The sequence below is a fragment of the Streptomyces sp. HPF1205 genome (assembly GCF_020400825.1).
Lineage (GTDB): Bacteria > Actinomycetota > Actinomycetes > Streptomycetales > Streptomycetaceae > Actinacidiphila.
In genome coordinates, this window is the sequence record NZ_JAINVH010000013.1 from 169,657 (window position 1) to 215,164 (window position 45,508).

Genomic DNA, 45,508 nt, shown 5'->3' on the forward strand with positions numbered 1-45,508 from the left:
AGCGGCGCCGTCAGGGACGGCTGGTGAGGTAGCCGCCCATCTTCTTGAAGAAGTCCGCCCCGCTGTACTCCGAGCCGTCGTCGGTCCGCAGCCTGCGGACCACCAGGCCGTACTCCTGTCCGCTGCGGGCCTGCGGGCCGCAGACGACGGCGACGCCCTCGCCCTCCGGGCGGAACACCCGGCCGACGGTGCCGCCGTAGCGGTTCGGGGAGACCGCCGCCGACAGGATCCGCACGCGCTCGCCCTTGAAGTAGGCGAAGGCGTTCGGGTACGGGTCGACCTGCGCCCTGACCAGGTTCGCTATGTCCCGGGCCGGCCACGTCCAGTCGATGCGGCTGTCCTCCAGGGACCGCTTGTGGAAGAAGGTCGCCTGGGCGGGGTCCTGCTTCGTCCACTCGGTGCGTCCGCTGCCGATCAGGTCGAGCGACTCCAGCACCGCGGGCGCGAACAGGCCCAGCGTCTTGTGGAACAGGTCGGTGACGGTGTCCTCCTCGCCCACGTCGACGGTCTTCTGCACCACGATGTCGCCGAGGTCGAACTCCTCGTTCATGAAGTGCACCGTCACACCGACCTGCGGCTCGCCGTTGACCAACGCCCAGTTGAGCGGGGCGAAGCCACCGTAGCGGGGAAGCAGCGCGTCGTGGACGTTGATCGCGCCGTACCTGGCCAGGGAGTAGATCTCCGGCGCCACCCAGGTGCGCCAGTCGGAGGAGACCAGCAGGTCGGGCTGGATCCCGCGCAGCTGCGCGGCCACGCCCTCGTCGTTGGCGTACTTGCGTTCCAGTACCGGGATCCCGTGCTCCGTGGCGAGGTCGACGACCGAGTCGTTCCAGATCGTCTCGTACAGGTGGTTGCTCGACGGATGGGTGATGACCAGCGGCACCTCGTGCTTGGAGGTCAGCAGCGCCTCCAGAACCCGGTGCCCCCACGTCTGGTAGCCCATGAAAACCACGCGCATGTGCTCGTCCTCTCCTGCGGTCCTGTTACGGCCGCGTCAGGGGTAGCGCCCACACGTACGCGAAGCCCGCGCCCGCCGTGTGGTCGAAGGTGTCACCGGCCTCGTAGGTGGCCAGGTCCTTGCTGTAGCGCGACTGCGGCGACCTGCGCCCGGTCACGGTGCACGAGCCCTTGTACAGCTCCACGGTGATCTCTCCGGTGACCTGCGGCTGGAGGCTGGCCACGAAGGCGTCGAGGCCGCGCCGCAGGTCGGAGAACCAGTAGCCGTAGTAGGCCAGTTCGGAGTACCGCAGGGCCAGGGCCTGCTTGTGGTGGAGCGTCTCGCGGTCCAGGACGAGGGCTTCCAGCTCCTCGTGCGCGGTCATCAGCACGGTGGCCGCGGGCGCCTCGTAGATGCCGCGGGTCTTGAAGCCCACGACGCGGCTCTCCAGGATGTCGATACGGCCCACCCCGTGCCGGGCGGCCGACCCGTTCAGCAGCCGCACGAGGTCGCCGAGCCCGAGCTTTTGGCCGTCGACCGCGACCGGGACGCCGCCCTCGAACCCGATGGTGAGCCGCTCCGGCTCGTCCGGCGCGGACCTGGGATCGGCGGTCAGCTGCCAGGCGCCCGCCGGCGGCGGCTGGGTGATGTCGTCCAGGTCGCCGCACTCGATGCTGGTGCCCCAGATGTTGGTGTCGATGCTGTAGGGGTTGTCCTTGGTGACCGACACCTCGATACCGTGCTCGCGGGCGTAGGCGATCTCCGACTCGCGGGTGGTCAGTTCCCAGTCGATGACCGGTGCGAGCACCTTCAGCCCGGGGTCGAGGGCGGTCACGCTGGTGTAGAAGCGCACCTGGTCGTTGCCCTTGCCGGTGGCGCCGTGGGCGACGGCGTCGGCGCCCTCGGCGTGGGCGATCTCCACCATCCGCTGTGCGATCAGCGGCCGCGACAGCGGCGCCGCCACCAGGTACTTGTTCTCGTAGCGGGCGTGCGCCTGCAGGGCGGGCAGGGCGAAGTCGTTCAGGAAGCGGTCGGTCAGCGGCTCCATGTAGACCTTGGCGGCGCCGGTGCGCAGCGCGCGGTCGTGCACCGCGTCCAGCGGTTCGAGCTGGCCGATGTCGGCGCAGAAGGCGATCACCTCCGCGTCGTAGCGCTGCTTGAGCCAGTGCAGGGCCACGGAGGTGTCGAGGCCTCCGGAGTAGGCGAGCACGATCTTCATCGGGTCTCCCGGGTCGGCGAGGTGCGTGGGGGAGCGGGCCCGCGGCGCCGCGGCACGAAGGTGCGGCGGCGCGGCAGGCCGGGGGAGCGGTGGCGCAGCGGTGTGGTGGTGCTCAGCGCACGGCGGTGCGGTGGCCCGGCGGCCTACGGCGTGGTGAGCGCCGCGGAGCCGTGCAGGGCGGGCAGCTCGGCGGCCACGGCGTCGAGCGTCTTGGCCAGTTCGGCGCCCTCGGCGATCTGGCGCGCGGCCTGCAGCGTGAGGGTGTGCGCGGTCTCCAGCCGCTGCCGCGTCTCCTCCAGCCACCGGCCGTGCTCGCGTACCGCGGCGCGCAGCTCGCCGCGCACGGCCTCCACGCTGCGCGGCGACGTGCCGCCGGGGCTGGTGTAGCTGGTCACCGCGGTCCGCGGGTCGAAGATGTGCGCGAGCACCGCTTCCTCGACCGGGTGCCCGAGCCCGGCCAGGATCTCGGCCGACGCCGCGGTGTCACGCAGGGTGGACCCGCGCTTGATCAGCGCGGACACCAGGGAGCCGCTGACGTGGTGCGCCTCCCGGAAGGGCAGGCCGTGCTCGGAGACCAGGTGGTTGGCGAGTTCGGTCGCGGTGGAGAAGTTGTCCCAGCACAGGTCCTCGCCGCGCTTGCTGTCGAAGCGCAGGCCCCTGGTCTGGCCGGCGACGATGCGCAGCGTGGACAGGTAGGTGTCGATGGCGTTCCACAGGAACGGCTTGTCGTCCTGCAGGTCGCAGCTGTAGCCGAGGGTGACGCCCTTGGCCATGGTGAGCAGTTGGACGAGGGTGCCCGCGGTACGTCCGGCCCGGCCGCGGGTCAGCTCGGCGACGACCGGGTTCTTCTTCTGCGGCATGATCGAGCTGCCCGTCGCGTAGGCGTCGGGGACCTCGACCAGGCTGTACTCGTGCCCGCTCCACAGCACGATCTCCTCCGCCATCCGCGACAGGTTGTTGCTGCCGAGGGCGAAGGCCGCGGCGCCCTCGATGAGGTAGTCGCGCGCGCTGGTGGCGTCCAGGGCGTGGCTGAGCACCGCGCCGAAGCCGAGGAGCCGGGCGGTGAGTTCGCGGTCGAGCGGGAAGGAGGTGCCGGCCAGCGCGCAGGCGCCGAGCGCGGACTCGTCGGCGCGCTCGTACGCCCCGCGCAGCCGCCGGACGTCGCGCAGCAGCATGCTGGCGTGCGCGGTCTTCCAGAAGCCGACGGACACCGGCTGGGCGGCCTGGCTGTGGGTGTAGCCGGGCAGGATCGCCAGCAGGTCCTCCTCGGGGAAGGACAGCAGCTCCTCGACGAGCGCCAGGTTGGCGCTGACCGCGTCGAGGTGGACCCGCCGCAGGTACATCCGGGCGTCGGTCGACACCTGGTCGTTGCGGGAGCGGGCGGTGTGCATGTGGCCGCCTGTCTCGCGGCCGAGGTCCTCGATGACCATCTGCTCGATGTTGAAGTGCACGTCCTCCAGTTCGGGGCGGAGGGTGAGTTCGCCGCGCTCGTGCAGCTCCCACAGCCGCAGCAGCGCGCCGAGGATCGCCCGTGCGTGCTGCTCGGGGATGATGTTCCGGCGGCCGAGCATCAGGACGTGGGCGATGTCCTGCCACAGGTCGGCGAAGACCAGCCGGACGTCCACGTCCGTGGTGAGCGTGTACTCGAGGACCTCGGTGGTGATGTCCTCGTCGAACCGCCCGCCCCATAGCTTGTCTGTCATCGTGGCCTCTCTTCGCGTCCAGGCGCCTCCCGTCCAAGGGGGCCCACCGGACATGAGGAAGCGGTGCGGACGGCCGAGCAGCCGTCTGCCGCGTCGATAGGGGGGATGTCCCGAAAGCGGGCGCAAAGGGAGCTGCGGCCGTGCGCCGGTCGCGGTGCCCCCCGTGTGCCCCGCCGGGGAACACTGCCACGGGCGGGCGGCCCGTGGCTGCCGATGTGGCCTGCGTCACATGGGATGGTGCGGGCGAATCGGCCACCGCCGGCGCACCCCAGTCGTCACTCCGATCACAACGTTTCGCCGTGTGCGCGGCCGGAGCCCACCGTGTGCCCTGCCCGCAGGCTCCGGACGCCGGCTCCGGACGCCTGTCCGAAGATGGCTGAATGCAATCGCCCGGTCATGTCCCGTAACCGGCGTGACGGCCCGGCGGGAGCCGGTCGGAGGCGCTCGGGCCGCCGACTTTCGGCATAACCATGCAGCCGTCCCCGGGGCCGGGTGCCCGGCTGCCCGCCCTGCGCGCCGGAAGTGCCCTCCCCTGTCCGAGTGGCGAGCCGTTCCCGCGGTGGGCGCGGTTCGCCTACGGACCCCACATAGTTGCGGTAGTGTGCATCACCATGCAGAGCCGGTTCGGTGCCCGCCGCCGGGCCCGGATGACCGAGGGAGAAGCGGCCATGGACGGACAGCCCGTCACCCCGCGGGGCTACCGCGGCGTTGCCAGGAACATGGGCCTGAAGGACGTGGAGGACGACTTCACGGCCATCGTCTCCGAGGTCCCCGCCCGGTCCGCCGCGGTGTTCACCAAGTCCCGGTTCGCCGGCCCCAGCGTGCTGCTCAGCCGTACGGCCGCCGCGCGGCGGAGCAGCCGCGGCATGGTCGTGCTGTCCCGCAACGCCAACGTGGCCACCGGCCGGGCCGGGGCCGCCCACGCGGAGGAGGTACGCCGCCGGGTCGCCGAGATCGCCGGCGTCGACCCCGAGGACCTGGTGATCGGCTCCACCGGGGTGATCGGCCGTCCTTACCCGATCGAGAGCATCAGGGCCGGACTGGACGAGCTGTCATGGCCGTTCCCCGAGGCGGACTTCGACGCCTCCGCCAAGGCCATCATGACCACCGACACCCACCCCAAGTGCTTCTCGGTGCGCTGCGGACCGGCCGTGCTGACCGGCATCGCCAAGGGCGTCGGCATGATCGAGCCCAACATGGCGACGCTGCTGACCTTCTTCTTCACCGACGCCGACATCCCGGCCGACGCGCTGGACGCGATCTTCCGGCGGGTGGTGGACCGGACGTTCAACGCGCTGAGCATCGACACCGACACCTCCACCAGCGACACCGCGGCGGTCTTCGCCAACGGCCTGGCCGGGCCGGTGGACCACGCCGAGTTCGAAGAGGCGCTGTACACGTGCGCGCTGCACCTGGTGCGCATGATCGCCGCCGACGGCGAGGGCGCGAGCAAACTCATCGAGGTGCGGGTCACCGGCGCCCGCGACGACGCCCAGGCCAAGCGGGTCGGCAAGAGCGTGGTCAACTCCCCCCTGGTGAAGGCCGCGGTGCACGGCGCCGACCCCAACTGGGGCCGGGTCGCGATGGCCGTCGGCAAGCTGGAGGACGAGACGGACATCGAACCGCCGCGGGTGCGCATCAGGTTCGGCGACCTGCCGATGCACCCGGAGGAGCCCGACGACGCCCTGCTGGCGCGCGCCGCGGCCTACCTGTCGGGCGACGAGGTGGTCATCGCCGTCGATCTGGGCATCGCCGAGGGCGCGTTCACGGTGTACGGCTGCGACCTCACCGAGGGATACGTCAAGATCAACGCCGACTACACCACCTGACGGCGGCGACCGCGCCACCTGACGGCGCCGACCGCACGACATGACGGCACGCCGCCCGGACGGCCGGGCGGCGCCCGCGCTCACACGTCACACATCACACGTCACGTGTCACACGTCAGAGGTCACAGCTCGCCGCGCGCCGGGTAGTCGTTGGCGTTGACCCACAGCACGGTCTCCAGCACGTCCCGCAGCGGCGGCCGCATGAACGGCATCGTGCCGACCACCGAGGCGTACAGCGTGCCGTCCGGCCGGATCAGGAACAGGCCGGGCTCGTTGAACTGGTTGGGCTGGCCCTCCTTGATGGCCTTGGACATGAACAGGCCCCACGCGCGCATGGAGTCCTCGTCCAGGCCGTAGCCCAGCTGCACCCGCTCCAGCTCCCACTCCTCCAGGGCGCGCAGCGCGCGGCCTTCGTCGTCGCCGCTCACGGCGAACGGCACGACCCCGGCCGCGGCGAAATCGTCGGACAGGCGCTCCAGTTCGGTGACGTACGCCTTGCACATCGGGCAGTGCACCCCGCGGTAGAAGACCACCATCGTGAAGTGGTCGGGGTGCTGGTCGGCGAGCCGCCACCGGCCGCCCCGGGCCAGCGGGACGTCGAGGGCGGGCACGGGCTGTCGGGGCTTGAGCACGGGCTCCTCCGGATCAAGTCGATTGCGCGGTACGGCAGATGCGTGCGGGGGGCGCGGGAGGGCGCGGGGCCTACGCCGGCTGCGCCAGCGTGAGCTGCCCGCGGTACAGCACGCGGGTGCCGCCCGGGCTGATGGCGGTGCGTCCGTGCAGGGTGCGCTGGTTGTCGATGACGAGCAGGTCCCCCACCTCCCACCGGTGGGTGTACGCGTAGCGCGGGGCGTGCAGGAACGCGTCGAGCTCGGCGAAGAACCGCTCGGAGGCCGCGCCGTCCATGCCCTTCACCCGCACGTCCCACGACCGCAGGACGCCGGGCGGGAAGGCGGTCGTCAGGTTGAGCGACCTCACCCGGCCGTAGTCGCGGGTCGTGGGGATGGTGTACCAGGACTCGGGGACGGTGGGGAAGTAGCCGCGTTCGGTGACGAGGTACTCCAGTTCGCGCTCCTCGATCACCCGCCGCAGCGCCTCCGGCATCTCCCGCCAGGCGGCGAGCTGGTCGCAGACGAAGGTCTCGCCCGAGCCCGGGGCGTCACTGAACTCGGCGGCGTACAGGATGATCAGGTCGACCCGCTCGCCGACCAGCAGCCCGTCGGTGTGCAGCGGCAGCGGGCCGCGCCCGGTGACGACCTTGCCCTCCTCACGCGAGGCGTTGAGCTTGAGCAGGTCGGCCTGACCCTCGCCGAACCTGTGGTCCACCGTCGTGCCCAGCGAGCGCACCAGCAGCTTGAACTGCTCCTCGTCCAGGGTCAGTCCGCGCATCAGGGCGCAGCCGCTGTCCATCGCCGCCCGGCGGATCCTGGGACCGGCCGCCTCCAGGGTGTCCCCGGGCTCCCAGGGCAGCAGCGCGCCCATCCCGGAGGCGGTCAGGTGCGGGTAGCCGGCGGTGTCGGACACGGGACTCCTCACGTTCGGTTCGTGGCGGGGGACGTGCGGGGGCGCTGCCGGCTCGGACGCGCCCGGTGCGGGCGCTCCCGGCGCCGTCCCGGGCGGGCCCACGGCCGCGAGCTGCGCCGCTATCCGCTCCACCGTCAGCGGCGCGGCGAACAGGCCGTCCATGTCGAGGTCGGCGTCGTACCGGTCCTCCAGGGCGGACAGCACCTGGACGAGTGCCACGGAGTTCACCCCGAGCCCGATCAGGTCCTGGCCGTACGCGGCCTCGGGCACGTCGAACCCGAGCCGCGCCAGCTCCTCGGTGACGGCGGCGCGCGCCCTTGCGTCAGCGCTCACCGGTCCTCCTCTCCACTCGGCTTCCCCGTACTTCCTCGATCGCGGCCGCGACCAGCGTTGAGTTGCCCGGCGCGAACACCTGGAAGTGGCCGCCCGCGAGCGTCACCGTCCGCCCGGCGGGTGCGAGTGCCCGCCAGGCGCCCGGGTCCGGCTCGGCCGGGCCGTCGGCGGCCCGCAGCTCCACCACGGGCACCGCCGACGGCTCGGGCGACCAGGCGCGCAGCAGCGCCAGGTTCTGCCGGTAGACGGCGAACCTGCCGGACAGCGCGGGGTCGGCGGCCACCGTGCCCGCGTCGACGACCGCGCCGGTGGTCAGCCGCACGTCCCGGGCGAACGCGTCGAGCGACGGCTCGCCGGCGCGCGCCGCCGCCGACACCGGAGAGTCGACGCACACCACGCGGTCCACCGCGGCCCCGCGGCCGCGCGCCGCCTCGAAGGCCAGCGCGCCGCCGAACGACCAGCCGCAGAAGACCAGCGGGACCCGCCCGGACAGCACCTCGCGCGGCAGCCGCGCGGTGCACAGGGCGGCCAGCTCCGCCAGCCCGCCCGCCGCGTCGCCCACCGGCGCGTCGAAGCCCACCAGGTGCGTCTCGACGTCGGCGCCCAGCCGTTCCAGCAGCGGCCCGTAGCAGCCGGTGCCCCCGCCGACCGGCGGGAACAGCACCAGCCGCAGGCGCGGCGCCGCGGGCACGCGCGGCCGGTGCGTCCAGATCGCCGAGCGCTCGGCGGATTCCGCCGCCCCGCCCGCCGACTCCCGGCACCGGGCGGCCAGAGCCGCCGCCGTCGGGTCGGCCACGAACTCCCCGAAGGCCACCTGATAGCCGTGCCGCGAGCGCAGCAGCGACAACAGCCGGATCGCGTCGTACGATCCGCCGCCCGCGTCGAAGAAGCCCGCCGCGCCCGGTGGTTCGCCCAGCACCTCGTGCCAGCACGCGGCGACCGCCCGCGCGAAAGGCCCGGCGGCGGCGCCGGGGGCGGCGCCCTCCGGGCCCGCCCGGCCGGGCCCGGCGGCCGGCGCGGGCACCCCGGGCAGCGGCAGCGCGGCCAGCTTGCGCCGATCCACCTTGCCGCTGCCGGTCAGCGGAACGGCGGCCACCTCCACGAGCGCGTCGGGGACCATGTAGGCGGGCAGGGCATGCCGCAGCGCCGCCTCGGCGTCCGCGCGCCAGCCGGCGGCGGCGTCCGGCAGCAGCGTGATGAACGCCACCGGCTTCCTGCGGGCGCCCTCGCCGCGCACGCACACCGCGGCGCCGCGCACTCCCGGGCAGCGCGCCAGCACCTGCTCGATCTCCGCCAGCTCCACCCGGTGCCCGTTGAGCTTGACCTGGGTGTCGGTCCTGCCGAGGAACTCCACCACACCGCCGGGCAGCCGCCTGCCCCGGTCCCCGGTGCGGTACAGCCGGCCGAAGGCCGGGGTGTCGGGAAAGGCCGCCGCGGTCCTCGCCGGGTCGCCGGCGTAGCCGGTGGCCACCCCCGCGCCGCCGATGTGGATCTCGCCGATCTGCCAGTCGGGGCACTCCAGGCCCTCGGCGTCCAGCACGAGGATGCGCTGACCGTGCAGTGCCCGGCCGTAGGGGATGGACCTCCCCCGGGTGTCGGCCTCGCCCACCCGGTGCGCGATGGACCAGATGGACGCCTCGGTGGCGCCCCCCAGGCTGACGACCTGTGCGTGCGGCGCGAGGCGGCGCAGTGCGCCGGGCAGGCTCAGCGCGATCCAGTCGCCGCTGAGCAGGAACGCCCGCACCGACGGCACCGACGCGCCCTCTTCGGCGAGCAGCGACGCCAGCGGCGGCGCGGAGTTCCACACGGTCACGCCGTGCGCGCGCACCAGCCGAACCCAGGCGCCGGGGTCGCGCGCGGTCTCCTCGGACAGCATCACCACGGAACCGCCGCGGGTGAGCGGCCCGAAGATGTCCCACACCGAGAGGTCGAAGCCGATCGAGGACACCGACAGCACGCGGTCCGCCGCGCCGAGCCCCAGCATGCGGTTCACCGCGTCGACGGTGGTGAGGACGGCCGTGTGGGAGATCACCACGCCCTTGGGCTCGCCCGTCGAACCCGAGGTGAAGATGGTGTACGCCGTGGGGCAGCCGGTCGCCGAGGCAGCCTCTGTTCCCTGCGGGGGGTCCCCGGGTTCCTGCGGGGGGTCCTCGGGTTCCTGCGCCACGGCGAGCGCGTGCACACCGCGCCGCGTCCAGCCGTCGGCCGCGTCGCTCCCGGTCAGCGCGAACCGTACGGCTCCGCGCCGCGCGATCGCGTCCAGCCGGCCCTCGGGAAGCCGCACGTCCAGCGGTACGTACTGGCAGCCGGCCAGCAGCGCCCCGAGGACGGCCACCACCTGGCCGCGCCCGCGCGGCAGATGGACCGCGACGCCGTCACCGGGCCGCGCGCCCGCCCGCTCCAGCGTCCGCGCCACCGCCCGCGCCCGGGCGACCAGCGCGCCGTAGCTGAGCGTGCCGTGCGCGTCGTGAACGGCGGGCGCGCCGGGCGCGCCCGCCGCCGTCCGCAGCACCCGCCCGTGCAGGGTGTCGCCGTCGCCCACCGGCCGAACGCCGCTCCGCCCGGCGCCCGAAGCCGTTCCCGTGCCGGCGGCTGGTCCGGCGCCGGCGGCGGGGACTTCGCCGTGAGCCGTGCCCGCGGCCGGGTCTGCGTGCGTGTCGCCGTCTTCGCTCGGGGGTGCGCCCGTGCCTGCGCCTGCGCCCGAGTCCGTGCCCGTGCCCGTGCCCGAGTCCGTACCCGCACCCGCACCCGCCCCCGAGTCCGCGCCCGCGGCCGGGCCCTGGCTCGGCGCCGGTCCCGCGTCGCCGTCGACGCCTTCGCCCAGGGCCCTGACCGCGTCGGCAGCCGTGACCGCGTTCGGCGCCGCGCCCGGAGCTCCGCCCGCCTCCGGAGCAGGGACTCCGTCCGTCACAGTGTCCGCGTCCCGTACGGGGCCCGCGTCCGGCGCCGCACCCCGGTGCTCGCCCTGCCCCGCGCCCGGGGTCCCGCTCCCCGCCCACCTGCCCGGTTCCCGGGTCCACGCCGCCTCCTGCGTGGCCAGCCGCCGGGCGAAGGCGGCGCAGCGTTCCACGAAGTCCTCGCAGAACCCGGCGTCGAAGGCGTCCGCGCGCCAGTCGAAGCCCAGGCGGACGCGGCCGTCGGACTCCAGCACCACCTGGTGGTCGATCAGCACCTGCGGCACCCGCAGCCGCACCTCGTCCCAGCGCCGGACCAGGCCGCGGGCGGTCTCGGCGGCGCCGTCCGCGGTCAGCGCCGTGAAGGCGAAGGGGTGAGCCAGGCGGCGCAGGTCGCCCCCCGGCTCGGCGAGCCGGGTGATCTGCGCGCCGCTGAGCGAGGGGTGCATGGCCTGGCCGAGGTAGCGGCTCTGCACGTCGCGGGCCAGTGCGGCGAAGCTCCGCCCGGCGGTGCCGGGGACCGCCAGCGGCATCGTGCCGCCGTGGTTGCCGAGCGCGTCGTACGCGGGAGCGGCAGGGCGCCGGGAGTAGAGCACGGTGAGGGTGTGCGGGCCCTCGCCCCCGTACCGGCCGAGCACCGTGCCGTACACCGCGAGGAAGGCCATCGCCGGGGTGAGGCCGTGGCGGCGGGCGGTGCCGGTCATGGCGCGTGCCTCGGCGGCGGCGAGGGTGACCACGCGGTGGCCGACGGCGGGTCCGGCATGCCGCCACCCCGGCCGCAACGGAAGTTCCGCGGCGCCCGGCAGATCGGCCGCGCGCTCCCGCCAGTAGCGCAGGTCGCGCTCCGACCGGTCGCGGCCGGCCGGGGCGGCGCCCGGCGGGACCCCGCCGTCCCAATGGTCGGTGGCCAGCGCCGCCAGGAAGCGGTCGAGGGAGGGCGCGTCCATCAGCCACAGCGCGTACACCAGGTGCAGCCGGGCCCGTCCGCCGGCCGTCACCACGACGACCTCCAGCGGCGCCGGGCCGCCGAAGGCGAAGCCGTCGTCGGTCAACCGCCGCCGCACCGCGTCGTTGGCGGCGTCGAACTCGCCCTCCCCGACCCGCAGGACCTCGACCGCGCCATCGCGCGCGTCCCCGGCGTCGTCCGCCGGCCGGGTCGACAGGGAGAGGTCGGCGCCCGCCGCGGTCCGCAGGACCGGGTTCGCGCGCACGAGCCGCCGCAGCCGGGCGCCGATCCCGGCGACCCGCGCCGGATCGAGGTCGCAGGGCAGGTAGTAGCGCGCGGGCCCGCGCAGTTCCATGCCGTCCTGCTCGCCGACGAGGTAGGCGCGCTGGATCGGGCTCAGCATGTCCTGGGTCAGCGCGTCGGGGCATCGGGTGCCGGTCCCGTCCCCGGCCCGCGTGCGCTCGGTGGCCGTCCCCATCTCAGTAGACGATCTCTCGTACGGCCTCGCGGCTGAGGAAGCCCGCGGGACTGAACGTCGGGCCGTACGCGCCCACCCCGGAGAACGCCAGCAGGTCGCCCGGCTCCACCGGGGGCAGCGCGACGTCCTCGGCGAGGACGTCCAGCTGGGAGCACAGCGGGCCGGTCACCCAGGTGCGCCGCGGCCCGCCCGGGCGGGCCGGGCCGAGGGCGGAGACCAGGGGTTCGCCGCGCCGGCCGCCGGCGATCAGGCGGCCGGCGATCGCCACGTGGTTCATCCCGGCGTCGACCAGGACGTAGTGCCGGCCGTCGACCACTTTGGTGTCCAGCACGGTGGTCAGCAGGCTGCCGGCCGGACCGGCGAGGGCGCGGCCGTACTCGCACACCACCGCGGTGCCGCCGGGCACCCCCGCGGGGGCGTCCGCGCCCGCGGCGGTCAGCGCCGCCCAGTCCACCGGCGGGTCGCCGGCGCACCACGGCATGGCGATGCCGCCGCCGACGTCCACGAAGTCCAGGCGCAGCGCGTATCGTTCGGCGACGTCGAGCGCCCGGCGCAGCGCGCTCGCCCGGGCCGCGAGGATCACCCGCGCGTCGCTGTACTGCGAGCCCCAGAACAGGTGCAGTCCGCTGATCGCCAGCGACGACCCGCGCAGGACCTCCACGGCTTCGGCCAGGTCCTCCTGCGGGACGCCGAAATGGTTCGGCGCGGGCGCGGTACCGGGGTCGCGGGCCGGATAGGGCGCGTTGAGCCGCAGCACGGCCCGCCCGCCCACCCCCAGCTCGGCGGCTACCTGCGCGAACAGCCTGGCCTGCCGTACGGACTCGACCGTCACCGCGACCCCGGCGGCCAGTGCCGCCGCCGCCTCCGGCCGTGACTTGGCGGGGCCGGTGAACAGGATCGAGGCCGCAGGCATGGACGCGTTCAGCGCCGTCTCCAGCTCGGCCGTGGAGCAGACGTCGAAGCCGTCCACGAGCGCCGCCAGCGCGCCCACCACACCGGGGTGCGGGTTGGCCTTCAGCGAGTAGTACAGCCGCGCGCCGGCCGGTGAGGCGGCCCTGACCCGGGCCGCACCGGCCCGCAGCGCGTCGCGGCTGTACACGTACACCGGGGTGCCGCCGGCCCGGTGCACCAGCAGGCGCGCCTCACGCTCGGCCGGCGGCGCGTGGACGCCGGTGCCCGGCTGCGCCTGGACGCCGGTGCCCGGCGGCGGCGCCGAGGCGCCGTCGGCGGCGGGTGCCGCGCGCCCGTCCGGGCCCGGACGGCCCGCCGCGGCCGTACCGCCTTGCGGCGACGTGTCGGGGACGGCCGTGCCGAAGGTGCTCATGTCCGGTCCTCCTCCGCCTCGCGCAGCGCCCGGAGCACGCGATCGTGCACCCGCTCGACGACATCCGTGCCCGCCACGCGGATCCCCCGCCGGTAGTAGTAGGTGAGCGCCATCTCCGCGCCCGACACCTGGACCTCGCCCTGCAGTTGGTAGCGCAGGGAGCGGCCCAGCGGCCGGGGGCTCCACTGCCCGAGGTCGTGGGCGCGCCGGCCGCGCGGTCGCGGATGCTGGTTGAACAGCACGGTCGACAGCGGGAAGTCCCCGGAACGGGCCAGCCCGAGGTCCTCGGCGCGCTGGTCGAACTCCCAGCCGCTGTGCGCGACTCCCGCCTCCAGCTGCCGTGCGAACTCCCGTGCCCGCTCCACGAGCCGGGTGTGCTCCCCGCCGCGGACCGCCAGCTGGCTCATGAACATCCCCGCCGTGGCCGCGTTCGTCTCCCCGCGCACCTGAACCGGTACGACGATCGTCAGCGGATCCACGCCGAAGACGGCCGCCACCGCGCGGTCGTACGCGGCCAGCAGCACCGTGAAGACGGAGACGCCCGCTGCCGCGGCCAGCCGGTGCGCGGTCCGGGTCGCGCCGACGCCGAACGGCAGCGACAGCAGCATCCCCTCCCGCGCCTCGGGGCCCGGGGCCTGCGGCAGGGCGACCTGCCCGGCTCCCGCGAGCAGCGCGCGCCAGTAGCCGGCGTCGGGGGAGGGGCCCGCGGTCCGCTCGGTGGCCCGGCAGTAGTCGCGGTAGCGCTGCGGCGCGGGCGCCTCGGGAAGGCGGCCGCCCATCAGGGCCGTGGCGAGTTCACCGGCGAGCAGGTCCATGCTCAGGCCGTCCACGAACAGGTGATGCCCGACCAGCACCACCGAGGCCGCGCCCGCGCCCGGGACCAGGACCGCCCTGATCGCGGGCGCGGATCGCGGGTCGATCAGGCGCGAGACGGCCTCGACCCGCGCCTGCTGGACGAGGGCGCGGTGCGGGTCCCGGCCCGGCGCTCCGCCCGCCGGGGCGTGGTGCACGGTCACCTCACAGCGCAGCGACGCCGCGTCGGTGTGCACCAGCCGCCGCCAGTCGGCGGTCAGGGCGAGCCGGAGCGCGTCGTGCCGGGCCACCAGGGCGTCGAGCGCGGCGCGTACCTCCGCGGGTCCGACCTCCCGCCCGACGGCCACCTCCCGGGACAGGTTGCACCAGTCGGCGTTGCCGTCGGCCATGCAGACGGCCATGTAGGCGAGCTGGCGCGTGGACAGCGGGACGGTGCCGGGTGCGTCGGCGGCGGCCGGGCCCGGCACGTCGCCGGCGGGGACCGCGGGTACGGGCGCCGCGCCCTGCCGGTCGCGGGCCGCCTGCTCGACGGCCCTCGCGAGCGAGGCCACGTCGCGCAGCTCGTAGCAGTCCCGCACCGACAGCCGTACGCCGAAGGACCGGTCGACGGCCAGCACCAGCTCCATCATGTCCAGCGAGGTCAGCCCGGCGTCGACGAAGGACGTGTCCGCGCCGAGCGGTCCCGCGGCGGCTTCGACGATCCTGAGAAGCGAGCGCCGCGTGTCGGCGGGGGCCGGTGCGGGACCGTCCGGGGAGGGCGGCTGCGCGGGGCCGGCGAGGGCGGCGGTCAGCGACTGACGGTCGACCTTCCCGCTGCGCAGCAACGGCAGTTCGGCCCGCACGTGCACCCGCGGGCGCGGCACGCCCACCCGCGCGGCGGCCTGCGACACCTGCTCGCGCAGCGTGCCGTACGCCTCGGGAGCCAGGTCGGCGGCGACGAACGCGTGCGGGCCCTGGTGGTCGACGACCGCGCACTGCCGTACGCCCGGCAGGTCCTCCACCGCGTCGACGAACCGGTGGTACGACACCCGCCGGCCCGCCACCTTCAGGTCGTCGCCCAGCCGGCCGGCGATGTGCAGATCGCCGGCCGCGTCCAGGAACCCCAGGTCGCCGGTGCGCAGCACCGCCGGCATCGGGTCGACGTCGGGCCCGTCCCGCCGCGGGCCGTCCGGCGCGGTGGAGTCCGGCGCGGGGGAGTCCGGCGTGCGTGTGTCCGGCGTGCGTGTGTCCGGCGGGGTGGAGTCCGGCGTGCGTGTGTCCGGCGGGGTGGAGTCCGGTGCGGGGGAGTCCGGTGTGCGTGTGTGCGGCGGGGTGGAGTCCGGCGGGGTGGAGTCCGGCGTGCGTGTGTGCGGCGTGCGTGTGTCCGGTGCGGGGGAGTCCGGCGTGCGTGTGTCCGGCGTGCGTGAGCCGGGCGCGGCCGCGCCGGACGCGAGGGTGCCGAGCCTGAGTGTTCCCAGTGCGGGAGCCGACGAGGTGATCAGCACCTCCCCGCGGCCCTCGGCGTCCGGCCGGTCGATCGTCACGGTGACCCCGGGCCGCGGCCGGCCCACCGGCAGCCCGTGCCCCGGCCCGGCGTCCCCGGCGCGCACCCCGCGCCGGAAGAGCTGGGCCAGGGTGCCTTCGGTCAGGCCGTAGAGGTTGACCAGTTCGGCGCCGGGCGCGAGCCGGGCCCACTGGCCGGCCACCCGCGCGGGGAGCACCTCGCCCGCGAAGAAGCCCAGCCGCAGCCGGTCGAGGCGGTGCGACCCCGCCTCCAGCACGTCGGCGACGCGGCGGGCCAGCGAGGGCACGAGGAAGAGGAGCGTGGGGCGGCTGTCCGCGAGGTGCCGGGCGAGTGCCGGCAGGTCGAGCTGGACGTCGACGTCGGGCAGGGACAGCCGGCCGCCTGCCGCCAGCACGGCCAGCAGCTCCCGCAGCGAGGGGTCGAAGTTCACCCGGGTCGCGGCCGCGCACACGTCGTCCGGGCCCAGGGCGAACTCGCGGACGAACCACGAAAGGAACGCGTGCAGCCCCGACCTGCTCCCGACCACGGCCTTGGGCGCGCCGGTGGACCCGGAGGTGGGCAGCAGATAGCCGGCGTCGGCGTCGCGGTGGCGCCCGCCGGCGCGGGCCCCGGCGCCGCCGTCGTACGCGGTCGGGGTCGCGGTGTCCAGGACGACGCGGCCGGTCGCCGCGTCGAGAACGAGCTCGCCGGGGCGCACCGAGCCGCCCGGGTGCACGGAGTCCGGGTGCACGGAGTCCGGATACCCGGCGCCCTGGTACTGCTCGACGGTGGAGACGTCGCTGGACACCACCAGCGCGGGTTTGGCGGCCTGTTCCGCCCAGGCGTACCCGCCGGGGGTGAGCCCCGTGTCGACCGGGACCGGCACCGCGCCGCACCGCAGCGACGCCAGCAGCCCCACCACGTACGCCGGGCACAGCGGCCCGAGCAGCAGGAGGTGGCGTCCTCGCGCGTCCGCCGCGGCCAGCCGGTCCGTCAGCTCGTCGACCGCCGACACCAGCGCTGCGTACGTCAGTGCGGCGCCGCGCCAGGTCAGCGCGATGTCCGCGGAAGGGGCGAGGCCGAGCAGGAGCGCCAGGTCGTCGCCGCGCGCGGTCCGCGGCGCGGTGGCGGTCACGAGGCGGGCTCGGTCGGCGGGTCCAGGACCAGCCGGGCCAGCTCGCGGCGGGCGCTGTCGTCGCCGGCGGCCAGGGCCGCGGCCAGGCTCTCCGTGCCGCCCTTGCGCTGGTTGAGCCGGAAGCAGGAGGTGAGCACGGGGTCCAGCAGCCGGAAGCCGACGATCTCCTTGAGGTACGTCGAGCTGAGTTCGGCGGGTATCTCCTCCAGCGTCCAGGTCGAGCCCTCGACCGCCTGCCCCTGGAGGCGGTCGATGAGCGTGACGACGTCCGCGCGGGTCCGCTCGGGGTCGCTCAGCTCCAGCCGGCCGGAGATCTCGACGGCGCAGTACAGCCAGGTCGGTATGCGGCTGCGGGTGCCGAACCACTCCGCGGGCACGTAGGTGTCCGGGCCCAGCACGGTGATCGTGGCCGGCGGCCCGTCGGCGAACGCCTCGTGCATGGCGTTGGCGCGCGCCACGTGGCCCGCCACGAACAGCCGGCCGTCGGCCGCCTCGCGCAGGTCGACGGGCAGCGGCGAGGTGAACACCCTGCCGCGGTGGAAGGTGGCCAGCACCCCGAAGGACCGGGCGCGCACGAAGCCGCACATGGCGGGCAGCGGAAGACTGAACTGGTCCTTGGTGTACATGCCTACGCGCGGTCCCTCAGCTCGGGGTCGAGCAGTTCCAGTCCGGTGCCTTCGCGCGCGCCGCGCTGCGGCGGGTGGAAGGCGATCGCGTGGAGCGCGCCGGCCAGTGTGGCGGGCAGGCCGGTGCGCGCGAAGACGCCGCCGCCCGCCGCACGCAGCAACTCGCCGCCGATGCCGCCCAGTTCGTCCTCGATCCGGTCCCTGGCGCGCACGGCGAGGTTGAGCAGGTCGCGGGTGGGCGCGCCGTCGTCGACCGCGCGGGCCGCGGCCAGGAGGTCCTCCTCCAGGTCCCGCAGGTGCTCCACCGCGTCGTTCCACCGCCGCGAACCGGCCCGCCGGTCCTCGGCGGTGAACCCGGCGAGGCACTGCGCGACCCCCAGGTAGGAGGCGCCGATCAGCAGCTGGAACCACAGGTAGCAGTCGGCCGCGAAGCGCGCGCCGGTCCGCCCGCGCAGCGGGAAGACCCGGTCGCCCGCCACGCGCACCCGCGTCAGCCGCACCGCGTGGCTCTCGGCGGCGAGGAATACGGGGCTGCGCCAGAACGGCTCGCGGGTCAGACCCGCGGCCGCCGCGGGGACGAAGACCTGGGCGTGGCCGTCGAAGGAGCCGTCGGGCGCCCGCACTTCGGCCATGAGCGACATCACGTCCATGCTGGCCGACAGGCTGCACGGCCGTTTGAGACCGCTGACGACGAACCCGCTGCCGTTGCCGTCGCGGACCGCGGTGCTGCCGAGTGTGCGCAGGTCCCGGCCGGGCGTGGACTCCGCGCCGCCGGAGGCGACGAGCCGGGCGCCGCCGGCGATGTCGCGCAGGATGACGGTGGCGGCGCGTGCGGACCCGGTCTCCTCGGCGGCGTCCGCCGCGCCCGCGCCCGCGCCCGTGCCCGTGCCCGTGCCCGCGGACCGTGCGACCTGCCCGAGCGCCGCGATCTTGTAGTGGTGCATGGTCGTGGCCACGGCCGCGGAGGGGGCCAGGCTGCCCAGCGCGACCTGGAAGCGTACGGCATCGGCCGCCGACGCCCCGCCGCCGCCGCACGTCTCCGGTACGAGCATCGCGGTGGCGCGGCTCTCCTTCAGCGCGGCGAAGACCGGGCCCGCGTCCGTCTCGTGCTCCTCGGGCGGCCTGGCCGCCAGCTTCGCGTAGAGGCCGTCCGCCACCGCGTCGAGCCGGTCCGCGGCGCGGTCCGCCGCCACCTCACCGCGCATCGCGCGCCCCCTCCTCAGCCGCGTCGCGCAGGATCGCGCGCACCGCGGCGTAGTCCGTCTTGCCCAGCGCCGTACGCGGCAGCGCGCCGGCCGTCCGGTAGCGCTGCGGCAGTTGAGGGGGCAGCAGGCGCGCGCCGAGCGTCCGGCGCACCGCGGCCAGGTCGAAACCGGGCCCGGGCACGAGCAGCGCGGCGACCCGCTCGGAGCCGTCCTCGCCGGGCACGCCCGCCACCGCGCTGTCGCGGACACCCGGACACTCGCGCAGCGCCGCCTCGACCTCCAGCGGGCTCACCTTGCTGCCGGACACGTTCACGAAGCCGGACAGCCGTCCGCGCACGTACCAGCCGTCCGGATCGGCCCGCAGCACGTCGTGGGTGCGCAGCCAGCCGTCCTGGAACATCACGGCGGTGGCGGCGGGATCGCGGTAGTAGCCGCGGGCGAGTGCGGGGCCGCGCACGTACAGCTCGTGCAGCCGCTCCCCGTCCTCGCCGTCGTCCCCGCTCCCGTCCCCGCCGCCGTCCCCGGGGACGCCACCGTGCCCGTACCCGTCCGTGTCGTCCGCGAACTCCTCCAGCCGCCACTGCACGCCGCTCACCGGCAGGCCGATCGAGCCGCCGCCCAGGTAGTCGCGGTCGAAGCAGATCACGCCGATCTCGGACAGGCCGTACACCTGCCGCAGGGGGATGCCGAAGCGCTCGGTGAACCGCCGCTGTGTGGCGACCGGGAGGGGCGCGCTGCCGGAGATCACGGTCCGCAGCGAGGCCAGCGAGCCGTCCGGCACGGCCTGGGCATCGGTGAGCATCTGGTACATGACGGGCAGGCCGCTGACCACGGTGACGCCGTGCCGGAGGATCCGACGGGCCATCCCGCGCCCGGTGAGCCGGTCGCCGCGGGCGAAGACGACGGTGGCGCCCGCGGTCAGCGCCGGCAGCGTCAGCACGTCGATGCCGTGGCAGTGGTCGAGCGGCAGTGCGCACAACACCACGTCGGAGGAGGTGAGTCGCAGGTCGCCGCCCCACAGCCGGACCCTCGCGGCGATCGCGCTCTGGCTCATCACGATGCCCTTCGGCTCGCCGGTCGACCCGGAGGTGCAGTGGACCACGAAGTCACCGGGGCGGTAGCCCTCCGCCGCGCGTGCACGGCGGGCGTCGCGGCCGGGGAGCGGTCGCAGGACGAAACCCGCCGAGGGGCGGTCCTCGTCCTGGCCTTCGCCCGCAACGCCTTCCGCAACGCCTTCCGCGGCCTCGCGCCCGTCCCCGTGCCCGTCCCCGCGCCCGTCCCCGTCCTCGTGCCCGTCCTCGTCCTCGTGCGCGGCTCCCTCCGCGCCGGGCCGGTCCCTGCCGACCGCCAGCCAGGACACGTCGAACCGCTCGGCGTTACGGGCCAGTTGCTCGTCGGACAGGCGGCTGTCCAGCAGGACGGCCACCAGGCCGAGCCGGGCCGCCGCGAGGTAGCAGGCCAGAAAGGTGGCCGGGTCGTCGACCGCCAGGCCGAGCACGTCCGGCCGTCCCAGCGGCGCCAGCCGCCGGGCAGCGGCGTCCACACCGGCCAGCAGTGCCTGGTAGCTGACCGGCTCGCCGTCGTATCCGGTCAGGGCGTGGGCCTGGGGGTGGCGGCGCGCGGCGGCCTCGAAGGCGTCGTGCAGGGGCCGCGGTCCCTCGTACGGCGGGGGCGGGTCGCCGGCCGCGTACGGGTCGGTGCCGCCCGCCGCTACGGCGCGGGCCGCGGTCGCGGGGGCCGGGTTCGTCACGGCGGAGTTCCTCCACGGTGGTGGCTGTCGGACCTGGCGGTGCTCTCGGACCTGGCGGTGCTCTCGGCGGTCAGGACGTTAGCGCCGTTCCGGAGTTCGCGGAAGCGTTTCGCGGAATTGCGGAGCCGGGCGCGAACCGCCGGCGCGGCAATGGTGACGCACCCGCGCACGGCGCCCGCGGGAAAATCCGCGGTGTCGGCAGGAAAGGCCAGGAGAAACCCTGGGCGCGCGTGAAGAACCCCACCCCCGGAATTCGGCGCCGGCTTTCGACCGCCGGCGTGACGTCGTCGCTTTTCGTCCACCCGGCGAGGCTCGTCAGCGGTCCGCCGTCCTGCCCCGGACGAAAGCACGGAACTCCGCGGGATGACAAGACGCCATCCGCATGCCGAGAAGCGTCAAATGGGGGCATCGCCGCCCTTTTCGCGCTCCCGTCCCGAGTGTCCGAGCGGTCGGAGTGGCCGGTTTTCCACTGATGCCGGCCGACGGCTCCCGCGCCGCCCGTCCGGCCGAATTCCGGCGTTCTGCCAGGTCGTACGGCAGGTGCTCACCGCGCCCCGAACGTCGGGCCCCGGCGGGTCGGCGAGGGAGCGCGGGAATTCGGCCATGTTGCATGAATATTCTGTAGCCTGCACGCTTTCGAGAGCGGTCGTGTGCTTGGTGAGGTGTCTGAGGCGCGCCGGACCGGGAGAGATCCACATCAAGTCCCGCCGCGAGTGATTCATGTCACACAAACTTACTGCATAAATATGTTCTATCGTGTGGGAGTTTTCGGAGGGCGGAGACATACGGCGAACGTGTCTGGGAGGGCGTGTGTCGGCGACCGGCGCTGCGACGGCGACCATGGAATGCCGCATCCTGACGGGAGGTGTCGCCCTGGTCGAATTCTCTCAGGCGCACGAGCAGAATCCCTTCAGCCGGGCCCGCATGCGGGAACTCACCGGCCTCATGCTGGAGATCGACCGTGATCCCGCCGTCGGATGCGTCGTCCTCTACGGCGGTCCGGGGCGTTCCTTCGGCGCGGGAGGTGATTTCCACGAGGTCTCGGAATTCTCCGGGGGCGACGAGGTGGACGCCTGGATCGACGACATCACGGCTCTTTACAGCACGCTCGCGGGCATCAGCAAGCCGGTGATCGCCGCGATCGACGGATTCGCGATCGGAGTCGGGCTGCAGATCGCCCTGTGCTGCGACCTGCGCATCGGCAGTATTGCCGCGACGCTGGTGATGCCGGAGTTCCGGGTCGGCATCGCCTGCAATTTCGGCGGCTACATGCTGGAGACGGTGGTCGGCCGCAGCGTCATGCAGGAAATGCTCTACACCTGTGCGGAATGGCCCGCCGAACGTGCGCTGGCCGACCGGCTGCTGCACGAGGTGACCCAGCCGGCGGACTTGCTGGAGTGCGCCCTGCGGCACGGCCGGCGCATCGCCGGCTACACCCCGGCCGCCGTCCGCTCGACCCGGGCCCGGGTCAACGGCCCCTACGTGGAGGGGCTGCGCCGGGTCTGCGAGGAGGGCAAACGCTCCCACCGCGCGGCGTTCTCCGCCGGCGAGGCCCAGCAGCGCATGCGCCGGATCATCGGAAAGGCGTAGCCGTGACCCCCCACAGCAGATGGTGCGTCGTCGCCAATGTGCCCGTACCGGGCCTGGCCCCCGCAGCCCTGCACGCCGACCTCGGCGGCGTCCAGGCGTACTACCGCGGTCCGCTCGGCGCCGTACTGCCCGCGGATCCGCCCTTCGTCCTCGACGTCCGCACCATGAGCGTCGTGCCCGGCGAGGCCCCGGACGCGGAAGCCGCCGCGGACGGTGCGCGTCCGGGTCCGCCAGGAGGCGCGACGGTGCTGCGGGCGGACGCCGACGCCGTCACCGTCCGTGTCTCGGCCCTCAGCGAGGACCCCCTCTACTTCGCGGCCAACCGCCTGTGCGGCCGGTTCGCCTACTTCACCGACCTGCTGCTCGCCGCACTCGTCCTGCCCGCGCTCGGCCTGCCCGTCGAGGTGCAGCCGCACCCGGAGCCCGGGCTGGTCCGGGGCGTACGAAGGCTCCCGCACTCCGCGACCGCCCGTACGTACCGCACCGCCGGCGGCTGGGTGAACGAGGTCCGCGACGAGCCGGATCCGCTCGACGGCTTCCGCGCCCCGCACCGGCGGGACCCTGTGGCCGCGGGCGAGGCGCAGATCCAGGCGCTGTCCGAGGAGATCGCCCGGATCGGCGCGACCGCCCCCGCCGGATGCGCCACCCTGCTGTCGGGCGGCATCGACTCCGGCACCGTGACCTGGCTCGCGGCGGCCGGCGGCCTGTCCGTCGCCCCCTACAGCGTGGCCACCCCGTGGGGCGACGAACTGGACGACGCCGCGGAGTTGTGCGCCGAGGCCGGTCTCACCCTGCACCCCGTGCACCTCACCGAGGAGGAGATCGTCTCCTCCATACCCGAGGCGATCCGCTGGCTGGGCTGCGCCGAGCCCGAGGTCGTCGAAGTCGCCCTGACCGCCACCGCCGTCCAGCGGACCGGCGCCGTACCCGGGGAGCGGGTGCTGATCACCGGGTACGGCAGCGACCTGATCAACGCCGGCCTGTACCGCCCCTACACCCGCCCCGAGGAGCTGACCGGCCAGGTCCTCGCCGCCGTCGACGCCACCCGCCGTACCGGCGAGCTGTCCCGGCGCATGGCGCTGGCCTACGGCACCGCCGTCAGCCACCCGTTCTGGTCGTGGCCGGTCATGCGGGTCGCGCTGGAGACCGCACCCGAGTGCAAGGTCGTCGACGGGCGGGAGAAGTACCACCTGCGCACGGCCATGGCGACCCGGGTGCCGGCCGCTGTCGCCTGGCGCCGCAAGATCGCGGTCCACCACGGCGGGGGCCTCCAGCAGGGCGTCGTCCGCCGCCTGGAGAAGGAGACGGGCAGCCGGGACCGGCACACCCTGTATCGGGCGTGCTTCGCCGAACTCCTGGACCTGGCCGCCGAGTCCTCCTTCGACGCCCCCGACCCCGCCGTACTCCTCACCCGCGCGATCACCCGCGCCACCGGCTCCTGAGGCCGCCGGCCGCGTCGCGCCACCACTGACGGCTCCACCCAGCAGGACCGGGGCACCGGCCGCCACATCGGCTGGTACCCACCACCGGTGACGGCGGCCGGTCCGGCGCTCGCGCGGCGCCCCGTGCCCTTGACGGGATGTCGTCCAGCGGTATCGTCCTCGTTCGAACGGGCAAGGCCCGCCGCTCCACTGCCCGCACCGCCGCACCGGCCGGCGCTCGGCACGGTGCGGGGGCCTTCCCGAACGCCCTTTGCGCTCTCGATGCCTTGCTGTCGTAGCCCAGCTCCGCGCAACCTCACGCGAGGGACCGCCCATGACGCCGACGGAAGCTCCCGGTGCGCTGCGTGGGCATACCGACCCGGCACCTCGGGTCATCCGGCGCGCTGCTGCCCTGGCGAGCTTTGTGAGCGCTAACACGATGGTCTCGCAGGCAGCCGCCGTCCGCGGCGCGAGCTCGGGGACGAGCCTGCCGGTCGGGCCACCGCGAACCGATCCTCCGAAAACCGGCCCGGCTCGCCGGGACCGGCCCCCCACACGAAGGAGACGGACATGTACGGCTCACCATCGACCCGGACTCGACCCGCCGTCGCGGCCGGCGGGCGACTGCGCGGGCTGACGGCGCTGCTGGCGACCGGCGCGGTCGTCGCCGGCGGCCTGCTGGCCGCGACCGCGGCCTCGGCAGCCACCAGCACGATCAAGGGGGCGGCCTCCGGCCGCTGCGTCGACGTACCGGGCCTCTCCCAGACCAACGGTACGCAGCTCCAACTGTGGGACTGCAACGGCGGCAGCAACCAGTCCTTCACCTCCACCTCGTCCAAGCAGTTGCAGGTGTACGGCACCAAGTGTCTGGACGCCGCGGGCACGAACGCCGGCGCCAAGGTGCAGATCTGGGACTGCAACGGCGGAGCGAACCAGCAGTGGAACATCAACGGCGACGGCACGATCACCGGCGTTCAGTCCGGCCTGTGCCTGGACGCGGCCAATGCCGGCACCGGCAACGGCACCTTGCTCCAGGTGTGGACCTGCAACGGCGGCGGCAACCAGAAATGGACCGTGAACGGCGGCACCACGCCGCCCCCGGGCGGCACCGCGATGGACAACAACTTCCCGGTCGTGCGGGAGGCCGCCTACGGCGACAACCGTTACACCGTCTACCGCCCCGCCGACCCGGCGGCCGTCGGCCGCACGCTGCCGGTCGTGGTGTTCGGCAACGGCGCGTGCGCGCACACCGACAACAGCGAGGACAGGCAGATACTGTCCCTCATCGCGTCCAAGGGCTTCGCCGTGGTGGACATCGGATCGGCCGACGGCTCCCCCAACGGGCTGTCCAGCGGTTCGCCGATCCCCTCCCTGCTGACCGACGCGATCACCTGGGCGCAGCGGGAGCAGGACCGCTCCGGGTCACCGCTGCAACAGCGTCTGAACCTGGCCGAGGTGGCGACCGCGGGCCACTCCTGCGGCGGCCTGGAAGCCCTCGTGGCCGGCGAGGACAGCCGGGTCTCGGCCGTGGTCTCGCTGGACAGCGGCTTCTTCGCCGACGGGTCCTTCGGCTACTCGCGCAACGAGCTCAACAAACTGCACAGCCCGGTGCTGTACCTGAGCGGCGGCCCCTCCGACATCGCCTACAGCAACACCCAGGCCAACTACGGTCTGACCAACGTGCCGGCCATCCTCGCCGTCCAACCGCAGGCAGGGCACACCGGGTTCATCACCGGAGGCCAGATCACCGACGGCACGACCGCCGTCGTGAGCTTCCTCGACATGGTGCTCAACGGGAACGGGACCGCCCGCACGTACCTGCTCGGCCCTTCGGGGCTGGCCGCGACATACCCCTGGCAGGTGACCAGCAAGAACTTCTGAGCCCGCGGGACCGGCCGGCCCGGGCCCGCCGGACCCGGGGAGTACACGGCCCTGTACCCCGGCATCGGCGCGGGAGATCGTGCCCGAGCCGGGGCACAGGCGTTGGGCCGGTCTATTGTCCGGGCCGTCCGCCGACAATAGGCTTCGCGCGTCCGCAACGGCTGTCGCTCCACGTTCAACGCATCCCCCCACCATGCAGGGCGGACTCATGGGTCTCCTCAGGCGTACCAGGGAGGATCGAAGAAATGGCGCACACCGTAAGACGGTGGCTCATCGCGGGAGCGGGCACCCTTGCTCTCGCCGCGGCGGGCACCCTGTCCGCACCCGGAATCACGGCGGCCGCCCCACAAGTGCGGCCGACCGTAGCCGACTTCACCCAGCTCACGACGAGTACGACGCCCCCGACGCAGGCCCAGTGCGCCTCGGCGGGACGGCGCTGCTTCTCCCCGCAGGCCGTTCGGGCGGCCTACAACGTGGGGCCGCTGCACTCGGCGGGACTCGACGGGCGCGGCCAGACGATAGCGATCGTCGACGCGTACGGCAGCGACACCATGGCCCACGACCTGCACGTCTTCGACCAGGCGTTCGGCGTCGCGCCGATGTGCGGCGAGGAGGGCGTGACCTGCGCCCCGGGCATGCCGACCTTCGGCGAACTGCACCTGCAGGGTTCGCCGGCCACCAAGGCACCGCCGTCCAAGAGCCAGGGCACTGGTCAGGAGGACAAGAGCGCGTGGGCGCTCGAGGTCGCGCTCGACGTCGAGACCGCGCACGCCATGGCGCCCGGCGCGAACATCCTCCTCGTCACCACGCCGACCGCCGAGACCCTCGGCGTGCAGGGCTTCCCGCAGATGATGGCCGCCGAGGACTACGTGGTGAAGCACCACCTCGCGACCGTCATCTCGCAGTCCTTCGCTTCCGCCGAGGAAGCTTTCGGCAGCCCGCAGGCGCTGGAGAACCTGCGGTACGCGTTCCAGGACGCGGCGGCAAGCGGTGTCACCGTCCTCGGCTCCTCCGGTGACGGCGGCACCGCCAACTCGCAGAAGCAGCCGGTGAGCCAGGGCGGCGCGACCATTCCGTACCCGACCGTCCAGTGGCCTGCCTCGGACCCGCTGGTCACGGGCGTCGGCGGCACCTACCTGTGCACCAGCGCCGAGGCCACCACCGCCCGCGTCACCGACAGCACCTCGCAGCCCGCCGCGTGTCAGGCCCACTCGGGCCAGGCCGAGGTCGGCTGGACGTTCGCCGGCGGGGGCTACAGTCACGTCTTCGCCAAGCCCGGCTACCAGTCCGGCACCCTCCCGGCCGGCAGCACCTCGATCGGCACGATGCGCGGCGTCCCGGACATCGCCCTCCAGGCCAGCTCCGCCACCGGCGCCCTCGTCTACCTCTCCCTGCCCCCGGACGGCCAGAGCGGCCTGAAGTGCGGCAGTACTCCCTGCAGCACCGGCTGGTACGACATCGGCGGCACGTCGCTGTCCTGCCCGCAGTGGGCGGGCCTGGTCGCCATCGCCGACCAGATCAACGGCGGCGGCCTCGGGCTCATCAACCCGGCCCTCTACAAGCTCGCCGCCGATCCCGCCTCCTACGCCGCGGACTTCCACGACGTCACGACCGGCAACAACGCCGCCGACCCCACCGTCCCCGGCTACCCCGCCACCCCCGGCTGGGACCCCGTCACCGGCCTCGGCACTCCCAACGCGGCGAACCTGGTCCCGGCGCTCGTCTCCGCTTCCCACTCCGCTTGACGGCTTGACCGTCCCGACGCCCCACCGACAGGCCCCGCGCCCCGGCACCCCCGGGACGCGGGGCCCTCCCGCGGTACGGGACCGGCGGCCCCGCCCCGGGCCGGGGGTCAGCCGACGTCGGGGTCCGGCCGCAGCCACGAGCTGTCGAGGAACGGGCTGGGTCTGCCGTGCCAGAAGACGTCCACGGTGTCGCGTGCCCGGGTCGCGGCCACGAAGAGGAGGGACCTGGCCCGCTGAATCTCCTGGCGGTAGCGGGTGGGTTCGCGGTCACGCAGCCGGGTCACGTCCTCGCGGGGCACCAGCCCGTCGGTCACACCCGCGATGATCATCCGCTGGTACTCCAGCCCCTTGAACCGGAACATCGTGCCGATGTGCACGCCGGCGGAGCTGTTCGGCCCGTCGGAGCGGATCTCGACCGCGTCGATGCCGTGGAGCTTCAGGGTGAGCCCCATCTCGGCCGCCATCTGATTGGTCGGGACGCACACCGCGATCCGCTCGTGCGGTACGTCCGTGTCCGGGTCCGCGTCCCACCGCGCGATCAGAGCGGCCACGCCCTCCCGTTCGGCTTCCCAGTCCGGGAAGGGGTGTCCGGCCGGGAGGCCGCCGCTCAGCACGGACCGGTATCCGGCGAGGTCTTCCGTGCCGCCGTCGAGATCGTCGTACGCCGTCTCGCCCAGGACCGCGAGGGCCGAGCGCAGGATCTGCCGTGTCGTCCGGTAGCTGAGGGTCAGCTTCGCGGACCGGCCGCGGATGTTGACGCCCAGGCTGCCGAGGGTGACCTGGTTCTTGTAGATGCGCTGGTGGGTGTCGCCCACCAGGAACAGGTCGTCCGGCGTACGGGGGGCCATGGCGCGCAGCATCTTCCAGTGCGCCGGGCGCAGGTCCTGGGCCTCGTCCACCACGACGTGCCGGTAGCGGTGGCGCAGCCGCCCGCCGGAGGTGTCCTGCAGGTGGATGTTGTCGAGGCCGCCCGCTTCCTCCCGCTGCCGCGCGATGTTCGCGATGCGCTGTTCGCGGCCCATCTCCAGGCGTGCCGCGCGCTCCGCCACCTGGTCCCACGTCTGCCGTCCGAGGCGGTCAAGACGCTGGGTGAAGCGTTCGGCGAGCTGCCAGATCTCGGCCCGCTCGCCGCGGCCGATGCTCTTCCCGCGTCCGGCCCGCCGGGCCCGGAAGTAGTCGGTGCGGTTGCCGACGGCCTGGCCGAGAATGACCTGGGTCCACTCCTCGTGCAGGAACTCCGGGTCCCAGCCGTCCTCGCCCAGTTCGTCGAGCAGCGCCCGCCACTCGCGTACGGCCTGTCCGTCGTCGATGGCCTGCTTGCCGTTGCCGGGCTCGGCCTCGCGGACGACACGCAGCGCGAGCTGGTCGACGTGAGTGACGTCGACCCGGGCGAGCAGTTCCTCCCCGCCCAGTTCCAGCAGCCGGGAGCGCAGGTCGGCGGCGAGGTTCTTGTTGTACGTGGTGAGCAGGACCGGCTTGTCGTGTCCCGCGGGGAGCTGCCGGACGAGGTGGCGTACCCGGTGCAGGGCGACGACGGTCTTGCCCGTGCCGGGGCCGCCGCCGACCCGGGCGGGGCCGCTGTAGCGGCGCTCGACGAGCTTGGCCTGCGTGGGGTGCAGGAAGCTCTTCCAGCGGCCGAAGTCACCGCTCTCCAGCGCTCCGCGCAGGTCCTCGTCCGTGGTGGTGACGACCGTCGCCGGCCGCCGGGCGGCGGCGGCGAAGTCGTCCCGGTCGACCGGCTCGGCGGCGGCCACCGGTCCGGTCACCCGGTCGAGGACGTCGTCGTACGACGCGCCGTCGAACAGGGCGATCAGCACCTCGCCGGTCAGCTGCGGCGCGTACTCGACGAGTCCGAGCAGCTGGTCCTCGGTGGTGAGCGTGCGGATGACGGACAACAGGGGTTCGGCGACACCGAGTTCGGCCAACTGGCGGTCCGACCAGGCCGTGAACAGCGGCTCGGGCCGTGGCGCGGGGGGCGTGGCCGCCGGGGCGGCCGGCGGGAGCGGCCGGGACGCGGCGGGTGCCGCGTCGGCGGCGCCGGGCGGCCTGCCCAGGACCTTGTCCTCGACCACCTCCAGATCGACGTATTCGATGCCGCCGGTGACCTGGTTGACGCCGTAGGAGAGCCGGTTGTAGACGTCCTTGCGGTGCTTGACGGAGACGATCAGCCAGTCGTCGTCGGCGAGGCGCAGCAGCAGGGCCCGGTACTCGTCGTTGACGCGTGCCGACCAGAGCCGGTGGTCGCCCTTGAGCCGCTGGAGCTTCAGGCCGGTGGTGTTCGGGTTCGTCCGGAACTTGTGCTGGAAGTCGAAGAAGGCGCCCTTGACCGTGCGGGGCAGCTTGAGGATCTCCTTGTCGGCCCGTTCGAGCAGGCGCAGTGTGACGCCGGAGGCGGTCATCGCTTCGGCTCCCCCTCGCTGTCGGTGTCGCTGTCGCCGCCGCTGCCGGTCTCGGTGTCGCTGTCGGTGCCGCTGTCGGTGCCGCCGCTGTCCGTGTCCCGGTCCCGGTCCCGATCCCGGTCCCGGCCGTCGAGGCGGGCGATCAGCTCCGCGCTGTCCCAGCCGGCCGCCGTCCGGACCGACCAGCCGGCCGCCTCGAACGCGCGTTTCTGGTCCTCGGCCTCGTAGTCCGGCTCGCCGGCGACCGGGCGCGGGGCCCGGACCACGCCGATCCGGGCGTCCGGCCAGGCCAGGTCCGCCTGCCAGCCGCGGCCGTCGAGTTCCCAGCCGTCCCGCGGCACCGGCACCGCCGCGCGGGCCAGCGCGTGCGCGAGGTCGGCGAGCCCCGGCTCCTCCGGGTCCAGCAGCTCGATGACCCGGTCCCAGCCGGCATCCCGGCCGCGGTCCGTGCCGCCGCGCCGCTCCGCCGCCTCCGGCCCCCGCGCGGCGGTCGCGTCGGCCGTTCCGTCGCCGGTAACGGCGGGTACGGCGGGTACGGCGGAGACAGCGGTAACGGCGGGTACGGCAGCGACAGCGGGGACGGCCGGTACGGCCGGTACGGCCGGCACAGCCGGTACGGCGGCGGCTTCCACGGCCGAGGGCTGCTCCGCCGGCCGCGGCACCGGGACACCCACGGACGACAGCCAGCCCTCTCCGCCGGTCACGGTCAGCGTGCCGGGGTCGAAGCCGTCGAGCATGCCCGACGTCAGTTGCGCGCTGTCACCGCCGCCGTGTTCGAGGAACTGCAGCACATTGCCCCACCACAGCCAGGCGCGCCAGCGCCGCTTGTGCGCCGGACCCTCCTCCAGGGCGGCCGCGCCGTCGTCGAGGACGGCGAGTCCCGTCCACACGGGCGGGGTGCGCCTGCCGTCGGCGGTCAGCACCAGGCGGCAGCCCGAGGCGTCCGGGCCGTACAGCATCCGCACCGGTCCGCCGCTCGCGGCGGGTACGCCGCCGCGCAGCGCCTGCCGGATGCCCCCGGCGGCCTCGGCGCCGGTGAGGGCGGCGCCACGGGCCCCGTCCGCCCCGCTCATTCCCGCGGCCACCGCTTCCGCCCGCCGTCGCCAGCGTTCGGGCTCGGGCGAGCGCAGATAGGCCAGGAGCGTCCGGGCCGGGTTGACCCACATGGTCTCGGCCAGCTCGCCGGGCAGGCCGCGGCCCACCCGGTCGTAGTAGTCGCGGGCGCGCTGCCGGCCGGTGGTGCCGTAGGGCGTCCAGACGGCGGTGTCCGCGTCGGTCCCGGTGTGCGCCGGGTCGTTGAGCCGCCGGCGCCATGCCATGACGTCGTGGTAGGTCAGCTGGAACACCCGCAGCCCCTCGGCCCGGAGCCGGGTGCGCTTCATGGCGTCGTCCGCGAGCCGGTTGTGCTCGGGGGTGGCGTGGTACGCGTAGCCGTCGAGGTACAGGGCGACGCGCGGGCCGGGGGAGTCCAGCCGTTCCAGGAGTATGTCGGGCCGGGTGCCGTCCAGCGCGCGCTGCTGGGAGACGCGCCAGCTGACGGTGGAGCCGTCCGGCGCGGTGAGCCTGAGGTCCAGGGCGTAGGTGCCGGCCGAGGTGGTGTAGGCGTCCGCGGCGGCTCTGGACTCCGGCAGTCTCGCCCAGTCCCGGAGCGTCTCGACGAACAGGACCTCCAGGTCGCTCTCGGCCTGCCGGTGGAGCGGGATGTCCTGGGTGGTCGTCACCGGTGAGGTGTGCCAGCGTTCCCCGTCGGCGCCGAGGAGTTCGTCCAGCATCTGCCGGACCTCGTTGCGGCTGACCCTGTCGTAGTCGGCGGCGGGCACCCGCCGCAGCAGGCACTGGTGGCAGCCGTCCATGCCCTTCTCCTGGCACGGGCAGCGCTCGATGACGTCGCGCGCCATGAGCAGCACCTCCCGGAAGCCGTCCGCGGAGGCCAGCCGGTGCAGGTACCCGGTGCCGCCGGGCAGCCGGTCGTAGACGACCAGGAAGCGCCGGGGCCAGTGGGCCTGCGGGTCGCCCGCGTCGTCGGGCATGGCCGCCTCGGCGATGTCGATGTGGTCGGGATCGCCGCCGTAGCGGGCGGCGATCCCCGCGAACAGGGCGGCGGTGAACGACGCGAGGCGCTCCTTGACGCGGGCCACCGAGGCGGGCAGCAGGATGCGGACGGCCTCGGTGGTCAGTTCGTGGGCCAGCAGCAGGGGCACGTCCCTGCCCGCGTCCCGAGCCCCGGCCGGGTGTGCCGCCGCCGCCCGGGTGCGGCGGCGCGGGCACCACAGCTGGTGGTGGGACGTGGCCGGGGTGCTCGCGGCCCCGGACTCGGTGAGCGCGTGCTGGGGCACGTCCACCACCGGTCTGCCGTCGGCCGTCGCGCCGCCGCACGAGGTGCAGACGTAGAACGGGTTGAGGCGGACGTCGTCCCCGGCGAGCGGCACCGTGCTGCTGCCGTCCTCGCGGTCCAGACCGAGGTTCAGGGTCCGGATCACGGCGTGGCGGGTGAAGTCCACGCCGAACACGGCCTCGTCGTGCCGCCACGATCCGGCAAGGAGGCGGTCGGGGTCGATGTCGACGGTGGTGAGGGTCGCGTAGTGCTTGCGGTCGCGCTCGTCGCGGTCGTCGCGCACCCTGGCGTCCTCCCGCTTGTCGCGGGACAGTACGCGCCTGGGCCGCAGCACGTACTGGACGCAGCCCGCGTCGGCGATCTCCCGGCCGCGGCAGCGCGGACAGGGCGACGTGTCGCGCTCGGCGTTCTCGGTCCGTACGTAGCCGCAGGCGGGGCACAGCCGCCACACCGACCAGGCGCGCCGGTCGGGGCCGCCGATGTCGAGGGCGCGCACCACGTGCCGGTAGCCGTTGACGTAGAAGCTGTTGCCGGGGGCGAGTTCGGTCAGGGCGAGGGCGCTGGAGCGTTCGTAGTCCCGGGTCTCGCTGCGGTACACCTTGGCGCCTGCCGCGCCTGCCGCGCCTGCCGCGCCTGCCGCGCCTGCCGCGCCTGCCGCACCGGCCGAACCCGCCGCACGCGCCCCCTCCTCCCGCGGCCCGTCGTTCTCCTCCTCGTCAGGAGTCTGCGACCAGTACAGCGTCGCCTCCAGCCGGGTGGTGGTGTCCGTCAGGCTGTAGTTCGGCAGCAGTCCGAGGTCCACCAGGGTCGCGTGCGCGGGGGACTGGCTCAGTTCCCGCAGCAGGTCCCCGGCGGTGCGGCGCTCGGCCAGCAGTTCGCGCCGCTCGCGGTCCTGGGAGGCGTCGGAGCGTGCCAGTTGCCCGGCCGCCTCGTCGATCGCCGCGATCCTGCGGCGGACCTCCTCGCGCCGGCCGGTCCAGTCCTCCTCCGCCTCCTGCAGCGCCCGGACGATCCCCCCGGTCGCGTACGCGCGCAGCTCGTCCGCCGCGTGCTCCGAGACGCCCCCGGTGTCGGTGTCGGTGCCGTCACCGGAAGGGAGCGAGGGGAGCGGGGGGAACAGCGCGAGGAACTCCTCCACGAGCACCGCCCCATGCGTCTGCGCGGCGTCCGCGAGGTCCTGGCACCATCCGCTGGCCCCGAACAGGGCGGACGCCAGCCGGGGTACGGGCGGGAGGGTCTCGCCGTCCGAGGTCCGCAGTTCCCCGCGGGCCGCCAGGTCCAGCAGCCGGGCGGTGTACTGGCGGCGCAGGATCTCCACGGCCGACAGGTAGCAGCCCGGCGGCAGGATGGTCCCGGCGATCATCTCGCGCGGCTGGTCCAGGTAGTACAGGTCGCGGGCCCGGCGTCCGCCGAAGGCGACGACCAGCGCGTTGCCCGTGCGCCGCCCGGCCCGCCCCGCCCGCTGCACGTACGTGGCCGGACCGGCGGGCAGGGAGCCGAGCAGGACGGCCGACAGGTCGCCGATGTCGATGCCGAGTTCCAGGGTGGGCGTGCACGACAGGACGTTGGGGTCGGTGTAGTGCGTGCCCGCCTTGAAGGCGCGCTCCACGCGCTCGCGTTCGGGACGGGTGAGCATGCCGGTGTGCTCGGCGGTCACGACGCGGAACGTGCCCCCCGTCAGGTACAGGCGGCGGTAGTAGTCCCGGCTGTAGTCGCGCTCCCGCACGGGCCCGCGGGCGCCCGCGGCACCGGTGCCGTACAGGTCGCGCTGCGGCGCGGTGAGCCGTCCCTTGCACCGGTAGCGCGGGCAGGGGTGGCCGTACCAGCGGGTGCGCCGCTCGGGCACGACGACCTGCTGCCAGCCGCAGTCCTCGCAGGCCACGAAGGCCTTGTTGACGACGGCGTCGTCGAGCAGCCGGACCTGGATGTGACCGGGCTGCAGCCCGTACACCCGGGTCTGCCGGTCGCGGGTGGTACGCGCCGACAGGACACCGGCGTCGGCCAGGTGGGGCAGCAGCCTGCGCAGGTACTCGGTCGCCCCGGCGGCGTCCAGGCCCAGGCACCTGCGCGTCCAGTCCTGGTACCAGCCCAGCCGTCCGGTGACCGCGTCGAACTCCGATCCGTCCTTCTGGCCGTCCAGCAGGAACCGGGGCGGGGCGACGCCCTCGGGGAAGGCGGGCATGCCGTCGGGCCTGCGCCCGGAGATGAGGTACCGGCTGGTGCCGGCCTCCTTGATCCAGGTGTCGAGCCAGTGGTGCCGTACCGCGCCGCGCAGCCGCAGCCGTTCCAGCAGGCCCCGGACGTAGGCGAGATAGCGTTCGGGCGTGGGCAGCCCGCCCACGGCCAGCAGTTGGCCGGGCAGGGCCAGGTGCACGTCCCGTGCCAGGCCGGTCACGGCGTCGGGGTCGGCCACCGTCACCTCGGCCGCCGCGGTCCTGGTCAGTTCGAGGGTGCGGCCCATGCGGCTGCGCAGCCCGAACTCCATGACCGTCGCGAAGGCGAGCCGTTCGCCGATCAGCCGCCAGGTCCGCGCGTCGCCCGTGCCGCGGCCGGACAGCAGCCGGTCGACGCCCGGCTCGTCGTGGAGGTCGGGAGGTACGACGGCGGCCAGCGCCTCGGGGTCGTCCACCGATTCCAGGACGAGGCCGATCAGGTCGTTGAGCGACGTCGGCGCCCCGGAGTCCTCCAGGTTGTGGGCGAGCAGCGAGCGCAGGGAGAACTTGTACGAGGCGTTCGCGACGTAGCCCGCGCGGTGGGCCGCGTCCTGGGTCGAGTCGTTGAACAGCAGCGTCTTGCGTTCCTCCGGGAGGAGCGCGATGTCGCCGCCGGTGAAGAGCTGGGTGACCGTCGCCGAGGCGAGGGCGGCCTGGGCGGTGCCGAGGAAGCGGATGGCGTTGTCGGTGTGGCAGGCCGGGCACCGGTCGTCCCGGGCGGCCTGGTCGGCGCTCCTGCGGTCCAGCACGGCGAGCGCGAACCAGGCGTCGACGAGTTCCCCGTCGTCCGCGGGGGTGGGCAGCCGGTAGGTGCCGCGTCCGCCGTCCAGGACGACGACGGACAGCGGGTCGGTGCCGCCGTCGGAGGGCCGGGCGCCGGTGAGCGCGTCGAGTGCCTGCTGCCGCTCGCCGGGGGTGGCCGCGATGAAGTAGCGCAGGCGCCGCCTCTCCCGGCCGACGCTCGCCCGCCAGATGCGGTCCTGCGCGGTCACGAGCTGCTGCGGGTCGGCCTCGGGGGACAGCGCGGCCCATCCGGAGCGTCCGCAGTTGCGGCAGTACACGGCCGGGAGGTGCACCTGGGCGGGCCGCGGGGCGGAGTCGGCGCCCGGCAGGGGCAGCGGCCGGCGGCTCGACGGGTAGGACCCGGCCGAGGGGTGCGAGGGGTACGAGGGGTGGCTGCCCGAGGAGGGGTCCGGGTCCTCCTCGCCGGGCGGCACGGCGTTGAGCGCGGCCCGGCGCGTGGCGGTCCTGTCGTCCTCGTACCAGCGGAACTCGGGGGCCGGTCCGACGCCCCGCAGCACGTGTGTCACCGGCCGCACCCACAGGTGCGCCTCGATGTGCAGCAGCCGCCGGGGCGCGCGCTCGCCGGAGTCGGGGTCGCGGGCGGCGGACAGCAGCGCCACGAACCGCGACAGCGCCTGGAGGGCCAGCCGGGGGTTCTCGCGGGCGGTGCGGCCCCAGGAGTAGCCGAAGCGGCCCAGCCGGTCCCGGAGCGTCCACTCGTCCAGCGGTTCGCCGTCGAGCAGGGACAGCACGCCGAGGGTGTAGTCGTGCCGTTTCAGCAGCCGTCCGACGCGGAAGGCGTCCAGGCCGGAACGGCCCAGCAGCCGGGTGGCGAGCGCGTCCAGGTCCAGCAGGTCGGGCCGGGCCTCGGCGTCCGGCCCGCCGGACACCGCGACGACCTCCTGCGGGCTCGGCGGTTCGGGCAGCTCGTAGTCGACGGGGCCGGTGAACTCCTCGGCGCTCATCCGCTCCTCGCCCACGACCGCGTCCGCGGGGAACGGCATGCCGAAGACCCGCGCCGCCACGTCGAGGACGCCCCCGGCCTCCTTCCCGGGCGCGCCCTCACCGAGGGTCGCCGAGGTCGCCACCGGGCAGATCGACCCCAGGGGCCGGCCGGGCCGGGCCGCGCCGGTCGCGGCGGCGAGCCGGCGCAGCAGCATCGCCACGTCGGTGCCCTGCGCTCCGTCGTACGTGTGGAACTCGTCCAGCACGACGTAGGCCGGCTCGGCGCCCTCCCACAGGCCCCGGTCCTCGCCGCGCTGGAGCAGCAGGTCGAGCATCTTGTAGTTGGTGATCAGCACGTCGGGCGGGGTCAGGCGCATCTCCTCGCGCCGCGTCATCACCCGCCGGAAGCCGGTGTCGGGCCGGTCGCCGATGTAGAGGCCCGCCGTGACCTGCGCCAGCTCCGGGCGCGCCAGGTAGTCCGCGATGCGTCCCGCCTGGTCGGTGGCCAGCGCGTTCATGGGGTAGAGGAGCACCGCTTTGACGCCCGTGCCGGACGCCCGCCCGCCTTCGGCCTTCCGGCGCCGGCAGTGGTCCAGCACGGGGATCAGGAAGGACTCGGTCTTGCCGGAGCCGGTGCCGGTGGTCACCAGCGTCGGCCGCGCGGGCCCGCGCAGGGTGGACAGCCGGGCCCACGCCTTGGCCTGGTGCCGCCAGGGCGCGAACCCGGGGAATCCCGCGGACCACTCCAGGTCCTGCCGCCAGCCGTCGCCCGCGAGGTGGAACGGCGTACGGATCCGCAGGTAGGGACCGCGGAAGATGCCGGTCTCGGGGTGCCCGAGGAAGCGTTCGAGAGCGGCGCGGGTGGTCTCGTCGGCGAGGGCGTACGTCGTCGTGAGGTACTGCGTCAGACTGCCGCGCAGCTGCGCCGCGGCCATGGTGGGCTTCACGACAGTCCCCCCTTGCGATGCCGGCGCCCTTGTGATCGGTACCACCGTATCGGGGGTGACCGACAGTACGGGCGCCGATCGACCGGGCCGGGTGTCACGCGGAGATACGGCGGGTACGCCCGCGGGGCCGGGGCGGCGGGGTGCGACGCCGGGTACCGGCGCGCGGGTACGGCGTGGCGCCGGCGTACGCGCCCCTCGTGTCCCCATCGCGCCATGATCGGCTCGCGGCGGTCCGGCGCGAGCGGCGTACGGCGGCGGCGCGCCCGCCCCGCTCGGACGGGTGCCGCGGGCTCCGCTCGTGTCGCCGGGAGAGCCGCGGGCCGCGCGAGCGGGCCCGGAGGGTGGCCGGAGGGTGGCCGAACCCGCCCTTGCCCGCGGGCGGTTTGTTGCGCGATGACTGGGGCGACCGACAACCGAAACCGATCGGAGGAAGCGTGAGAAAGAGACTCGGGCTCCTGTTCGCGGCCGGTATGGCCGCCGCGGTCGCGTCCGCCACGGCCCTGCCCGCGGTGGCGTCCCCCTCGGACACCACCGCACCCCTGACGAGCCTGTTGATCACCAAGTCCCACCTCATCGCGACCAGTCGCACCGCGGCCGCGAGCCAGGTGACCCTCGACTGCGAACCCACCGGCGGCACCCACCCGACCGCGCAGGCCGCCTGCGACGCGCTCATCGCCGTCAACGGCGACTTCGCCAAGCTCCCGCCGGCCACCGGCGTCTTCTGCCTCGCCGTCTGGGACCCGGTGACGGTATCCGTGACCGGTGTATGGCGCCAGAAGCCCGTGACGTTCACGCGGACCTACTCCAACGACTGCGACGCGGCGGTCAGCAGCGACAACGTCTTCCGCTTCTGAGCCCTTCCGGGCCCTTCTGAAGCCCTTCAGAGCCGCGTCACCACCTGACGCCGCCGGCCCGCGCCGACCAGGGCGCGGGCCGGCGGCCGGCCGGAAACCCAGCCCGCCCGAAGGGGTGTCCTTCGTCCGGCTGACGGCGGTGACCGGCCGGCCGCGTTCGCCGACCGGGTTCGAGCTTTCCCCTGAGCCCCGCCTCGCCTCGTCCTACTCTGGGGCGCATGGGGTGGTTAGCCTCGAAGTTTCGTGACGGTCCGCCGACGGAGTCGGTGGACCGTTTTCGTGCTGTGGGGTGAGGTGGTGCAGGCCGAAGACCCGAGTGTCGTCTCGGGGTGGCGCCGGGTTCCACTGTTCCGGGCGTTGAGGTGCTGTCGTAGAGAAGGGGAATTTGCTGGTCAGCCGGGGTTGGGCAGTTGGGTGAGCCGTTCGAGGGCGGTGGTGATGTGGCTGGTCCATGGCCAGTGCTGGGCCAGGCGGAGGATGCGTCGGCGGCCGGTGGTCACGAGTTGTCCGGCTGCGGTGAACAGGCGGAGGCGTAGTCGGCCGGGCTCCCAGAGTCTGGCTTTACCGGTCAGGGCGAGCATCGGCATCCAGGCCAGCAGGTCGAGAGCGATCTGCACGATCTCCAGCCAGATCCGGTTCTGGGCTGTGCGGTGCAAGGGCAGGTTGCGCAGGCCGGTGGCCCGGGCGGCGCGGATACGGTCCTCTGCCCTTGCCCGCTGTCGGTGGCGCAGTTCGAGTTCGGCGATCGGCCGGCATGGTGTGTTGGTGGCGAAGCAGGTCAGCCGCATGCCGTCCGCGTCCGTCAGCCGCAACTGGGCTCCAGGGTGCGGCCGTTCCTTGCGGACGATGAGCCGCATGCCTTCCGGCCAGCCGTCCAGCACATCGCCGCTCAGTTCAGCGACCCAAGCGCCGTCGCGGATCTCGCCGTCCGCTTCAACGGCCGGCGTCCAGGCGGCCGCCGGAACCTTCAGCACATGCTGGTGAATCGCCTCGGTGATCACCATCCGACCGAGTAGGACAGCCACCGCCCCCGCCGGGCGAGCCAGTCCACGAACTCGTGGGTGACGCCCGCGGAGTCGGTGCGGATCAGGGTCCGGCGCCCGCGCCGGTACTTCTCCGGCAGCTGGGCCAGAGCCAGTCGGGTAAGGGTGATGTGGTCGGCGGCGGTGTTCGATCCCGCGTTGCCCGGCCGCAGCAGGGCCGCGACCGGTTCACCGGTGCCGCCGCTTCCGTGGTCGACGAAGGCCATCAGCGGGTGGTGGCCGTAGGTCCGCTTCCAGGTCGGTGCGGCGTCCTCTTTGTCTGAATGTGCGATTACCAGCACCCCGTCGAGGTCCACGGTCACCGTCCCGCCCGCGTCAGGCGCTTCCCGGCCGGCCAACCGCCAGACATGTTGGCGCACTTCAGCCCGCGCGGCACGGATGGCTGCCAGAGCCTTCTCCCCGGAGGCTGCGAGGGTGTCGATAAGGCGGGAGACCGTCGGGTCGGAGGCCACCGGCCCGATCACGGCCGGCTCCGCCCGCAGCATGGCGACATCCGCGAGGCAGTCCCCGCCCAGCGCGACCGCCAACGCAACGTCCAGCAGGACCTTGCCCGGATCGTGCACCGCCCGAGCCTTCCGCCACGGCGTCAGCGCCGCGGACATCGCGGTGTCCAGGCCGGCCTTGCGGACGGTCTCGACCAGTAGCAGGCCCCCGGCCTGCGAGACCACCGCCCGGCCCCCGCCATCGATGCGGACACGCGGGTAGGACCCGATACCCTTCTTCACCTGGAGAGTGCTCCTTTCCTTGCAGCCAACAGGACCCTCAGTAAGTCCTATCGTTGCAGGTCAGGAGCACTTTCCGTGTTTTGGGTCAGCCCTCGGACAGCCCGTCTCGCGCAAGCGCGAGATTAGCTCGGCACCAGCTGCCACTGCTGATTGGCGCCGCCGTTGGCGGTCCACTGTACGACCTGGGCTCCGTCGCTGGTCGATGCGCCGTAGACGTCTGCCACCAGTCCGCTGTCATGGCTGACGATGGTGTAGTACCCGGTGCCGGTGGGCTTGAGGTACCACTGCTGGTTGGTGCCGCCGTTGGCGGTCCACTGTTGCAGTTGCAAGCCCGCGGTCGAGGAGGAGGCGTTGACGTCGAGCACCTTGCCGCTGGCCGTGTAGGTCAGGGTGTAGGCGCCGCCGGTGGTGGTGGCGATGGTCCACGCGGCGGCGCCGGTCTGCTGGACGGCTTTGGCGCCGTCGGCGGTGGAGTTGCCGGCGATGGCCAGAGGCTTGCCGCTGTTGCGGTTGATGATGTGGTAATTGCCCGGGGTGGGACCGGTGCTGGAGCCGCCGCCCAAGGTGAAGTACTCGGCCGTGTCGCTGAAGGTGGTGGTGCCGGACTTGGTGGTGGACAGTGCCAGGTAGATCCGGGAGCCGGAGGTCGGTGCGGTGAAGGTGACCGGCTGGGTGAGGCGGGAGCCGAGCGGGACGGTGAGGGTGCTGGTGCCGGTGGCGATGACCATGCCGGTGGGCTGGTCCAGGCGCGCCGTCCAGGTGAAGCCGACGGAGGTGTTGGTGAAGTCGTCGTTGAAGACGGTGATGTTCCGTGTCACGGTGCTGCCGTAGGCGTATGAGGGCACTGATGCGGCCAGCGGGAAGTCGCCGTTGGAGTCCGAGACGCCGGAGGCCGACCAGTAGGGCAGGTCGATCGCGGCGATGGGGTTGAAGGCGGCCTGGATCCGTTGGATCTGCGGGTTGCTCCAGGGGTCGGGCAGGTTGTCGGCACCGTAGATCGGGTGGCCGCCTTCTTCGGGGGTGAAGTCGGTGGTGCGCACGCCGGGGACGAACCCGGCCCAGGCGGACAGCAGCGTGTACGGGCGCAGGTCGCTGGCGTCCTTGCCGCGCTTGGCGGCCGTGGAAGTGGCGAACCACTCAAAACCCTGCTTTGTGTTACAGGCGGGCCAGATGTACTCACCGTCGCCGAGGGGGCGGCCGGTCCCGGACCAGAGCTGGTCGCCGTAGTGGCCGAAGCCGTCCAGGTAGTGCGGCACGATGTTGAAGTTGGCGTACGTCATGTTCGGGTAGTGGTTCGGTGACGTGCCGACACCCGCGTCGACGCTGATCGGCCGGGTGCCGTCGTTGCCGTTCATCGCCGCGTACAGGTCTTGCTCGAACTGCTGGGAGTCGAAGGTGCTGCCGGTCGGCTCGTTGGCCTGGCTCCAGCGGATGACTGCGGGGTGGTTGCGGTCGCGCAGCACCAGGGCGCGGGCGTGGTTGACCATGTTGTCGTGTCCGGCGACGAAGTCCTGGGTGTTGTTGGAGCCGCGGATGGCGGTCTCGTCGATGATCATCAGGCCCATCTCGTCGGCCACGTCGAGCATGTAGGGGCTGGCCGGCTCCTGGTGGATGCGGACCACGTTGTAGTTGAGCCGCTGGTAGTTGTCGACGGCCTGCGGCCAGCCGCCGTTCGTGCCCGACGGCGCGAGGAAGCCGGGCAGCGTGTCGTAGGCGTCCCCCACGCCGCCGTTGTTGACCCGGTCGTAGTCGGCGCCTTGGAGGTTGTCTCCGCGCAGGTTCGCGCGGAGACCGTTGAGGTAGTAGTACGCACCGTTCTGGGTGAACTCCCGGAACCCGAACCGGTAGGTGGCGTCGCTGGTGCGGCCGTCGTCGGTGGATGCGTGCACGGATAGATCGTGCAGTTGGGCGCGGTAGCCGGAGCGATAGGGCACGTTCGGCCACCAGTAGGAGGTGGTGCCGAGGTTCCAGGCCACCGGGCCGACGGTCACCTTGGCTGTCGAGTGCGCGGCCACCGTGACGGTCGCGCTCGGTAGTGTCGGGTAGCTGAACGATGTGCCGTTGTCGGAGGCGAGCGAACCGGTCAGCGTCACCGAGCGCGAACTGCCCGACGTGTTGGTCACCGACACGTCGTAGGTGAGGCTCTGGTTGGCGACCGAGGTACGCACGAACGCGTCGCTGACGAATACCGCCGGATACACCCGCAGGAACGCAGACCGGTAGATGCCCTGGGGGATCGCTTCGCACCAGTCGGCGGCGACAGGCACCAGATAGTTGCCGGACGAGGTCTTCAGCGCATTGCGGCCTTTGACGTCCACGCTGATCGTGTGCGTGGAACCGGGCGTCACGTACGCGGTGATGTCGAACCTCGAGGGGGTGAAGGCGGTGGTCTGGGAACCGACCACGCGCCCGTCCACCGACAGCGTCGCCTGGTGGTTCACCACGCCGAACTCGATCCACACCGACTGCGGTTGCCCCGAGTCCGGCACGGTGATGCTGCGCGAGTACACCGCCTCGGCCACGGTGGTGAAGCCCTGCTTGTACCAGCCGCCCCCGGGCACCATGATCGACGTCGTGCCCTGGCCGGCCGGGGTGAAACTCCACGACCCGGACAGGTCGACGGACGCGACGGCGGCGCCAGCCGCGGCGTAGCTGCGGGCACCGGCGTTCGCAGCGGCCGCAGAAGCCGCGGGGGCGAAGCGCGGCAGGCCGAACGCGGCGGCCGCGCCCACACCGGTGGCCAACAGCCGTCGACGCGTGAGCCGGTGCTGGTGCTCTGGGAACGAATCCGAAACGGGCATGTGGAGCGAGCCTCCTATAGTAGGGTCCACTTCTGGTTGCTGCCGCCCTTGCAGGTCCACAGCTCCAGCGGCGTGCCGTTGGCCGTCCCCGCGCCGGTGGCGTCGAGACAGAGCCCTGATTGGACTCCGGTGATGGTGCCGTCGGCGTGCACCGTCCACTGCTGGTTCTGCTGGCCGTTGCACGACCAGATGATCACCTTGGTGCCGGGGCTGGTGCCCTTGGCGTTCGCGTCCAGGCAGCCGGTGCCGAACACCTGCAACTGGCCCGAGGCGGTGTCGGTCCACTTCTGATTGGTCCCGCCGGTGCAGTCCGCCAGCTGCACCTGGGTGCCGCCGGCCTGGGTCCCGCCGGGCACGGTCACACACCGCCCCGAACCGGCACCGACGATCGCCACCGACGTCGGCGGCGGCGGGGGCGTGCCGCCGCCAGGCACGTACGGGCACTTGGGCTGGTAGGCGGAGATCGAGGACGGGTCGGGAAGCGTCGGGCACAGGAACTGGGTGTAGCGGGTGTCGCTGTCCACGAACACCTTCAGCCACGGGATGATCAGCTTCGTCTCGACGTTGTTCGGGTGCGTGTAGTACACGTGAGCCGCCCCGGCGATCTGCGCGAAATCGCTCTGCGTCGAAGCCGGGAGCGTGCTGTACAGGTTGCTCAGATACGACGGCGTGACGGTCCCGTCGTTCTGCCCGCCGACGATCAGCGTGGGCACCGTGTCAGTGGCCAGCGTCAGCCCCTGGCCCGGGAAGCCGGGAGCCAGCCCGATCACCGCCCGCAGCTCGGGATGCTGCTCGGCCTCCTCCATGGCCCCGGCCCCGCCCGCGGAATGGCCCAGCACGGACAGCCGGGCCGGATCGACCTGGTTCTTGACCGGGCTCTGGGTGGTCAGCCAGGTCAGCGCGGCCTGCAGTTCGGCGGCGCGCTGGCTGTCGCTGTCGGTGCGGGTGTTGGTGCAGATCACGACGAACCCAACGAGGACAGCCACGGGCCCATCCACGCCTCCTCGGCCGAGCACAGCGCGCTGTATCCCGGCACGATCGCCAGCGCACCCCACGTGCCCTGGCTGGTGTCCGTCGGGTAGTACACCAGCCCGCCGCCGAACCCGTTACCGGCTGGAACACTGAGCTGCGCGGTGGCGAACGGACCGCGACTCGCCTCGATCATCGCGATCGTCGGGTCCGGACCACGCTGCGTCCCCGCCGCCTGCACCACTGCGGCGCCCGCGCCCGACGCACCCGGCCGGGCGACGGCCGGCCCGGCCGCGAACACCGCCGCGAGCAATGCCGCGACGGCCGCGACCACGGCGACCGCCAGCCGAAGCGAATACTGCCGAAGCGCCGACCCGGCTCCCGTCCGCGCGCCGCCGATCGGCACCGCCGCTCGCCTCTGCCACCGCATGACCCGACCTCCACATGACTTGCGCAGCGTTCACCGCCCGCGCGGTCAGACGGGCGCGCAGCTTGCCCAGAAGAGATGGGATGTGTACACGAGTTGTCGGACCGCGTGAGTAAAGATGGCAGGACATCGGCGAGCACGCAATGGCGCGGCCATAGGTTCTCCGGGACCCGCTGAAGATCAGACGGTCTTCGCGACGTACCTGATCATTGCCTTGCGAATCGATTCGACGTCCGACTCCTGCGCGCCGCCTCGCCGCCCGGTGAAACTTTCCGCCCCATAGGCACGGAGGCCCGATTGATCAGCCCCCTGACCTGGTATGCCGCCAAAGCACGGCGACACATCCCATGTCCTCAGTTCCGGGGGCGGCAGCAAGCCAGCCGGTGTGGGTGCAGATGATGCGGAGTGTCCTCAACGGTCAGGCTGCGAGCCGGTAGCGGGATCGGTGGGTGCGCTGGTGTTCTCCACCCAGGTGGTAGGCCCGGTATGTTTCGAAGTCTGCGTTGGAGATCAGGGCGCGGAGTTTGAGGACGGTTTCGGCGCCGGTCACAGTGACCAGCGGGCTGCGGTGATGTCCAATCTGTCGGCAACCAGATGGCGGAAGGCGCCAGCAGGTGAGTCAGGCGTGATTGGCACGTCGTGCGACCTCCGCTGCGTAACCGGGGCGGGTGTTGCCCGCGTCTTGCGTCCAGGTGGTCGCTCGCTGGAGGTTGGGGCGTTGCCCCTGTTGTGAGGACACCGGAGACACTGGATCTTGATGGTTCAGGAAAACGGAGTCCCTGTCGGGATGAAGCGTTACCCGCCGGAGTTCAAGGCGGATGCTGTCGTGTTGTACCGCTCGCGTCCGGGCGTGACGGTCGCCTCGGTCGCTGCTGATCTGGGGGTGAACACCGAGAGCCAGCGGAGCTGGATCCGTGCGGCGGATCCGGACACCGTCGTGCCTGCGTTGCCGGGTCTGAGGAGGGCGGCGACCGGTTCCCCGGTTCCGTCCGGGCCGTGGTCGACGAAGGCCGTCAGAGGGTGATGGCCGTAGGGCTTCTTCCACGTCGCGGTGGCATCCTGCTTGTCGGAGTGCGCCAGGACCAACATCCCGTCGATATCCACGATCACCTGCCCGTTCGCGTCGGGGGCAATGGCGCCGGCCAGCCCCCACACCCACTCGCGGACTTCGGCCCCGGCCCGGCGGATCGCGGTCAGCGCGCGGGGTCCGGCCGCGGCCAGGATCTCGATCAGCGGCGAGACAGTCGGATCGGAGGCCACCGACCGAAAAGGCCGGGCTCGGCCCGCAGCCGGCCGATGTCTGACAGGCAGTCCCCGCCCAGTGCCACCGCCACAGCCAGGTCCAGCAGGACCTTGCCCGGGGCGCACCGCCCGAGCCTTCCGCCACGGCACCAGCGCCGCCGATATCGCCGTGTCCAGCCCCGTCTTGCGGACGGTCTCCACCAACAGGACCCCGCCAGCCTGCGAGACCGCCCCGGCCGCGCCGCCCCGGACACGGACACGGACACGGACAAGCGGATACGACCCGATACTCTTCTTCACCTGGGAAGTGCCTCTTTTGCTACCACGTACAGGACCCTCAGCAAGTCCTATCGTTGCAGCTCAGAGGCACTTTCTGCGTTCTTGATCACCTACCGGACAGCGGCACTCGTGAAAGCGCGAGGCTAGGGGGAGGAATCTGGGGAGGCTTGGGCGCCGCCACTGTCCTCATGATCGAGTTCGCGAGGTCGGTCCTGTCGACGGGGCGCCGTCCCTGGCCCCGGGAGCGGCAGGGCGAAGAGTCCGACCAGCAGTCAGGGCGCATCGATTACGTTGTCGCGGTCATCGCCCAATCAGGCGTTGGAGTGATCCTTGCCGCGGCGGCGGCCACCTCCGAAGGGCTGAACCCCTGGGTCGCCCTCATCCTGGGTGCCGGATCCCCGGCTCCCTCGATCGCCTCGCCGGCCAGGCCGGCGGACAGGGCGAAGCAGGTGGAGCCGATCCGGTCGCTGTCGCGTCGAACGGGCACGGCCTGCTTCCGCCGTCGGCGACGGCTTCGTTCGGTCCGGCCGCGGACGTAACGGCCAACGGGCAGGCGCACGTTGACGTGGCGGGAGCGGATGAGACATGAAATTCCCGGCGTTCAGGAAGACCGGGGAAGCGGACTCCTCCCCAGCGGGCGGCCGATCACGTTCGGGCGGCGGCAGGCCGCAGACCTCGACCGATCGGCTCGCTACGGCTCTGGCCAGGCG

General features: G+C 73.4%; 23 protein-coding genes and 4 pseudogenes. 7 read left to right on the forward strand and 20 right to left on the reverse strand.

What is annotated here, in order from left to right:
* Positions 1–10: 10 nt before the first annotated feature.
* From K7G61_RS17305 to argH, 3 genes are all read right to left on the reverse strand, one after another.
* On the reverse strand, positions 11–958 hold the full coding sequence (locus K7G61_RS17305) for a methionyl-tRNA formyltransferase (protein WP_225847764.1): 948 nt from the start codon (positions 956–958) through the stop codon (positions 11–13).
* Between the two features lie 25 nt (positions 959–983).
* The gene (locus K7G61_RS17310; RefSeq protein WP_225847765.1) at positions 984–2,156 is read right to left on the reverse strand and encodes an argininosuccinate synthase; all 1,173 of its coding nucleotides are present in this window, start codon (positions 2,154–2,156) and stop codon (positions 984–986) included.
* Between the two features lie 143 nt (positions 2,157–2,299).
* Positions 2,300–3,859, reverse strand: a complete 1,560-nt coding sequence (argH, locus tag K7G61_RS17315) for an argininosuccinate lyase (RefSeq protein WP_225847766.1) — start codon at positions 3,857–3,859, stop codon at positions 2,300–2,302.
* A gap of 668 nt (positions 3,860–4,527) precedes the next feature.
* On the opposite strand from argH, the gene argJ reads away from it, so the two are divergent.
* The gene (gene argJ, locus K7G61_RS17320) at positions 4,528–5,688 is read left to right on the forward strand and encodes a bifunctional glutamate N-acetyltransferase/amino-acid acetyltransferase ArgJ (RefSeq protein ID WP_225847767.1); all 1,161 of its coding nucleotides are present in this window, start codon (positions 4,528–4,530) and stop codon (positions 5,686–5,688) included.
* Positions 5,689–5,810: 122 nt separating this feature from the next.
* Here argJ and K7G61_RS17325 read toward each other — a convergent pair whose 3' ends face one another.
* The 8 genes from K7G61_RS17325 to K7G61_RS17370 form a co-directional block, all read right to left on the reverse strand.
* Positions 5,811–6,320, reverse strand: coding sequence for a redoxin domain-containing protein (locus K7G61_RS17325; RefSeq protein WP_225847768.1), 510 nt, complete (start codon positions 6,318–6,320; stop codon positions 5,811–5,813).
* Positions 6,321–6,390: 70 nt separating this feature from the next.
* A complete protein-coding gene (locus K7G61_RS17330) occupies positions 6,391–7,545 on the reverse strand; it encodes a TauD/TfdA family dioxygenase (RefSeq protein WP_225847769.1) in 1,155 nt (384 codons plus the stop codon).
* The gene (locus K7G61_RS36475; protein ID WP_263984486.1) at positions 7,535–11,863 is read right to left on the reverse strand and encodes an amino acid adenylation domain-containing protein; all 4,329 of its coding nucleotides are present in this window, start codon (positions 11,861–11,863) and stop codon (positions 7,535–7,537) included. The genes K7G61_RS17330 and K7G61_RS36475 overlap by 11 nt, the downstream gene beginning before the upstream one ends.
* A 1-nt stretch (position 11,864) precedes the next feature.
* Complete coding sequence (locus tag K7G61_RS17345) at positions 11,865–13,187, reverse strand: alanine racemase (RefSeq protein ID WP_225847770.1); 1,323 nt, start codon at positions 13,185–13,187, stop codon at positions 11,865–11,867.
* Positions 13,184–16,618 carry an AMP-binding protein gene (locus K7G61_RS36480; protein ID WP_308190653.1) on the reverse strand — a complete coding sequence of 1,145 codons (3,435 nt, stop codon included), beginning with the start codon at positions 16,616–16,618 and terminating at the stop codon, positions 13,184–13,186. The genes K7G61_RS17345 and K7G61_RS36480 overlap by 4 nt, the downstream gene beginning before the upstream one ends.
* The gene (locus K7G61_RS17360; RefSeq protein ID WP_225847771.1) at positions 16,615–17,244 is read right to left on the reverse strand and encodes an FMN-binding negative transcriptional regulator; all 630 of its coding nucleotides are present in this window, start codon (positions 17,242–17,244) and stop codon (positions 16,615–16,617) included. Before K7G61_RS17360 ends, K7G61_RS36480 begins: the two co-directional genes overlap by 4 nt.
* Before the next feature lie 2 nt (positions 17,245–17,246).
* A complete protein-coding gene (locus K7G61_RS17365; RefSeq protein ID WP_225847772.1) occupies positions 17,247–18,449 on the reverse strand; it encodes an acyl-CoA dehydrogenase family protein in 1,203 nt (400 codons plus the stop codon).
* On the reverse strand, positions 18,439–20,199 hold the full coding sequence (locus K7G61_RS17370) for a class I adenylate-forming enzyme family protein (RefSeq protein ID WP_225847773.1): 1,761 nt from the start codon (positions 20,197–20,199) through the stop codon (positions 18,439–18,441). Before K7G61_RS17370 ends, K7G61_RS17365 begins: the two co-directional genes overlap by 11 nt.
* 840 nt (positions 20,200–21,039) lie before the next feature.
* Between K7G61_RS17370 and K7G61_RS17375 the strand changes: the two genes are divergently transcribed.
* From K7G61_RS17375 to K7G61_RS17390, 4 genes are all read left to right on the forward strand, one after another.
* Positions 21,040–21,789 (forward strand): enoyl-CoA hydratase/isomerase family protein, encoded by a 750-nt coding sequence (locus K7G61_RS17375; protein WP_225847774.1) that lies wholly within the window; start codon positions 21,040–21,042, stop codon positions 21,787–21,789.
* A gap of 2 nt (positions 21,790–21,791) precedes the next feature.
* Positions 21,792–23,231 (forward strand): asparagine synthase-related protein, encoded by a 1,440-nt coding sequence (locus K7G61_RS17380; protein ID WP_225847775.1) that lies wholly within the window; start codon positions 21,792–21,794, stop codon positions 23,229–23,231.
* 549 nt (positions 23,232–23,780) lie between these two features.
* Positions 23,781–25,091, forward strand: coding sequence for a ricin-type beta-trefoil lectin domain protein (locus tag K7G61_RS37310; protein WP_225847776.1), 1,311 nt, complete (start codon positions 23,781–23,783; stop codon positions 25,089–25,091).
* 245 nt (positions 25,092–25,336) lie between these two features.
* On the forward strand, positions 25,337–26,836 hold the full coding sequence (locus K7G61_RS17390; RefSeq protein WP_225847777.1) for a S53 family peptidase: 1,500 nt from the start codon (positions 25,337–25,339) through the stop codon (positions 26,834–26,836).
* Positions 26,837–26,943: 107 nt separating this feature from the next.
* Here K7G61_RS17390 and K7G61_RS17395 read toward each other — a convergent pair whose 3' ends face one another.
* The gene (locus K7G61_RS17395; protein WP_225847778.1) at positions 26,944–29,235 is read right to left on the reverse strand and encodes a UvrD-helicase domain-containing protein; all 2,292 of its coding nucleotides are present in this window, start codon (positions 29,233–29,235) and stop codon (positions 26,944–26,946) included.
* Positions 29,232–36,458, reverse strand: a complete 7,227-nt coding sequence (locus K7G61_RS17400; protein WP_225847779.1) for a DEAD/DEAH box helicase — start codon at positions 36,456–36,458, stop codon at positions 29,232–29,234. Before K7G61_RS17400 ends, K7G61_RS17395 begins: the two co-directional genes overlap by 4 nt.
* A gap of 434 nt (positions 36,459–36,892) precedes the next feature.
* Between K7G61_RS17400 and K7G61_RS17405 the strand changes: the two genes are divergently transcribed.
* On the forward strand, positions 36,893–37,312 hold the full coding sequence (locus tag K7G61_RS17405) for a subtilase-type protease inhibitor (RefSeq protein ID WP_225847780.1): 420 nt from the start codon (positions 36,893–36,895) through the stop codon (positions 37,310–37,312).
* A gap of 392 nt (positions 37,313–37,704) precedes the next feature.
* Here the strand turns inward: K7G61_RS17405 and K7G61_RS17410 are convergent.
* The 5 genes and pseudogenes from K7G61_RS17410 to K7G61_RS17435 all read right to left on the reverse strand — a co-directional run.
* A pseudogene (locus K7G61_RS17410) lies at positions 37,705–39,080 on the reverse strand (IS1380 family transposase).
* Positions 39,081–39,202: 122 nt separating this feature from the next.
* Positions 39,203–41,881, reverse strand: coding sequence for an RICIN domain-containing protein (locus K7G61_RS17415; protein ID WP_225847781.1), 2,679 nt, complete (start codon positions 41,879–41,881; stop codon positions 39,203–39,205).
* Positions 41,882–41,895: 14 nt separating this feature from the next.
* A pseudogene (locus K7G61_RS17420) lies at positions 41,896–42,282 on the reverse strand (ricin-type beta-trefoil lectin domain protein); the annotation flags it as partial.
* Positions 42,283–42,839: 557 nt separating this feature from the next.
* Positions 42,840–43,256 (reverse strand): hypothetical protein, encoded by a 417-nt coding sequence (locus tag K7G61_RS17430; RefSeq protein WP_225847782.1) that lies wholly within the window; start codon positions 43,254–43,256, stop codon positions 42,840–42,842.
* A gap of 439 nt (positions 43,257–43,695) precedes the next feature.
* Positions 43,696–43,886, reverse strand: a pseudogene (locus tag K7G61_RS17435) (ISKra4 family transposase); the annotation flags it as partial.
* A 178-nt stretch (positions 43,887–44,064) separates the two neighbouring features.
* Here K7G61_RS17435 and K7G61_RS37315 point away from each other — a divergent pair.
* On the forward strand, positions 44,065–44,301 hold the full coding sequence (locus K7G61_RS37315; protein ID WP_225847796.1) for a transposase: 237 nt from the start codon (positions 44,065–44,067) through the stop codon (positions 44,299–44,301).
* On the opposite strand, the pseudogene K7G61_RS17445 reads toward K7G61_RS37315, so the two are convergent.
* A pseudogene (locus tag K7G61_RS17445) lies at positions 44,223–44,819 on the reverse strand (transposase); the annotation flags it as partial. The gene K7G61_RS37315 and the pseudogene K7G61_RS17445 sit on opposite strands and share 79 nt — an antisense overlap.
* Before the next feature lie 265 nt (positions 44,820–45,084).
* On the reverse strand, positions 45,085–45,285 hold the full coding sequence (locus K7G61_RS17450; protein WP_225847783.1) for a hypothetical protein: 201 nt from the start codon (positions 45,283–45,285) through the stop codon (positions 45,085–45,087).
* Positions 45,286–45,508: the final 223 nt, after the last annotated feature.

Coding starts and splice junctions, on each gene's coding strand:
- K7G61_RS17360 (WP_225847771.1), bottom strand. CDS start 17,244: ATGTACACCAAGGACCAGTTCAGTCTTCCGCTGCCCGCCATGTGCGGC.
- K7G61_RS17395 (WP_225847778.1), bottom strand. CDS start 29,235: ATGACCGCCTCCGGCGTCACACTGCGCCTGCTCGAACGGGCCGACAAG.
- K7G61_RS37310 (WP_225847776.1), top strand. CDS start 23,781: ATGTACGGCTCACCATCGACCCGGACTCGACCCGCCGTCGCGGCCGGC.
- argH (WP_225847766.1), bottom strand. CDS start 3,859: ATGACAGACAAGCTATGGGGCGGGCGGTTCGACGAGGACATCACCACC.
- K7G61_RS17415 (WP_225847781.1), bottom strand. CDS start 41,881: ATGCCCGTTTCGGATTCGTTCCCAGAGCACCAGCACCGGCTCACGCGT.
- K7G61_RS36475 (WP_263984486.1), bottom strand. CDS start 11,863: ATGGGGACGGCCACCGAGCGCACGCGGGCCGGGGACGGGACCGGCACC.
- K7G61_RS17310 (WP_225847765.1), bottom strand. CDS start 2,156: ATGAAGATCGTGCTCGCCTACTCCGGAGGCCTCGACACCTCCGTGGCC.
- K7G61_RS17345 (WP_225847770.1), bottom strand. CDS start 13,187: ATGAGCACCTTCGGCACGGCCGTCCCCGACACGTCGCCGCAAGGCGGT.
- K7G61_RS17390 (WP_225847777.1), top strand. CDS start 25,337: ATGGCGCACACCGTAAGACGGTGGCTCATCGCGGGAGCGGGCACCCTT.
- argJ (WP_225847767.1), top strand. CDS start 4,528: ATGGACGGACAGCCCGTCACCCCGCGGGGCTACCGCGGCGTTGCCAGG.
- K7G61_RS17365 (WP_225847772.1), bottom strand. CDS start 18,449: ATGCGCGGTGAGGTGGCGGCGGACCGCGCCGCGGACCGGCTCGACGCG.
- K7G61_RS17375 (WP_225847774.1), top strand. CDS start 21,040: ATGGAATGCCGCATCCTGACGGGAGGTGTCGCCCTGGTCGAATTCTCT.
- K7G61_RS17305 (WP_225847764.1), bottom strand. CDS start 958: ATGCGCGTGGTTTTCATGGGCTACCAGACGTGGGGGCACCGGGTTCTG.
- K7G61_RS37315 (WP_225847796.1), top strand. CDS start 44,065: ATGAAGCGTTACCCGCCGGAGTTCAAGGCGGATGCTGTCGTGTTGTAC.